The 57671-nt window shown below is 60.1% G+C and carries 43 protein-coding genes (2 of these 43 cut by a window edge); 18 read left to right on the forward strand and 25 right to left on the reverse strand.

Annotated elements, in window-relative coordinates; translation table 11 throughout:
- On the forward strand, window positions 1-357 hold the 3' portion of the coding sequence (locus K3148_RS07140; protein ID WP_083440145.1) for a hotdog fold thioesterase. 138 nt of this gene lie to the left of the window's left edge; only the last 357 of its 495 coding nucleotides appear in the window; the start codon falls outside the window, past its left edge; its stop codon occupies window positions 355-357.
- On the opposite strand, the gene K3148_RS07145 is transcribed toward K3148_RS07140, so the two are convergent.
- Genes K3148_RS07145 through K3148_RS07155 form a run of 3 tightly spaced genes read right to left on the reverse strand, consistent with a single transcriptional unit; the run spans window position 287 to window position 4453 of the window.
- Window positions 287-1747 (reverse strand): efflux transporter outer membrane subunit, encoded by a 1461-nt coding sequence (locus K3148_RS07145; RefSeq protein ID WP_083440144.1) that lies wholly within the window; start codon window positions 1745-1747, stop codon window positions 287-289. The two genes, K3148_RS07140 and K3148_RS07145, sit on opposite strands and share 71 nt — an antisense overlap.
- A 10-nt stretch (window positions 1748-1757) precedes the next feature.
- The gene (locus tag K3148_RS07150; RefSeq protein WP_051051456.1) at window positions 1758-3329 is read right to left on the reverse strand and encodes an MDR family MFS transporter; all 1572 of its coding nucleotides are present in this window, start codon (window positions 3327-3329) and stop codon (window positions 1758-1760) included.
- Entirely contained in the window at window positions 3326-4453 is a 1128-nt protein-coding gene (locus K3148_RS07155) for an HlyD family secretion protein (RefSeq protein ID WP_061926347.1), read from the reverse strand. The genes K3148_RS07150 and K3148_RS07155 overlap by 4 nt, the downstream gene beginning before the upstream one ends.
- Before the next feature lie 125 nt (window positions 4454-4578).
- On the opposite strand from K3148_RS07155, the gene K3148_RS07160 reads away from it, so the two are divergent.
- The 7 genes from K3148_RS07160 to K3148_RS07190 all read left to right on the forward strand — a co-directional run bounded on the left by K3148_RS07160 (window position 4579) and on the right by K3148_RS07190 (window position 10505).
- Complete coding sequence (locus tag K3148_RS07160; RefSeq protein ID WP_066581776.1) at window positions 4579-5070, forward strand: MarR family winged helix-turn-helix transcriptional regulator; 492 nt, start codon at window positions 4579-4581, stop codon at window positions 5068-5070.
- A gap of 4 nt (window positions 5071-5074) precedes the next feature.
- Window positions 5075-6661 (forward strand): ABC1 kinase family protein, encoded by a 1587-nt coding sequence (locus K3148_RS07165; protein WP_061926343.1) that lies wholly within the window; start codon window positions 5075-5077, stop codon window positions 6659-6661.
- A gap of 300 nt (window positions 6662-6961) precedes the next feature.
- Entirely contained in the window at window positions 6962-7891 is a 930-nt protein-coding gene (locus K3148_RS07170; protein WP_221424179.1) for an ArdC family protein, read from the forward strand.
- 11 nt (window positions 7892-7902) lie between these two features.
- A complete protein-coding gene (locus K3148_RS07175; RefSeq protein ID WP_221424180.1) occupies window positions 7903-8343 on the forward strand; it encodes a hypothetical protein in 441 nt (146 codons plus the stop codon).
- A gap of 219 nt (window positions 8344-8562) precedes the next feature.
- Window positions 8563-9498, forward strand: a complete 936-nt coding sequence (locus K3148_RS07180; RefSeq protein WP_221424181.1) for a DUF2493 domain-containing protein — start codon at window positions 8563-8565, stop codon at window positions 9496-9498.
- Between the two features lie 70 nt (window positions 9499-9568).
- Window positions 9569-9838, forward strand: coding sequence for a hypothetical protein (locus tag K3148_RS07185; RefSeq protein ID WP_221424182.1), 270 nt, complete (start codon window positions 9569-9571; stop codon window positions 9836-9838).
- Window positions 9839-10106: 268 nt separating this feature from the next.
- Window positions 10107-10505: a single-stranded DNA-binding protein gene (locus K3148_RS07190; protein ID WP_221424183.1), complete on the forward strand. Its 399-nt coding sequence runs from the start codon at window positions 10107-10109 to the stop codon at window positions 10503-10505.
- 67 nt (window positions 10506-10572) lie between these two features.
- Here the strand turns inward: K3148_RS07190 and K3148_RS07195 are convergent, their stop codons facing one another.
- On the reverse strand, window positions 10573-10839 hold the full coding sequence (locus K3148_RS07195; RefSeq protein ID WP_221424184.1) for a DUF6437 family protein: 267 nt from the start codon (window positions 10837-10839) through the stop codon (window positions 10573-10575).
- 346 nt (window positions 10840-11185) lie between these two features.
- On the opposite strand from K3148_RS07195, the gene K3148_RS07200 reads away from it, so the two are divergent.
- From K3148_RS07200 to K3148_RS07220, 5 genes are all read left to right on the forward strand, one after another.
- Window positions 11186-11407: a hypothetical protein gene (locus tag K3148_RS07200; protein ID WP_007013427.1), complete on the forward strand. Its 222-nt coding sequence runs from the start codon at window positions 11186-11188 to the stop codon at window positions 11405-11407.
- 730 nt (window positions 11408-12137) lie between these two features.
- Entirely contained in the window at window positions 12138-12470 is a 333-nt protein-coding gene (locus K3148_RS07205; protein ID WP_221424185.1) for a hypothetical protein, read from the forward strand.
- Entirely contained in the window at window positions 12460-14772 is a 2313-nt protein-coding gene (locus K3148_RS07210; RefSeq protein WP_221424186.1) for a type IV secretion system DNA-binding domain-containing protein, read from the forward strand. The genes K3148_RS07205 and K3148_RS07210 overlap by 11 nt, the downstream gene beginning before the upstream one ends.
- Window positions 14773-14831: 59 nt before the next feature.
- The gene (gene mobF, locus K3148_RS07215; RefSeq protein WP_221424187.1) at window positions 14832-17756 is read left to right on the forward strand and encodes a MobF family relaxase; all 2925 of its coding nucleotides are present in this window, start codon (window positions 14832-14834) and stop codon (window positions 17754-17756) included.
- A gap of 72 nt (window positions 17757-17828) precedes the next feature.
- Window positions 17829-18737 (forward strand): HNH endonuclease, encoded by a 909-nt coding sequence (locus tag K3148_RS07220; protein ID WP_221424188.1) that lies wholly within the window; start codon window positions 17829-17831, stop codon window positions 18735-18737.
- 10 nt (window positions 18738-18747) lie between these two features.
- Here K3148_RS07220 and K3148_RS07225 read toward each other — a convergent pair whose 3' ends face one another.
- The 6 genes from K3148_RS07225 to K3148_RS07250 form a co-directional block, all read right to left on the reverse strand.
- Entirely contained in the window at window positions 18748-19383 is a 636-nt protein-coding gene (locus K3148_RS07225) for a S24 family peptidase (RefSeq protein WP_063512036.1), read from the reverse strand.
- A gap of 329 nt (window positions 19384-19712) precedes the next feature.
- The gene (locus K3148_RS07230; protein WP_221424189.1) at window positions 19713-23015 is read right to left on the reverse strand and encodes a DUF499 family protein; all 3303 of its coding nucleotides are present in this window, start codon (window positions 23013-23015) and stop codon (window positions 19713-19715) included.
- An 11-nt stretch (window positions 23016-23026) separates the two neighbouring features.
- Window positions 23027-25825, reverse strand: coding sequence for a DUF1156 domain-containing protein (locus K3148_RS07235; protein ID WP_221424190.1), 2799 nt, complete (start codon window positions 25823-25825; stop codon window positions 23027-23029).
- Window positions 25809-30035: an ATP-binding protein gene (locus K3148_RS07240; protein WP_221424191.1), complete on the reverse strand. Its 4227-nt coding sequence runs from the start codon at window positions 30033-30035 to the stop codon at window positions 25809-25811. Before K3148_RS07240 ends, K3148_RS07235 begins: the two co-directional genes overlap by 17 nt.
- Window positions 30032-33535: a protein NO VEIN domain-containing protein gene (locus K3148_RS07245; protein ID WP_221424192.1), complete on the reverse strand. Its 3504-nt coding sequence runs from the start codon at window positions 33533-33535 to the stop codon at window positions 30032-30034. Before K3148_RS07245 ends, K3148_RS07240 begins: the two co-directional genes overlap by 4 nt.
- The gene (locus K3148_RS07250) at window positions 33532-34446 is read right to left on the reverse strand and encodes a helix-turn-helix transcriptional regulator (protein WP_486659986.1); all 915 of its coding nucleotides are present in this window, start codon (window positions 34444-34446) and stop codon (window positions 33532-33534) included. The genes K3148_RS07245 and K3148_RS07250 overlap by 4 nt, the downstream gene beginning before the upstream one ends.
- Before the next feature lie 95 nt (window positions 34447-34541).
- Here K3148_RS07250 and K3148_RS07255 point away from each other — a divergent pair, with 95 nt between their 5' ends.
- The 4 genes from K3148_RS07255 to K3148_RS07270 all read left to right on the forward strand — a co-directional run bounded on the left by K3148_RS07255 (window position 34542) and on the right by K3148_RS07270 (window position 39365).
- On the forward strand, window positions 34542-34778 hold the full coding sequence (locus K3148_RS07255; protein WP_120325014.1) for a DUF2188 domain-containing protein: 237 nt from the start codon (window positions 34542-34544) through the stop codon (window positions 34776-34778).
- Window positions 34779-34803: 25 nt separating this feature from the next.
- A complete protein-coding gene (locus K3148_RS07260) occupies window positions 34804-35748 on the forward strand; it encodes a toll/interleukin-1 receptor domain-containing protein (protein WP_221424193.1) in 945 nt (314 codons plus the stop codon).
- Entirely contained in the window at window positions 35741-35905 is a 165-nt protein-coding gene (locus tag K3148_RS07265) for a hypothetical protein (RefSeq protein WP_221424194.1), read from the forward strand. Before K3148_RS07260 ends, K3148_RS07265 begins: the two co-directional genes overlap by 8 nt.
- 61 nt (window positions 35906-35966) lie before the next feature.
- The gene (locus tag K3148_RS07270) at window positions 35967-39365 is read left to right on the forward strand and encodes a TM0106 family RecB-like putative nuclease (RefSeq protein ID WP_221424195.1); all 3399 of its coding nucleotides are present in this window, start codon (window positions 35967-35969) and stop codon (window positions 39363-39365) included.
- A 20-nt stretch (window positions 39366-39385) separates the two neighbouring features.
- On the opposite strand, the gene K3148_RS07275 is transcribed toward K3148_RS07270, so the two are convergent.
- The 4 genes from K3148_RS07275 to K3148_RS07290 are packed head-to-tail and all read right to left on the reverse strand — an operon-like array spanning window position 39386 to window position 45074.
- On the reverse strand, window positions 39386-41857 hold the full coding sequence (locus K3148_RS07275; RefSeq protein WP_221424196.1) for a phospholipase D-like domain-containing protein: 2472 nt from the start codon (window positions 41855-41857) through the stop codon (window positions 39386-39388).
- Complete coding sequence (locus K3148_RS07280; protein ID WP_247711508.1) at window positions 41835-43367, reverse strand: hypothetical protein; 1533 nt, start codon at window positions 43365-43367, stop codon at window positions 41835-41837. The genes K3148_RS07275 and K3148_RS07280 overlap by 23 nt, the downstream gene beginning before the upstream one ends.
- A gap of 55 nt (window positions 43368-43422) precedes the next feature.
- Window positions 43423-44718, reverse strand: coding sequence for a type II toxin-antitoxin system HipA family toxin (locus K3148_RS07285; RefSeq protein WP_221424197.1), 1296 nt, complete (start codon window positions 44716-44718; stop codon window positions 43423-43425).
- Window positions 44715-45074 carry a helix-turn-helix domain-containing protein gene (locus K3148_RS07290; protein ID WP_098104470.1) on the reverse strand — a complete coding sequence of 120 codons (360 nt, stop codon included), beginning with the start codon at window positions 45072-45074 and terminating at the stop codon, window positions 44715-44717. Before K3148_RS07290 ends, K3148_RS07285 begins: the two co-directional genes overlap by 4 nt.
- A gap of 149 nt (window positions 45075-45223) precedes the next feature.
- Here K3148_RS07290 and K3148_RS07295 point away from each other — a divergent pair, with 149 nt between their 5' ends.
- Window positions 45224-45427, forward strand: a complete 204-nt coding sequence (locus tag K3148_RS07295; RefSeq protein WP_345719520.1) for a hypothetical protein — start codon at window positions 45224-45226, stop codon at window positions 45425-45427.
- On the opposite strand, the gene K3148_RS07300 is transcribed toward K3148_RS07295, so the two are convergent.
- The 11 genes in view from K3148_RS07300 to traC are tightly spaced (at most 12 nt apart) and all read right to left on the reverse strand, a layout consistent with a single transcriptional unit that may run on beyond the window.
- Window positions 45428-48139: a conjugal transfer protein TraG N-terminal domain-containing protein gene (locus tag K3148_RS07300; protein ID WP_221424199.1), complete on the reverse strand. Its 2712-nt coding sequence runs from the start codon at window positions 48137-48139 to the stop codon at window positions 45428-45430.
- Window positions 48140-48151: 12 nt separating this feature from the next.
- Entirely contained in the window at window positions 48152-49588 is a 1437-nt protein-coding gene (locus K3148_RS07305; RefSeq protein WP_221424200.1) for a conjugal transfer protein TraH, read from the reverse strand.
- Window positions 49578-50408: a conjugal transfer protein TraF gene (locus K3148_RS07310; protein ID WP_221424201.1), complete on the reverse strand. Its 831-nt coding sequence runs from the start codon at window positions 50406-50408 to the stop codon at window positions 49578-49580. The genes K3148_RS07305 and K3148_RS07310 overlap by 11 nt, the downstream gene beginning before the upstream one ends.
- A complete protein-coding gene (locus tag K3148_RS07315; protein ID WP_221424202.1) occupies window positions 50405-52138 on the reverse strand; it encodes a conjugal transfer protein TraN in 1734 nt (577 codons plus the stop codon). Before K3148_RS07315 ends, K3148_RS07310 begins: the two co-directional genes overlap by 4 nt.
- Window positions 52135-52887, reverse strand: a complete 753-nt coding sequence (gene trbC, locus K3148_RS07320; RefSeq protein WP_221424203.1) for a type-F conjugative transfer system pilin assembly protein TrbC — start codon at window positions 52885-52887, stop codon at window positions 52135-52137. Before trbC ends, K3148_RS07315 begins: the two co-directional genes overlap by 4 nt.
- Window positions 52884-53897, reverse strand: a complete 1014-nt coding sequence (gene traU, locus K3148_RS07325; protein WP_039279362.1) for a conjugal transfer pilus assembly protein TraU — start codon at window positions 53895-53897, stop codon at window positions 52884-52886. The genes trbC and traU overlap by 4 nt, the downstream gene beginning before the upstream one ends.
- Window positions 53894-54532: a type-F conjugative transfer system protein TraW gene (gene traW / locus K3148_RS07330; RefSeq protein WP_425594629.1), complete on the reverse strand. Its 639-nt coding sequence runs from the start codon at window positions 54530-54532 to the stop codon at window positions 53894-53896. The genes traU and traW overlap by 4 nt, the downstream gene beginning before the upstream one ends.
- Window positions 54529-55050 (reverse strand): S26 family signal peptidase, encoded by a 522-nt coding sequence (locus K3148_RS07335; RefSeq protein ID WP_221424204.1) that lies wholly within the window; start codon window positions 55048-55050, stop codon window positions 54529-54531. Before K3148_RS07335 ends, traW begins: the two co-directional genes overlap by 4 nt.
- Complete coding sequence (locus K3148_RS07340) at window positions 55047-55433, reverse strand: type-F conjugative transfer system protein TrbI (protein ID WP_247711509.1); 387 nt, start codon at window positions 55431-55433, stop codon at window positions 55047-55049. Before K3148_RS07340 ends, K3148_RS07335 begins: the two co-directional genes overlap by 4 nt.
- The gene (locus tag K3148_RS07345; protein WP_221424205.1) at window positions 55426-55806 is read right to left on the reverse strand and encodes a hypothetical protein; all 381 of its coding nucleotides are present in this window, start codon (window positions 55804-55806) and stop codon (window positions 55426-55428) included. The genes K3148_RS07340 and K3148_RS07345 overlap by 8 nt, the downstream gene beginning before the upstream one ends.
- Window positions 55803-57671, reverse strand: partial view of a type IV secretion system protein TraC gene (gene traC / locus K3148_RS07350; protein ID WP_221424206.1) — the 3' portion only. It continues 675 nt past the right edge of the window; only the last 1869 of its 2544 coding nucleotides appear in the window; its start codon lies beyond the right edge, outside the window; its stop codon occupies window positions 55803-55805. The genes K3148_RS07345 and traC overlap by 4 nt, the downstream gene beginning before the upstream one ends.

Below are 57671 nucleotides of genomic sequence, written 5' to 3' on the forward strand. Positions count from 1 at the left end.
ATGATTGGGTCGGCGCATGGAGGGATCCTGGCTTCACTGGTCGACCTCACCGGGCTTTATACTCTGCTTGCCGGGGGCGTCGCGGCGAGAGCGACGGCCGATCTGCATGTCGATTACCACCGTCCTGCAACCTCAGGACCTCTCACTGCTCACGGACAGATCGTGAAGGTCGGGCGACAGATTTCGGTGGCGGAAACCCGGGTTCTCGAGCCCGACGAAAAGTTGGTCGCCAGCGGCAGGGGCGCCTACTTCTCGTCAACCGGATCACTTGATCAGCGCGGCGGGACTATTGATCTCGAACAGGCTCTTGCCACCCAAGGCCCAGCGACTTCTGCAGCGCGATCCACGCCAGCGTAAGGGCACCTTTTGCCCGGACGAGGTCTGCTGAGGCCTGCTGCTGTTCTCGCAGGGCCCGGTTGAGGTCAGCCTTCGAGATCGCTCCTGCGGCAAAACGTTGGCGGTTCAGGTCCGCCGCGCCGTCAGCCTGCTTCTTGATTTGCATACTGGCAGCGAGCGCCACACGCTGCTGGCCGAAGCGAGCCAAGGCACGTTCGGCGTCTTGCAGTGCCAGAAGCACCGTCTGCTGGTAATTGGCGACTGCTTCGTTGCGCGCCGCCCCGGCTTGGTCGATCGCAGCGTCTACCCTGCCGAAATCCAGAAAATTCCACTGGAGGCGCGGGATCGCGAGTGCGGAGAAATCGCCGACATCGACAACGTCGTCCAACGAGGATCCGCCGAGGCCCAGGATCCCCGTGAAGGACAATTTCGGGAACCGCGCCGCCTCGGCCACCCCGATCCGCGCCGTCGACGCGGCAAGAGACCGTTCGGCCGCCCTTATGTCAGGCCGACGCGCCACCAGGCTTGCCGGATCGCCGATCGCGACCTGCTCTGGCGGCATGGGAATGGAATGCGCAGTCGTGAGCGCTGCATCAACTGATCCCGGCACCTGTCCGGTCAGTATAGCGAGTGCATCAGACAGGACTGCGATATCCGCTTCAGCTTCGGCAAGTTGTGACTTGAGCATCTCCAGTTCGGCATTCGCGGTGCCTACCGGGAAAAGCGGCAATGCACCGCGCTGATAGCGTTGGTATGTCAGCGCCAGGATCTCTTCCTGCAACGAAGTCTGCGCCTCAAATTGCTCTGCGCGGAATTGGGCCTCCCGCAAATTGACGTAGGTGCTGGCCACTTGGGCAGTCAACTGGACCTTTGCGTCCTCTGCATTGGCCACCGTTGCAGCAGCTTGGGCATTGCTGGCTTCAATGCGCCTGCGCGAGCCACCGGCGAACTCCAGCTCCCAGTTGGCGTTAAGGCCCACATTGAAAAAGCTGAGCGAGTCATCGATTTCTGCGTCGGAATTGGTTTGCTCTGACGGGGGGGGCGCCCCGCCTTGAATGTCGAGACCAGGAAGCCGGCCCTGCACGGTGCTGGCCTGTGCCCCAAGCGATGGCATTCGACCCGCACGGTCTTGCCTGATGGATTCCCGTGCCTGGGCAATGCGCGCCTGCGCTGCGGCGAGCGAAGGGTTGCCGGACAGCGCAGCCTCCACCAGCCGCGTCAACTCGGGATCGCCGAGCAGCAGCCACCATTGAGCGACAACCGGATCAGATGCGCTCACATCACTGCCAGCGCGCACAAAGCGAGTGCCCGTGTCTGCTGACACAACTTCCGGGGGGCCTGCATAATCGGGCCCTGCCGTGCATCCAGCTAGCAAGGCGATAGTGATAATCGGAGGTAGCAAGTGGCGCATAATCTCGGGCTCAGTGCATCGAAAGGGAGACATTTTCCGGAAGCGGCTTGAGGAACAGAACAAGCGGGACCGTCGCGAGTGTGAGAAGTCCCATCACCAGAAAGACATCATTGTAGGTCATGATGAACGCTTCGCGCTGGAGAGTGCCGCCGAGTGCCGCCATCGCCCGTTCCATATCGCCCAAGCTTCGCGCCAGTCCGTCGAGATAGGTCTGCAGCGAAACGCTGTTCGCATTCAGCGTTTCTTCCATGCGCCTCGTATGGTGCCAAATTCGCTGGTCCTGGAACGAAGCGAGGGCCGAGAGGGCGAATGATCCGCCAAGATTGCGGGCCGCGTTGAAAATGCCCGAGGCATCGCCCGCGTCTTCCTTGGCCACCGACGCAACCGTTGCCTGATTCAGGAACATCATCGCAAGTATCATTCCGGCCCCGCGGATAAGCTGACTTTCAGTGAAGACAGCGCCGCCGGATTCGGCGGTCAGACTCGTGCTGACAAAGCAGCTGATCGCCATCAGCAGCATTCCGGTGCCGACGGCAATGCGGATGTCCACCTTGCGGATCATCAGGGGCAGAACCGGCATCAGGAGAAAGGCCGGGACACCCATCCAGAAGATGACCAGTCCCGTCTGAAAAGCATTATAGTCAGAGATGATCGCCAGAAACTGCGGAATGACATAGGTCGAACCATACATCACCATGCCCAGGGCGAGCGCCATGATCGCGACGCTGGCGAACTGTCGATTGAACAGGAGCTGCAACTTCAAGACTGGCTTGCGTGCCTTCACCTGTCCGTAAATCAAACAGGCAAAGCCGATAATGGTCACCACCGTTAGCCAGCGAATGAGTGAGGACTCGAACCATTCCTCACGGTGCCCTTCCTCGAGTACAACAGTCAGACCGCCCAGTCCGAGGATCAGCCCGAGAATGCCAGCCCAATCGGCGTCCGTGAGATATTCCCATTTGGGCTTTTCGTGAGGCAGCCCGATAAACAGCAAGAGCAGCAGGATTGCGCAGACTGGCACATTGACGAAAAAGGCATAGTGCCAGCTCAGGTTCTCGGTCAGCCAGCCGCCGATCAATGGCCCCATCACGGGGCCAAGAACCACAGTCATGCCGAACAGGGCCATTCCGATTGGCTGTTGGTGCGGCGGTAATCGTTTAGCCACAATAGTCATTGCGGTCGGAATGAGGACTCCGCCCGTGAATCCCTGACCCGTTCGGCCGATGATCATGGTCGTAAGGTCGGTTGCAATCCCGCATAGCACCGAAAATGCGGTGAACGCGCTAACCGCGATGATGAGGAGGGTTCGCAGACCGAACAGCCGTTCGAGCCAAGCGCTCAGCGGAATGACGACGATTTCAGCAACGAGAAATGACGTAGCAATCCAGGTGCCTTCGGCGCCTGTGGCACCGATCTCGCCCTGAATGACGGGGAGTGCGGAATTGACGATTGATATGTCCAGCGTCGCGAGCATGGCGCCAAGCGCGCCCGCGGCCACAGCGACCCAGGCAGTCACGTCTGCGTTCTTTCGGCCCCCGGCCGGCCCGATCGAAGTGTCCTGCGCTGCCAGTATCTCGGTCATTGAGTCCGACTCGAGATCTCTTCCAATTCGCCGGCAGCATTCCGGGTGTCGACCGTAGCCACTACCGACATGCCGGGAACGAGCAGACGCCGCACTTCAGGGGGAGCATCGATACCGATGCGGACGGGTATCCGTTGAACGATCTTGGTAAAGTTGCCGGTGGCATTTTCGGGGGGGAGGATGGAAAATTCCGCGCCCGTTCCCGGCGATATGCTGACCACTCGTCCCGCGATCTCAAGGTCGGGTAGGGCGTCAACTTCGAGCCTGACGCTTTGGCCGGCCCGGATCAGGCCGACCTGCGTTTCCTTGAAGTTTGCCGTCACGTAGATCGCCCTCACCGGAACCACCGTCATCAAACGTTGACCCGGTTGCACGAACTGGCCCACCCTCACCGAGAGATCGCCGACGCGTCCGGCCTTGCTGGCGCGCAGCAAGGTCGATTCAACCGTAAGGTCGGCTGTTTCCAGCTGAGCGCGAGCAGCGTCCGCCTGCGCCTGGGTCTGGTTGATCTGCTCGAACAGGGTCCCTCGGCGCGCGGTCGCGGCAGCCACCGCCGCCTGCGCGGCGACGAGTTCGGCCCGCGCTTGCCGCGCCTGCGCCTCATACTGGTCTAGCTTTTCCCGCGGTTCGGCTCCTGTCGCGGCAAGGGGCCGATATCGCGCCACCTGGTCGTTCGCGAGGTCCAGTGCTGCGCGCGCGGCGGCGAGTTGGCCCCGCGCCTGGCGAATGGCTGCATCCTGTTCGGCTACCTGAGAACGGATTGTGTCGGCACCGGCCAGGGTCGCAGCGATCTGTGCGCGCGCCTGTTGCGCTTGCGCCTGATAATCCCGCAGATCCAGTTGTACGAGGGCTCCGCCGCGAGCAACCTGCTCGTTCTCCCCCACGAAGACCTCTTCGACGTATCCCGCTACCTTGGAAGAGATAACGACGCTGTCGGCAGCGACATAGGCGTTATCGGTCGTCTGCATGTACTGTCCGTAGGTTACGTGCCGGTAGTACCACCAGATCCCGCCAAGCAGCACGGCAAGACCAACGATGATTAGCACGATGCGCAAGCCACGCCGCGATTGCGGTTTCGTTGGGGTTGTGCCCTCCTGCTCCGGTTGGTTGGAGTTATCGGTCATCTGACTCTTTCGGCAGCCTCAGTAAAAGGTGAACGCGTCTCGCGCCCTATGAGCCGTGAGTCAGATAGTAAAGGCATTTAGCAGTTTGCATTTGGGCATCCGAGGCTATCCGACTACACAGCGCTATGGATGAAAAACCAGATACCATGTCACGGTCTCAGCGTCGGCAGAAGGTCATCACCGATGATGACCGCATTCTCTATCTTATGGACGAGATCAGTCGCGGCGCGCGCAGAGTGTACGATGCGAGGGTCGCCAGGATCGGTCTCAATCAGACACAGTGGAGGATCATCGGACAACTTCTTCGCGATCCTGCCCTTACGCAGGCTGAAATCGCCAAGAAACTGGAACTGGAATCGGCGACCATCGGCCAGGCGGTTGCAGGTCTTTGCGCACGCGGGCTGATGAAAAGGCTTCGAGCTGAGACGGATCGGCGAGCGTGGCAGCTCATCCTCACGGAGCAGCTTGACGATCTGCTGCCCGAACTGAGAGGCTCCGCGGATAGGCTTCATGGTCTGCTTTGGCGCGACATTGCCGCCGACGAGAAGCAAACGTTGCAGCAGATTCTTGCAAGGGTATCGGAAAATCTGGACCAACTCCGGGCCGAGGCTGAGTAAAATCATGGCATCGCCCCCGGAAAAGCCTATCAGCAGCATCGCTCGCGCCGCGGAGATCGGCCAAATCCTAATGAGGCACGGCGCGAAGAATCTCGCCGGAGCCCTCGGATTTATTCCCTCTTCGAGCAATGTCATCGATCCTCGCGAATTTCGTCCGGCTGCAGTTGTGGCGTTCCTCCGTGACATCGGGCCAGTCGGCATAAAGCTGGGGCAACTCCTCGCCACCCGAAGCGATCTGTTTACCGAACACTGGATCACGGCATTCTCAACCCTGCACGATCAGGTGTCGTCAGTGCCCTTCGCAGATATCGAGCCCGTACTTGCTTCAAGCTGGGGTGAGGACTGGCGGAGCGACTTTGCGCAGTTCGACGAAAAGCCTTTGGCCTCTGCCTCCATAGCGCAAACCTATTCCGCCAGACTGCGGGACGGAAGCGAGGTCATCGTGAAGGTTCGGCGGCCAGGCACTGCCGCTCGGATGGAGGCTGATGTGCGCCTCCTTATACGCCTTGCCGGGATCGTGGAAGCACGGTCGCCGGATATCGCGCGTTACCGGCCAGTCGAGTTTCTGCGGACCTTCGGCCGCAATCTTGCCTGGGAGATGGACCTCGCTGCGGAATCCCGAGCCTGCGAGCGGATCGGCGCATATCTCGATACCATCGGCGTCAGGACCCCGGCCATCCATTGGGAACTGACCGGGCTGCGGGTGAACGTTCAGGAACGCCTGTACGGCAGGCCCGCGTCTTCGCTGGGCAGCCCATCGGGCGACCCGCGGGTGGCGGCTTTCGCTAAAAGCTATGCCAACGCTGTCCTGCGGATGATCATTCTAAACGGCGAATTTCACGGCGACCCCCATCCCGGCAATGTTTTCCTGATCGGCGAGCAGGATGTCGGCTTCATCGACTTCGGATCGGTCGGGACGCTCACCAAGGCCAGGCGCGACGAGATCGTCCGCCTCGTGCTTGCGATTGCTGGTGAGGAAACCAGCGATGTCGCGGATGTCCTGCTCGCATGGGCGGGGGAGCCGAAGGTGGATCGCGATGCGCTCGCGGTGGATCTGGATCAGTTGATTGGAGAGTTCAGGGGGACCGTGCTATCTGGCATCGAGTTCTCGCAGATTTTTTCCCGCGTTTTCGATCTGTTGCGGGATTATCGACTGGTTCTGCCACCTGATCTGGCCATTCTTCTGCGTACCTTGTTGACTGCAGAGGGCTTCGTCCGATCGCTGGCACCGGACTACAACATCGCCGAAGAGACCCGGCCGATCATGACGGAGCTTCTCGCCGAGCGGTTCTCGCTCGGCAGCGCTCGGTCGGGTTTGAAGAGACTTCGCGGTCAGCTGCTGGGTTTGTCGGCGTCCTTGCCCGACATACTTGCCACTGCGAACTCGATCGCAAAGTCAGGATATGTGCCGGTTCAGCTCGATCCGCTCAGTATCGAGCAGCTCGCTGGACTTCGCAATGAGCGTCAGTCCTTGAAAGGCCCTCTAGCTGCCGCATTGATCATAGCTAGCGCGTTGCTTGTCGATCAATCCTGGCTTCTGGCTGGCGGCGCGCTTGTGATTGCTGGGGTGGTGCTCATCCGAAAGTCATAATGAAGGAGCAACTTAATTCGTGCACGGTCACGATACGGCAAAGCCGAACTTAACGAGGATTTCATGCGCCTCACTTCAGCGACCAAGACGCATCGCGAAGAAAATTTTTCGACCTATTGCGATTGAAGGCTTATTTTCCTCAATCAGACGAAACTTTGGAACAGCAGCTTTCAGGTTTGTCCTCGCCTGACTTTATGGCTGCTATTAGGGCGCAAAGCCGTCATCATTAGACGAGAGGGGAGGAAGCTTTTGCTTTTCCTGAACCGGGACATGTCCGTCTCGGCGATCAGGAGAACTCCCATGACCAAGTCCCGCCGCACTGCTTCGACTTCGCCTTCCCAGCGCATCACCGCCGCCATCATCGAAAAGCTCGAGCAAGGCACAAAGCCCTGGGTCAAGCCGTGGCGCGGTGTACCCGTCTCGCGGCCCTTGCGATCCTGCGGGACGCCCTATCGCGGCATGAACACCTTCTGGTTGTGGATGGTGGCCGACGGCTGTGGCTACGCCTCGCCCTACTGGATGACCTATCGCCAATGCCAGAAGCTAGGCGGACAGGTCCGCAAGGGTGAGAAATCGACCATCGCGATCTTCTACAAGAGCTACACCAAAGAGGTCGAGAACGCCGAAGGCGAAGCTGACACCGAGAACCGGCGCGTGCTCAAGGCCTATGCCGTGTTCAACGCTGACCAGTGCGATGGCCTCCCAGCATTTTACCATCCCCAGCCGCTGGTTGCCGCACTTGAGCCCGAAGGACGCGAAGACCGGCTCGATGCCTTCTTTGCTCATATCGGCGCAGACCTGCGCCATCACGGTGCGCAGGCTTATTACGAGCCGCTGCGCGACCGGGTCACCATGCCACCAGCCGAACTATTCGAAGCCTACGACCACTACTACGCGACACTCGCACACGAGTTGTCGCACTGGACGGGTCATTCTTCGCGGCTCGACCGCGACCTCAAGAACCGCTTCGGCAGCGACGCCTATGCTGCTGAAGAACTGATCGCAGAACTGTCCTCCGCCATTCTCGGGGCAGAACTGGGCCTTCCGGTAACCCACCTCGACCATCACGCCAGCTACATCGCGTCTTGGCTCCAGATCCTCAAATCGGACGAGCGCGCGATCCTCACCGCCGCGGCCAAGGCCGAGGAAGCGGCCAGCCTGCTGCTCGGACTGGGCGGATACCAATCAAGCGAAGGCGAGACCGATGTCGATCTCGCTGATGCAGCCTGAGGAGCGGTGAGATGGGACGTTCCGTCAGCTATCCAACTGGCTCCGTGGTTGCCTTTCACCTGCTTGATGACGGCGAAGACGACGATGTCGACTGGGCCTACGAGTGCCTCGTCGAAGAGGTCATCGATGCCGCGAAGGCGGCCTTTCCTTCTTTCGAGCGCTTCGAGGGATGGCGCGGCCGCGAGGACCGTATCCTCCTGCGCAACGCCTTCGCCGATTGCGGCATATCGACCTATTGCGGGCTCGCCGCGATCTGGCTCGCCGAGCGCGATGACGCTCGCTATTGGGAAGCCGATTTCTACAACCCACGAACGGCGAGAGCACGGCACTGGCTTGGCCAGGTCTCTGGTAGGTTCATCGACCTGTTTGGTGAGTTGCGCCTGGTAGGGCGGTTCTCGAATGGCGAAGCGATCTTCGAGCGCTCCCGATCCAACTGCGACACCGGGTCCTGATTCTGCCTCATCCCTGTCCGCCGGGAGAGGCCCTTGGGCCGGTCGGGGCGAGCCACAACCTGCGGCCCGTCGGCCCGTGTTGCCCGCGCCAGCCTAGGGCCGCAGGTTTCCCGCTGCGCGGTGCGTCTCGCCCCTTCTCCCGGCCCTGATCGGGCTCCGGCGGACAGGGCCGAGGCAATGGTGCCTCCTCTCCTTGTCCCCGCGATCAGGAGACACCCCATGTACGACAGCTTCATCGAGCAGTTGAGCGGCCTTGACCTTTCAGGCCTCAGCATCAGGCCGACCCCATTCAACGAAACCGACTTTCCCTGCGAGGACGCGATCGAGCAGACGTTTGGCGCCGTATGGTCCGACCTCTTCGCGATGTTTTCCGACACGGCCCTGGAAGCTGATGCCGAGGACATTGCCTGGGGCGTGGTCAATCTCTTCCACCGCGCAGCCAGCCGCAAGTCGGCTCAGCTTGACCGGGCCAGCGACGAGATCCGTATCCTCCTTGCATCCGCCGATGGCTCCGAAGTGCATTCGAGCAATCTGGAGGAGCAGGTCGAGCGCGCGCAGGCTGCCGAAGCCAGCATGCTGGCCTTCGAGCAGATGCGTGAGGCTGCGGCAGCACTTTATCGCGACGAGACCGGTTCCTCGTGGAAGCCCGTTTCGAGCTCGCGGACCAGTCATTCGCGCCACCTTACCTCGGCCGTGATCGATGCCCGCGATTTCCTCCGCGCACGCGCTGAGAACCGGCGTCACGCCTTGATCCCTGAAGGAACTCCGGTCGTCTTTGCTGGTGGTCGCCAGAGCTTTGAAAGCGCCGAGGACGCGCGCGTTTATGTCGACAATATCTGGGCGACGCTGGACAAGGTTCGCGACGTGGTTCCCGATCTCTTCCTGGTCCATGGCGGCGACGGCAAGGGTGCCGATCGCCTGGCCGCCAGCTGGGCTGAACGCCGCGAAGTCCAGCAGCTGACCTATTCGCTCGATCGTCGGCTTGGTGCCCGCGCCGGGTTCAAGCGCAACGAGCAGATGCTCTCGCTCAATCCGCGTTACGTCGTCGCCTTTCCGGGCAATGGCGTGACCGAACGGCTCGTGATCGATGCCAAGGCACGCCGGATCACCGTGGTTGATCGTCGCGGCCCCTTGGGCACCTCTCCCGGGTCCTGAGGAGGCCTTTACAATCTGCAATTGCATTGCCCGGATGTGCATTCGGCGCAGACCCAACTATGGACCGGTCATGCAACTTGACGATCTGCTGCAGCGCTACTTTGCCACCACCGACCTCTCCGGGGTTACCCCCGACACCTTTGCAGCCGGCATCGAGCACTGCCGGGTCGATCTCGGCCTTGAGGAGGACCGGGGCAAGCGCTTTGCGCTGTGGTCGTTCCTGCACATGTTTGGGTCCGCCCCCGATCTCGATGTGGCGTTCGAGAACGAGGGAGACCGGGAGGCGGCGCGCAACTTCATGGATCTCCTGGCGGCATCGGAAGGCGATGGGGCAGGCTGATTGCAGCAGGGTCTCGGCACCTTCAGACCCGCACCTGATACCCATCCGGCTTTCTTCGCGAACAGTCCTGAACCAGGTCAGCTGAGGACAGCAACCCGTTCCTTTCCGGCCGTGTGGTCGCGCTTCGCGCGCCTGCCCGCACCACCCGTCATGAACAGGTTCCCCTTGGAGCTTCGCTCCTGCGGTGCAGTCCTCCCATGCCCTGCTTCTTCTGGATGTTCGCAAGCCGGAGATGGTCTCCGGTTTGAGGAACTGAAGGACTTACACCATGACCAATATCGCAATCCTCACCGGCCGCATCGCTCGCGATCCGGAAACCCGCGAGACCAAGGGCGGCACCAATGTCACCGGGATCACCGTCGTCACCGATCGCCCCGCACGCGACAAGGACGGCAAGACCTACAAGGACGAGAACGGCTACACCGCCAAGGAAAGTGAGTTCCACCGGGTGACCTGCTTCAACGGCCTCGCCAAGACCGTCGGCCAGTACTGCTCCAAGGGCCAGCTGGTTTCGGTACAGGGCCGCATCCACTACACCCAGTGGGAGGACAAGGACGGGGTCACGCGCTACGGCACCGAGATCCTCGCCGATAAGGTCGACTTCCTCTCTCGCGGCAACGGGTCGAGCGACGACAACGACAACACCGACGCTCCCGAAATCGACTGACATCGATCCCGGTCGTCCCCCTTACGAAGAGGCTCTGCCGCAAGCGGCAGGGCCTCTTCTTCTGTGGTTACTGGGTTCCCGGCGCTGCATTCGAAGCTCGGGTTGAACCGCGCCCCGTCAGTTTCTCGATCGCGGCATCCTCACCGAGTTTCCCGAGTTCTTCGGCAACCTTCCTCAGGCCCTTCTTCGAGAAGCTTTCGAGGCCGCTTCCCAGGATGATTTCGCCGAGTTCTCTGGCCGCTTGCACTTCAAGTTCGCGTTCTTTGGCGTCGAGCGCCTCGCGGTCTGCTTCGAGCTTTTGTAAGGCTGCAATCGCGCTCCTGTTTCGGGGCATGTTACTTGTCCTTTTATCCCCCTCGGATCTGCTCCCCGGTTGCTTCCATGACCGCGTCACCGGGGTGTAGGAAAGGCAATTCGCACCCAGCAGGCGTTCGATATTGGGGCGGAGGTGGTGGGTTCTTGCTCACGGTTCTCCCAGCATGATGGCCTTGCGCCTCCCGCCTCAAGGACGGCGGGGCCCCACCATTTTGCCCGCCACCGGATTGCATCCGGCAGCGAACAAAATCGTTACCCCCACCGCCGCTATCGCGGTCGCCCATTCGGGCGATCCCTGACCCGGGATGCACAAGACCATCGCGCGCACCTCCTGTCGTCTCACGACAGAAATCAGGAGGATTATCATGGCTTATTCGATGCATTGCGCCCTTCCGTCCCGGAGCTATTTCGATGCTCTGGAAACAGCCGAGAAGAGAGCGCTGCACAGCTTCTTCGATCAGCACGTTATCGAGGATGACGAACTCGGGTACTTTGCCCTCGACGAGGGTGACTACAACATATTGCCAGTGCATCTCGCAGCGCGGGTGGTCCACACGGTCCACGGCGGCATGCTCGACGAGTTTTGAGACTACCGACAGGGCGGGAACCGGGAACGGTTCCTGCCCTTTTTTCTTGTTCGCCGGGTAGTCCAATCAAGCACAAAAACCCGGTTCGGTCGGTTGCTCTGACGGCCGCCCACCGCAATGCGGCGGCGCCCGATAAATGGAGCGGGGCTGTGGACGCACTCTGTCCCGCGCATCTTGCGATGCGCTCCTGAGGGTGCGGCGTGATTTGTTCTTGGGCCCCGCGCGCACTTGCGAACCGGCACCGGGTCGGGCGGCGGGAAGCTGGGCACGCGACATGCCCCGTTTGCCTTGCTTCCCACGCGCCCTTGGCCGCTGCCTCTTTCGCAGGTGCTGTCTTCGGCTGGAGGCGTCCAACTGCTTTCTATCTGCATGCTGTGAGCTGCCAGGCTTGGTTGCTCGCGCTCCAACATGGAGATCGGGAAAAGTCGTCCTTGATCAATCCCCCTCATTGCCTGGACCACCTCGCGCACTTGGGAACAAAGGAGCACACCCTACCCCGCGATTTCGGGATTTATCTTTCTGTTATTGCTAAAGAATGTGGTTTTGGGCGAAATCAACCCGTCTGCGAGTAGAGCGGCTTTGCGCTGATCCGCTGACAACTCACATCCATCTATCACTCTGAAATATCGTCCGAATCTTTCGATTGACTGCGAGTTGTTCACGATTTATTCTCATCGGCACCTTCCGCAAGGTGAGCCAGGTTCCGTCGGCCCGACAAGGAACCTGTTTCATGACCCGACAAGATCGGCTTCAGACATTCGTATCTCTCTCCGTTGGTAACTGGGTTCGCCAGTGTGCCGCGGACCATGGCGTCAGTGTCAGCGTCTTTATTCGTGACCTCATCGTCGCAGCGTGGCAGCGCGATAACGAGACGAAGGACAGGCCCGCAGGGCTCGATCCCGCGCGCCAGGCAATCTTCATTTCGGTGGCGCTCGATGCGCTTCTGGCCAGCCATTCTGACGCGAGTTTGCGCGACCGTACTCACGAGGCGTACCGGCGACGCCTCGAGCGTCTCGGCCTCCCCGTCAACGCAAACATGGGAGGCCAATCCCATGAAGCATAATCTCCTGAATTTCACCCGCGGGAGCCAGTTGCTCGGCCACTTTGGTTTCATGTTTGCAGCCGGCCTGAAGGGCCCCTTGATTGTCACCGGCCTGGTAGCGGTCGGCAACTGCTATTGGGAAGTGCGGTCGGCTCTGAGTGATCACCAGATCTACCTGGTCTGGATGCATATCTACGCCAGTCTCTATGCCTTCATGGAGTTCGATCCGGCCAAGCTGGTCAACCTTGAACTGCTTGACGGCGAAAAGGTCGGCCTCCCGTTCGGCATCGTTCGCGAGTTCCCGCCGATGCGCGAGGCGGTCGAGGCGTTTCGTACGGCAGTGAAGCAGGGATTGCTGGTCTCGGCGGTACTGCTGATCCCGGCCTTCGTGTTTTTCTGGTGGTTCGCCGAGCGCTTTGGCGGGCGGTCGAAGGAGCGCAAGCACGAGCGCGGTGCGATGCTTGTTTCGCTCGACGAACTCGAAGAAGAAATCGAGCGTCACAACAAGGCATTCCGGGCCGAAGAACTGGGGCGCAAGTTCGGCTGGAAGTGGCGGCTTGCGAGCTCGTCGGCGCTCGCGGAAGCGGGCCACTACCAACCCGCACATCTCGCCGGTGTAAGCTGGCCGTGGCGGCTCGAGCAGAGCCACGCCATGCTCATTGGCACAACCGGAACCGGCAAGACCGTGGCGCTCACCGAAATTGTTGCCGAAGCACGTGAACGCGGCCAGCGCGCGGTGATTTTCGACCTCACAGGCGCCTTCATAGAGGCCTTCTACGATCCCGCGCGCGATATCATTCTCAATCCTGTCGATGTTCGGTGTCCGCTGTGGAGCGTGTTCAACGACTGCACGACGGAAGCCGAATTTCATGCCGCTGCCGAAGCACTCGTACCCCATGACGGCGGTGGTTCCGAACAGTTCTGGGTGCTCGCGGCGCGCATGCTGTTCGTGGAGATGTGTCTCCATCTTGCACGCACCGGCACAGCGACCAACGAGGCCTTGGCACGGCGGCTGATGACCGCTGACCTGTCCGAAGTGCATAAGCTGATGCGAGGAACGATGGCCGACCCGCTGACCGCTCCGGAGGCGGCCCGCATGGCGGAATCGATCCGCGCGGTGTTCAATGCGAATGCGAAAGTGCTCAAGCTCTTGCCCTCTTCCGGACCGCGCTTTTCGGTCCGCGACTGGGTCAAAGGCGGCTGCCAGGCGGGCTCGATCCTGTTCCTCTCTGCCCGCTATGTCGACATGAGCATCTCCTCGCAGTTGCTGACGCTGTGGCTCGACACGGCGATGAATACGCTGATGACGCTCGAGCGCACACAGGACCTGCGGATGTGGTTCCTGATCGACGAGCTCGGCGCCCTTCACCGACTACCGGCGCTTGAAAAGGGGCTGCAAACTGCGCGCAACTTCGGCGGTGCGATCGTCACCGGGGTGCATGCGTTTGCCAAGCTCAAGGAAGTCTACGGCGAGAACATGGCCATGACATTGTCCTCGCTTGCGCGCACCAAGCTCATCCTGGCGACAGCCGATCGCGAAACGGCGACTTGGTGCTCCGATTTCATCGGCCACCGGCAGGTGCGGGACATGGAAGAAGGCTACAGCTACGGGTACAACAATGCGCGCGACGCAGTCAGCCTGACCCCCAGGCGGCAGATCGAGCCGTTGCTTCTGCCCGACCAGTTCATGAACCTTCCGCGGTTGTCGGCCTACATCAAATTTCCCGACGGATTCCCCGCTGCGCCGGTCTCGCTCATTCCGCGCACGCGTGGTCGTATTGCCGAGGGATTCATCGCCCGCGAGAAACCGCTCATAAAGCCTGGCCAGGGTCCTGCGGCAATGACGCCCCAAGCAAAGCCGGGTTCGAAACCGAATGACGAGCATCCCGCCTCGAACGATGACGGTGCCGGTAAGCCTGTCGATACTAAGCAGCTCAAACTCGACCTGGAGGGGCAGCGCCGTGTCGCCGATGAACCGCAGGATCGTCAGGAGCCTGTGCCGTTTGAAAAGCTGAACGCAGGGCGCGCTATTGGTGATCTCGATGCCGAAGCCCGCTCCGATACGCATCTGGATGCGGATCCAACGCTACCTCTGGCTGCCGTGCAAACCGGTGAGGATGCACGAGCAATGGGCGCGGAACAGCATCCGTCCGAACCAGGAACCGCCGGCGATGACGCAGGTGGCAAGGCTGGTTCGACGCAACGAGACCGTGCGGCGGCCAACGGGCGTCAGTCGCTCACGCCGGTCGAAAAAGACCTGCGTGAAGGTGCGGTCGCAGATCCTCCGGAAAAGGACTTCGGCGAGTTCGAACCCGATATGTGAAAGGCAAATGGGGAGGGAATTACCTGGCCGCGAGGGGAGCCCGACGAGGATTAGACTGGATGCTTTCCGTCGCCAATGTGCGTTCGCCTTCGGCTGCCGCGAGCTATTTCGCGGCAGACAATTACTACACCGGCGCCGACGCCGATCGCTCCGGAACCTGGGTCGGGAAGGGAGCGGAACGTCTTGGTCTTGAGGGCCGCGTCAGCGCCGAGCAGTTCGATGCCTTGCTGCGGGGAGAACTTCCCGGAGGTATCCAGGTCGGCAACGCGGGTCAGGCCCACAGGCCGGGAACCGACCTCACATTCTCACTCCCGAAAAGCTGGTCGCTGCTCGCGCTGGTGGGCGGCGACCAGCGGATTATCGATGCCTATCGGGAGGCCGTCATCGAGACCTTGCGCTGGGCAGAAAAGAACGCGGCGCAGACCCGGATGGGCAGTCAGGCTGGTTACGGGAAGGTCGCGACCGACAACCTGACGATTGGTCTTTTCCAGCACGACACCAACCGCAACCAGGAGCCAAACCTGCATTTTCACGCGGTCGTGGCAAACGTCACGCAAGGCAGCGACGGGAAGTGGCGCGCGCTTCGCAATGACAAGCTTTGGTCGTTCAACACCCTGCTCAACTCGATGACCATGGCGCGCTTTCGTCTGGCGGTCGAGAAAATGGGCTACGACGCAGGGCCGGTTGGAAAGCATGGCAATTTCGAAGCAGCGGGCATCGCCCGCGAGCAGGTCATGGCTTTTTCCATGCGGCGCGAAGAAGTCCTAGACGCGGTACGCCAGCTGGGTGAGAACACCCCGAAAACCCGCGACATCGCCGTGCTCGATACAAGGAAAAGCAAGGCGCCCGCCAGGGACCGGGACGGCCTTCTCGATGCATGGCGACAGAAAGCCCAGGAAGTCGGAGTTGACCTTGCCGGTCTGATCGATGCGTCGCAGATGCGGGCTGCAACGAAGGACATTCCCAGCTCGAAAGAAGGGAACCTCCTTCAGCGTGGAATTGCGAAGCTGAGAGAGTTTGCCCAGCGGATCAAGGGCGATCCGGCGGATCCACTGATCCCTGCCCATGTCCTCAAGCAGGATGCGCCGACCATCGCGGCTGCACAGGCCGTGGCCTCTGCGGTACGTCATCTCTCGCAGCGCGAGGCAGCCTTTCCCCGTGAGGGATTGCTGAAGGCGGCGCTCGATTTTGGGCTGCCGACGACGATGGACCACGTCGAAACCCGTGTGCACGCATTGGTCAGAAGCGGCGCACTCGAGCCCGGCAAAGGCGAACACAAAGGCTGGCTGGCGAGCCGGGAGGCGCTTGACCTTGAAAGCACCATTCTCGCGAATGTCGACCAGGGACGAGGTGCGGTGTCGCCCATCCTGGATCGATCGGACGCCGCAGAACGGGTTCAGGCTGTTGCGGCGCTCAACCACGGAATTTCGCTCAACGAAGGGCAGGAGAATGCGGCGAGCCTTGTGCTCTCATCGCGTGACAGGATCGTAGCGATCCAGGGCATAGCCGGGGCGGGCAAAAGCAGCGTGATGAAGCCGGTTTCCCAACTGCTCCGCGAGGAAGGCAAGCAAGTGCTGGGGCTCGCGGTGCAGAACACGCTCGTCCAGATGCTCGAGCGCGACACCGGCATCCGTTCGATGACCATTGCCCGCTTTCTCGCGCAATGGGGCAGGCTTCTGCATGAGCCGGGAAATGCCTCGCTGCTGAGTGAGGCTCGGAGCACGCTTGGAGACCATGTCCTGGTGCTCGACGAGGCGTCGATGGTGTCGAACGAGGACAAGGCCAAGCTGGTACGGTTGGCAAACCTAGCCGAAGTCCATCGTCTGGTTCTCGTCGGCGACAAGCGACAACTTGGTGCCGTCGATGCCGGTAAGCCCTTCGACCTCGTCCAACAGGCCGGGATCGAGCGCGCCAACATGGATGTGAATTTGCGCGGCCGCGATCCCGTCCTGCGGCGAGCCCAAGCCGCCGCGCAGGAGGGACGTATCGACGATGCGCTCCGGGCGCTTGCTCCTTCAACCATCGAGGCTCGCGGGGACAGTGCGATTGTTGCTGCCGAAAAGTGGCTTTCGCTCAGCCCGGCGGATCGGGATCGGACCTCGATCTACGCTTCGGGACGGGCCTTACGGTCTGCGGTCAACGAGGCTGTTCAGCGCGGACTCAAGGCCAACGGCGAGCTCGGCCCACGATCGGGCCGGCTGACCGTTCATTCGCGGGTGAATGTGACACACGAGGAGCTGCGCTATCTTCGCACTTACCAACAGGGCATGGTCCTCAACTTTCGCTCGCGCGACAGCACCCAGAAACTCTCCAAGGGCGACTACACCGTCAAGACCATCGACCATGCGCGCAGGCAGCTCGTGCTTGAGGACAGGAAGGGCCGGCTTCGCAAGTTCAATCCCGCGCGATTGCGGCCAGGCGCAGCCGATAGCCGGCTGTCGATCTTCGAACGCAAATCGCTGTCCATCATTGAGGGTGACAAGATCCGTTGGACCGACAACGACCACAAGCGCGGGCTGTTCAACGCTGACCAGGCGAGGATCGTGGCCATCGACACAAAGGGCCTCACGGTGGAGACGTCCGGGGGCAAGGAGCTCCGCCTGAGCCGCGGCGACCCCATGCTCAAACGCATGGACCTCGCCTATGCCCTCAATGCGCATATGGCGCAGGGACTCACATCGGATCGCGGGATCGCGGTGATGGACAGCCGCGAACGCAATCTCGCCAATCGGCAGACCTTCCTGGTCACGGTGACCCGGCTTCGCGACGGCCTTACGCTGATTGCAGATAATGCCGAGAAACTCGGCCGGGCTATTAAGTCCAACAGCGGCGAGAAAGCATCGGCCCTCGAAGTAACGCAAAGGCTCAAAGTGGCAGCTGCCAAGGGGCTTTCGCAAAACAAGGATGTGGGCAGCGCTTCGCCTGCAAGGGACAAGCCCGAACTCACCAAGGAAAGGGTAAAGCCTTTCGAAATCGGCATTTGATCACCGACAACCTGGACGATTTCCGCGTTACCAGGCACGATGCCTGTTCGAGAGAAGTGCGGAGCGTTGCCGGTGAAGGGTGTATTCGAGATCAGCGGCAATTCGCGCTACGACGACCTCATTACCGAGCGGTATCATTTCCCCTCGCAATATCTTCCTCACGCCCGCCAGATCGAGAACGACTGGATCCTCTATCGCGAAACCCGCGTATCGGGCGGTCGGATGGCTTATATCGCGACCGCATTCGTTGAGCGGATCGATCCCGATGAGGCTGATCCAACCCATTACTACGCGCGCGTCAGGGACTATCTACCCTTCGATGATGCAGTCTCCTACCGCGATAAGGACGGACGCTTTGCCGAACGCTTCCTGCGCGACATGGCCCGTCCTGGCGATGCCGGAAGGACGCTGCGCGGCAAATCGGTGCGCATGCTCGACGGCGATGATTTCGTCGCCATCGTCAATCAGGGGCTGAGCGAGACGCTCGACCCGGACAACCGGATCAGGCTCGAGCTCGACGAGCGGTACATCGACGATGCGACCGCCGCGCTGCTGGCCGATGATTTTGGGGAACGCCGGATCGATCAGATCCTGGTGAACAAGAAGATCCGTGCCGCCAGTTTCCGCAATCAGGTGCTCGATGCTTATGACAGCACCTGCGCCGTCACGGGATTGCGGATCATTAATGGTGGCGGGAAAGCTGAGGCACAGGCGGCCCATATCTGGTCCGTCGCCGATGGCGGACCCGACATCGTACCCAACGGCGTGGCACTCTCGGCTACGGCCCATTGGCTGTTCGACCGACATCTCATCACATTCGACGATAACCTGTGCCTGCTCGTATCGCATAACAAGGTGCCGTCCGACCTTTTGAAGCTCTTCCCACCTTCAGGACAGAAGATCAGGCTTCCGGTCGATCCGAGGGATCACCCCCGTCCGGACTTTGTTGCCAAGCATCGCGCGCGTTTTGCGGGGTTCTGATGCGGTAGGATCAGACAGCGCGTCCGAACCAGATGACACGGCCGACCACCTGAATCTCAGACCGGTCGACATCATCCCAGCTGGGATAGGCCGAATTATCACTGCTGATGGTGATCTTGCGGCCACCGGGCTTGAGCGTCACGCGCTTGACCACCAGCGCATCGTCGGCGCGCAGGACGTAAATACCGTCGCGTAGCCGCGAGCCCTGGTCCGATGCATCGACCAGCACCTCGTCGCCATCGCTGAGTGTCGGCTCCATGGAGTCGCCCAGGACGTGGATGATCGAAAGGCTGGCGCTCTTTGCCCGGGTCAACCGGCCAAGCCAGCGTTCGTCGAAACCGAAACGGGTATGGGCGGTCTCGCTTTCGGCAATCGCTCCAAAGCCTGCCGATGCATCGACATTGAGCACGGGTATTTCGATCAACCCGTCACGCATGGGTGCGGGCGGTCCGCCAAGCACTTGCTCGTCGACCCCGAAGAAGCTGGCAAGCGTGCGCCGGTCATCATCATCCAGCTTGCGCGGCGATCCACGCTTGATGAACTGCTGAATATAGGACGAGTTTCGTCCGATCATCCGCGAGATCGAGGAATATCCGAGCCGTCGCTGCTGGATCAGGCGATCGAGCTCCTCTCTGACATGTTCCATCGTGTCGTTCCTTCTGACGGTCTCAGGAGAGAAGGAAATCTCCTAGACTCGATGGAACCTTCCTAATAAGAACAAAACAGGAACACAAGGGTTGAGTGAGTCGAGGAAGGCCATGAAATTGCTGGATCGCATTGAGAGGCATTTGAAGGAATCGCACATGTCGGCGACACGGTTCGGTCGTCGGGCCGTTGGCGATCCGCGCTTCGTGCTTGATCTAAGGTGTGGCCGCAGGCCGCGCCGACGAACCGTAGAGAAGGTGGAGCGCTACTTGGCTGATCAGCCAAATCGCTGACGCAGCACTTGGCGCCCACACCCCTTCACAATCGCGGCTATCGGATATCCTTGTCGATGAAGCCAAGCGTTGCCGCATTCTCCATCAACGTCCGAACTTTGGATCGGTCGAGACCGCTCGCTACTTCCGCATCGATCTCCAGCTTCAACGAGACCTCACTACCCGGAATGGTCGTGAGCTGTTCGACGATGGCTTCGACGATCTGATGGATGTCACGAGCCGGCCGATCCGGAGAAATCATGACCGTTCCATTGAACCGTGTCGGGAGCTTTTCCTTTTCGCTCGACTCGGTTGTGGTTGTTTGTTCTTCGTCCTGCGTTGTCGGGCCAGATTCACTCCCGGGAGTGCCTTCTTCTGAGGACGTCTCTCCAGGATTGGTTGGTGTGGGCCGATGAGCTTCCGCGACGTCTGGTTTGATTAGGACGCTGTCGCGATCAACAACGATGTGCGGGCTCGATGCCTTATCGATCAGGAGCCCAAGATAGCTCTCGCCATTTTCGTCCCACTTTTCAGCATATGCAAATGGCCCAGGCAGCATCCCTGAGACAGCCGCCTGCACGGCTTTGACGAGCACCGTTTGGTCTTTGAGCCTTGGGAGGTAGGTGTACCGGTTGAGATACTCCCACAGATCCCGCAAAAGCAGGTGCGGTTTGCCGTTCCAGATATAGCGTTGCAAATCGCGGTCTAGCCTCGTGGGGCCCAATTCCGGCAAGAGTCCCTCATCGCTCGCTAGCTTTTTGCTGGCTCTAGACAAAAGCCCATCCTGCGCCGGGATTTTGCTCGAAGACCATTCGACATCCGACTGCGCATCTTCCTGGTGCGGGTAGATGAGGTAACACCAGCATTCGCGAAGCCGGGTCTTCATCGTGTCCTTGGCTTCGGCAAGCTTCGCTTCCGCTAGGGCAATGTCGCTCTTTTTCAGGTCGAGGCGTTTGTCATCCTTGACGATCGATTCCCAGGCGAGGGCCGACCGAACAGCGTCCTTCAGCCCATCGAGTTGCCGCGCTTCCGCACTCAAAAACACCAAGGTGTTACGATAGACACGCGGCGTAGAACCGCGCTGCATCAAGATGTCCTTCGCTTCGACCTGGGCATCGGATCCTTCGCGGCCGTTGTGGGCATGAGACACACCCAGCACGACTGCCCGAACGCCACCCGCTTCGTCGGGCACTTCGGAAGATGACGCCGGTGCAACCTGGACGGCATCGAAGTGCCCCCGGTCCGCGATACCATTGACGTACTTCGTGAGTTCCTGGTCGATCGTGACCAAGATCAGCGCATCTTCAAGCTGGCCGGCGCGATCGGCTGCGAGCCGGTTGAGGCTCGCGGACATCGAATACCAGTAGCGACCGAGATCGCTGTGCATGAACTTGGCCTGGTTCGTCAGTCGACGAAGGGCATCACCGAAGATTGCTGGCCGCTCCCCCGGCTGCACGACGCCAAGGTTGATCTGTTTGTCGTCGAGGCCCCGGTTTTCTTCCTGATAAGTAGGTGCCGAGCCCATGAACACAGCTCGCGCCACTCGTCTGGTTGCCGAGTATCGGTTGAGGTTAGGTGCCGATTGGTCGATCTTGTAAGGCGTCGAGCTGGCACCGTCGACGTCTCCCGCAATGATCGACTGCCAGTTGACGTCGAGGTAGTGCAAAAGCTCCGGTTCGACCCGCGACGAACTGATAGCCACACTTCCTGGCATGATCATAACCGACGGGTCGTTGCTCATCCAAAGCTCATGGATGACTTGCGCCATGAGCCGCAGCACGCCGCGCGTGCGCTGGAATTTCTCGAGCGAACCCCAACTGGTGTAGAGCTGGTCGAACAGCTCGGGGTGGATCGGATAGGCCTTTTCGAGCTTGCGGCGATAGTCCTCGTCGGAGCATCCCTGAGGGAAATCGTTCGAGTTTTCCCGATACAGCTTCGCGAATTGTTTGAGCGTGTTGTCCTTGTGATGGTGCCTGTCGCCGGGGATTTCCTTGAAGAGCCGACGTCGCACAATCTCGTAGCTCTCCTCTTGCGAGGCTGGGCGCCACGAGGATTCTACACGCGAAAAGGTCTGCTTGAGGCGTGCCAGGGCTTCCTGACCGCCTTCACCCCCGACCTCAATCTGCGATGCAGGCAATGAAGCCACGAGGAGCGTGCCAGGGCTGGCCTTGACCGCCTCCGTGAGCGACTGGACGAAGGAAAGGTTCGCATCGAATGAGCCCGAAGGCAGGCCCTCAACCTTGTAGATCTGGCGGAGGTAAGCGACCCATTCGTCGATCAGGATCAGGCACGGTGCGCACTTCTTGAAGATCGCCTCGAGCAAGTTTGAACCGGGCGCGATACCGTTTGCGTCGTTGTCGGCAACCATATCGAAGGCTTCGGCGCCGCCCAATTGCCAGGCCAGCTCGCCCCATGTCGTGCGGATTTCCCGACCGCCTGCGACCTTCAAGACATCTTGCGGGCCGCGTGATGTTCCAACGAGGACTGCGCGATTGACTTTTGAGGGTACGGTGAGCTCGCTCTTTGACAGCAGCTGATCCAGCCCAGGCAAATCCTGGGCAGGTGTCTCGCCGACCATATGGTATAGCGCGAGCATCGAGTGTGTCTTGCCGCCGCCGAAGTTCGTCTGCAGTTCGACGACGGGATCACCACCATTCTGTGAAAGTCGCTTCGCTGCGCCGACCAGAAGCGTGCTCAAACCATCTGTTAGGTAGGTTCGGCTGAAGAACTCCTTGGGATTACTGTATTCTGAGGGAGCACTCCCCGCGTGAACCTTGCCAAGATCGGCGGCAAACTCGGCTTGTTGGAATTCGCCGGTAGCTACATCCTGATGAGGCTCGACGACTTCACGCCAAGGAAGCAGCCCTGCCACCGTCTCGACAGAGATATTGAGGCGCTGCGTTTTCCGTCGCTCCTCATTGCGTTGTAGCTCGGCATACTTGGTGCGCAGGATTGTCTCGCGCATTTTCGCGATTTCTGCCGCGGCTTCGCCTGCGCTTATTGCCTCCATGAGACGACGCATTGTGTCGAGCGCGCGCTCGGCGTCGTCATAGGTGAAGGTCTCATTATGGGCTAACTTGTGCCGCACATCGAGCAGTTCTGACACATACGACCGTTCAGGATGACCAAGAACGGCCGCGAAAGCCTCCTTCCACTGATACATAATTGTCTTAAGAAGCGCAGCCTGGTCCCAGATAATGTCGCCCTCTTTCGAGACCTTCAAACCGACAACCCGCTTAGCGATCTCAGGCTGCCAATGTCCTTGAATCGAGCTTTCTAGGCGTTTCTCAACAAAAGGGGTGAGTGCGTCAGGCAACAACTCCATCCCATCGAAAACGTATTGGCGTGTGCTTTTGGCCATGATGCGTGCCTTTAAATTCCGAGTGAAGCCTGGCGTTCACCGCCAACGTCAGTTTCAAGGATTGACGCCGCTTGACGGGTCAACTCAGTCCAAACCGCGATAAGAGCGTTGTAAGAATTTGCCTCCTTCGCATCTTTCCTCTTGTTCGAGCAGATATCGTACAAACTGTACGCAAGCTCTTTGACCGACTCTGCCTTATCGGGGCCCATCTTTTTTAGAAGGATCGCTGCCTCATATTCTCCCTTATTTTCGAGTGCCTTAATGAGGTGCTGACAGCATTCCCAAACGGTAAGGTGTGGATCTGTCTCTGGCTTCCAATCTTCTGAAAGTTCATGCCTCTTCAGTATCCGGACTTTTCCAGCTGAGCTTTCTACAATGCCTGCATGTTTGACGCTGTCGACAGAGATTCCTCGGGCTGTTGCTATGCTATTTGCTGATCCATAATCGCCTGCCGAAAGCCCATTTTGTTCAAACCAAGTTATTGCGAAGCGTGTATCCGCATCAAATTCCCCTTGGATGTCGCTAAGATAATCATCGAGTTCGCGATTAATCAGCTGAAGGGCAGTTTTCACACTCATTCTGCTGTCATCGGCTTGAATAACGTCCTTGAATCGTGAGAATATTTCGATTCCTGGACCTATGGCGGCCTGAGGCATATCAATTGGTGTGATGTTAGCACTCTGCAGTTCTTTGATAGTAGCAGGCAGCTCCCGCTTCAATGTCCGCAGAAATTCAGAATGAGTCACTGAAATAGCTTCGGCCGCCTGCTTCCGGCATACGACCAATATCGATGTGGCTAATGAGTTCTTTTTGGCCTTCAAGCCTGCTGTCATTTCGGTTCGCAAAGGCCAAGTGCGTTCGATCCTCAAGCCCGCCCGAAGCACACCTTCGAGAAATGCCGTCCATCCAGACGATGAAATACCATCAGCTTCAATTTCCGAAGCTCTGAACGCATAGAAAACGCATGTCGGAAAACTCTCGTCGCTTATGTGTGACACGCGGCTCAGAACTTCTTCCATGCCGGTCATAAAGTAACTGTCAGCTGCCTCAGTTGAGCCATAGCGCATTCTGTCAGCGACAAGTTCTTCCGACTTAGGCGTTGAAAGAGTGGTGAATAATTCTGGGTATACCCGATGCAGAGATCTCTTCATCCATGGATAGAAAAAGTCTGAGAGGTCGGCATAAGGGACGGCATCATAGTAAGGGGGATCCGTGCAAATTACGTATGGCACTTCTCCTGCGCGTATTTCTCTTGCATCCTCCTGCCAAACGTGCCCCTTCACCAGGGGTTGGTCGTAACTGTTCTTTTCTAGAGCCTTCTTTATACCGCTTACAATTGTGGCCAAGCTTCCGGAAGATTCCGAAAAGATGTTGGCCTCTGCAAAGGTCCAACCCATCGATATAGCTTGTCGCCCAAACAAATTCCTGGGGCACTGAGCAACTGGCTCCCAAGGACAAAAGGCATTTGAGAGATCGGTTAATTTGCCGAGTGCCAAGGTGAGCAAGACTCTCAAGGCTTGGCTGTAGGCCAAGGCACCTTTACCTCCTTCGTGGAGCGAGGCCTCATCAGCCATTCCGCTCGATCTTGCATGCTCAAGTACTTCGTTTTCGACAGCATCAAGAGCGTCATAAAGAGTAGTACAGCCAAAGAGTTGGCGGTCTGTGAATAGTTCCCCGAAGGTTTCGAATCCGTACCCTGCCACACCCATGTACTGTGGGTGCTTAGAGATGGGTGTGTCGGGAACCCATTGCGGTTGGATAGACGAAGCGACTTGAAGGTCGAAGTCGGTGGCGGCCCTATAATTCCGTCCCGCACGCGCCTTCTCAACCACGGCAATTAAAGCTGTGCCATATCCTCGGGTGCGCCCAACCTCTTTGATATATTTTGGCGTTATGGCTGCTCCAGATACCAAGCAGGTAAAATTGGCGCCGCGACCGGCCTTTGTCCCAGTCTTGGCATTCTCTAATGCTTCCGGGGATTGAGGTTTGGAAACGCTATAAGAAACCTGTTTCGCTTCGTGATCGTAGATTGGTTTGACTATTACTTCCTGACCTTTCTTCGCGCTGAGAAGCCAGCTGGAAGCAAGAGGAACCTCAACTTCAGAGAACGCGGGGTCGGGGCTTGGCACAGTTCGGGTCCAAACCCATGCAATCACCTTTTTCGAATTCTTATCATCTGGGTTAGCGCGATAAGCAAAACCTGCTTTTTCGCGGGCTATTTCAATTAGGCGTTTCGCATAAAATTCAAAATCCGAAGCGATTCCTTGCAGACCTTGATGTCCTGAGAGTGATTTCCCATCTGGATTTACCGCAGCGCCCCCAGAAAATCGGGGAAGAATTTCAACCCTCGATTTGGAAACAACCGCGGCAACAGGATTTAGATCCACGCCACACGCGTCTAATCCCAAGCGCAAGGCTTCCGCGGGTATGGTTCCACTCCCAGAAAATGGGTCAAGAACGGTTACTTTTTTGTCGTTGCTGTATCGAGTGATCTCCCTCCGAGCTTCCTCTAGCAATGCGTCATCGGTGCCAGCTTCCCAGGTCACCAACTTTTCGATCAACGTAAATAGACGGGACCGCTCGGCCTCGATTTCAGATTTCGTTTTGAAAATATCGGGATGTGAAGATGGGTCATCAACTAGTTGGGCAAATAGGATCCCTCTACAAGATACAACGGGGCGCCGCGCCCACCAAAGATGCATGGCGCTCGGATGACCTTGACGAACAGATTTTTCTTTTGCCGAAGCCTCATTCATGGCTTCGAGCGGAATTGCGACTTCGATGAGTTTCTTCTTAAATGTCGTTGTCATGTTCTATTACCAGTCGATAGGTGGCGGGATGAAGTGCGAGCACTTCGCGTTCCCGGAGTTGAATTAGGTGGTCGCCGGGGACCTCGATTGGCTCTCCGTCAGGATCGCTGAGAACAAGCACATAGTTTCCGCCGCGCTCGAGCATGCCCCAGATTACTGCATCGAGTTCGAGCGGCTCGCGTTCGAGGCAGTGATCCTTCGGCCAATAGTGCTTGAGGAGGTCCCCATCCTGCGACCTTTGCTCCCAGGGGAATGATGCACCATTAGCTTTGCCGATCGTGCAGCCCTGATCGTTGAAGAATGAGCCGTCTCCGTCTTTACGGAACCCTTGTGACATGGCGAAACGCTCCATGATATGAGGCTTCACATCGCGCGGTTTCCGAGGATGGACGACTGCCGGTTCGGCTGCGTTTGGATTTTCGTCCGTGTCTTCGATGTCGGGGACGTCGTCTTCATGCGCATGAGTATCCAGGTGTTCAGGATCGTTATCGGGAAATGCATCGTCCTCTTCGTCGTCGTCAGAGGAACTCCCTGTCTGATTGGAGGGTGAAGGATCGCGGTTGGGCTCTGCGATTTGAGCAGGTTCATCACCGATCACTGGCTTCTGCACCCTCGGTACTTCAGCTTCGGGAAGGAGCTCGAAATTCTCCTCCATGTAGCTGCGCACGAACGCCGCATCCCTGTCGAAGCAGAGCTTGATCGCGTCGACGATGTCAGCGCGCCGGAATGCCTTGCCAATCTCCTGCGCTACGCTCTTGGCCAGTTTGGCGAGCGGCTTGCGCTCTGCGTAGAGGCATTCATCGATCCACAGAACATCTGCTTTCCGGGGAGTCCCGGCGGGCTTCCCGTCAATGTAGGGAAGAGTTTCCAGCTCTGCGCAGCCATACCAGAGTGTCTCGCTGAGCTGAGCCGCAAGCACGCGCAGCCTATCTGAATCGTCCCCATCCTCCAGCTTGATCCGCAGGAGCATGAGTCCGAGCTCTCGCAGCCATGGCCGTGCCTCGCCTCTACTATCCTCAATCTGATCGAGTTCCAGTCGCTCATCGATTTGCGCCGCGAGAGCCGGCAGCTGTGAAAACGGCATGGCCTCGACCACTTCCACCGGAAGCAGCCTCAGGTCGGCCGTCTGTTTTTTCACCCAAGGATGCAGGTGAGCGAATGCGGTCAGCGTCTGCATTGAAAGGCTGAACTTCAGATCCGAGACTGGAGCCCATTCTCCTGCGAGATTGAGCCAATGAGCGCACTCATTCCAGATTCGAACTGGGAATCTTGGGAGCAGTCCGCGCACGCGGCGAACGTCTTCCGGCGACAAAATCGAGCCCGACTCAAGCTTGCCCAGCCAGCGCATGATGAGATCGCCGGTTGGGCGGTCTCCGACACCGATCTTGCGCCATAACGTCAGGTCACGGACGGAAGCTCTGATGACAGGGGCGTCTGGGATCTCCTCGTCTCCAGCGTCGAGGAATACGCCTTCTGAGCCCTCCCATTCTCCAGTCTCCGTCAGGATAAGTCGTTCAACTCGAAACGCCGCGCAGATCGATTTGAAGATGTCCGTCGAGCACCCATCGATCAGTTGATCCAGTCGCCGATACCACTTCTCAACCTCGTGCGCGGGAGCTGTCTTCGAGCTGGCGAGTGCGCTCAGGCGCGCCAGCAACTTTTCGGGCCCCGTCGGCTGGTCGGAAACGCCGATCAGCTTGAGCCATGGCTTGGTCGTCTCGCTATCGAGCGACTTGTGGACGAAGGGCTCCACATCCATCAGCGCTTCTGTCTCTGGCGCGCGCATCAGAAGTTCGGTGGGCTTCCTATGGGTGACGTGCGTATCACGCAGGCATGGCTTGTCGGCCAGTTTCATAGCCCAGGCAGGCATAAGCCCTCGCGTGATAACGCGACGCGTGTGCCCGTTTGACGCGCGCTCGGTCAGCACGCCGGTCTGATAAGCCGAAAGTTGGCGCGGCGACGCCAGAAGACGTTCGGCCACTTGCGCCCACACCGTCGGCATTTCTTCGGAAATTTCTTCCCAATGACTCCAGATATCGGCGTCGAAATCCCAGTCATCGAGGAAGAAATTTGGATCGGAGTACCGAGGCTCGAACCGTCCAACAAAGCGCCTAGCGTTGAGCGCAGATTTCGCGTCCCTTGTGGACCAAAAGTATTTCCTTGCCTCGTCGAAGGGCACGAAGTTTCCGAGCCCAGATCGGCCATTGGCTACCCAGGTTCGCCATTCCTCAGCGGTGCATGAGGAAAAAGTCTTGTAGTAGTCGCCGTGGAGCAGATGCTCTTCAGCCCAATCTTCGGGCAGCAGCAGATCGAGCGATCCGTCTTCGTCATAGAGGACGATATCATCGACCGAACGGAAGTGCCGGTCCTGGCTGACGAACCTGAAATTGTCTTCGATCTGTGCGCCGAGCTTGGCGGCGATTTGTGCCAATCGAACGGAGTCGCTGAGAGTTACTCCTTTTCGATTGAAAAAGGACGCCGCGACCGTGTCGATGACCTTGCCGGTATCACTCGGTTCATCGAGATCTATTTCCTCGAAGACGTGTGAGGCACGTTCGAGCTGCCGCTTGAGGGCGTTGTCCTTGCTTGTTTCGGCCGTCCGCTTCTGAGTGGTCAGGTAGCGCGGCCAATTCTGGTTCAGTACGGACAGGTGATCGCCGAGAAACTGCCAATCATCCTCGGATGGAACGATCTTCTGCTCACCAAGGCGCACGACTTCCGAGGAACTGAAGAGCACCGACTTGCCTTGCGCCGGCACAATCTTCAGGGCCGAACGGTCGGCAAAATAGCGATAGCTCTGCAGCAGCCCGCCGACATAGGCCCACAAGGCAAGAAGGTTCTGCCAGGCCTTTGGCTGAGGAAGATGGCGATCCTGCAGGCGCCGCAATATGGCCTGAGGCTCGATCTCCTCGATTACATTCCAGTGCTTCAGTTTCTCGAGATTAGCCGATGAAACGGCCATCGCGATTGCCGGTCGCGAGGCCTCGTCGAAAAAGCCAATTGCCTGCTTTTGCGGCCATACGTCGTAGATCTCGTGCGGAAGCAGTACTGCGTCCTGTGATTCCACACAGTTTCCGTCTTCGGTCAGTGCGATTGCGGCTTCCGCGATCTCGGCTTCAAAGGCTTCCTCGACAAGCGTTCCGCAAGCGCTGTCTAGAGACGTCTTCTTTCGATCCACGTCCGGCATGGCATCATAGGCTTTGGCGCGATCGGACAGCGGAAGATCAGGTCGCTGAAGCCAATTTTTGAGAACGTCGGCCGCCAGCTTCCCGGCCCGCTCAAGCAACCAGCGATTGGTCGGCGAGACTGACGGGCTCTTGATCTTGAAGCGCGTTGGGTCCTGGATAAACGGCGCATTGATAGCGAAGGGTAGTTCAGTTTCGACACCTGTCGGTAAGACGACGAACAGTCGGCCCTCGACCCCAATCACGATTTCAATCTGGCATGGCGGGAACTCCATCTCCTGTTCGGTGCTTAGGAGACGCTCCTGGCGGATCTCGTCCAACGCCTCAGCCGGAAAGTCCTCCGGCTCCGACCTTGCGAGTAGAAACTTCTCATCGAGGTTGTCGTGCTGCGCGAGCCACTGCGATCCTTTCACAGGACCTTCGCCGCACGAGACCCAGTGGATCAATTCCTCGCCTATCCGGATCTTTCGAATGTTCTTGAAAAACAGCAGCGAGACAGGGCTCTTGGTCCAATCCTCGAGATTTTTCTGAACCTCGGTCTTGCGATGCCGATCGAGAATTTCGACCCGCACTGTGGTTCCGCCATTCGCCACCTTTTTCTGATCGATCCAGAAAGGCTCGGTAAAACGCGTCCGATCGAAGCCAACCGAGAGGGTCGGGGTATAGAGCTCGACCTTATCGCCAAGGCTGAACGTGCTCTTGAAGCCTATGCCTCGGAAGCCGATCGTGTGGAGAGCGCGTTTGTTCGAATAGCCGAAGCGGCACAGCGAGGCGAAGTGCTCCTCCGTGAAATCCTCGCCATTGTGTTCGAAGACGAAGGCATCGCCGTCGATCCGTGCATGCGCTTCTGTCGCTCCGGCATCGTCGGCATTCTGCAGGAGCTCCGAAAGAATATGCCGCGGGCTCTGCACCTGCTTGAAAAGTTGGTGCCAAGGACCGGCAAGTTCCGGATCGGCCTCAAGCTGCTCCCAGCGCTTCTGGGAGCGATGCCTCACAGCTTCAAAATAGGCGGGCTGTTTGCTCACCGTGGGGCTTCCGCCTTGCTCAACAAGTGCTTCAGTTCGAATTGCTGGGCAGTCACACCGAATGGCGGTTCCACCTCGAAGGGCTGCCAAACATAGGCAGGGTCGCCGGCGTCGCCATCGGCCACCAGCACCACCGCCAGAATATAGTTCTCCGGCTTGTTGAGGGAGGTGATGATCTCGTTGCGCGTGACCATCACCGTGGTTGCACCATCGACCCGGCCCTTCACTTCAATGAAGCGAAGGTGCTGGGTTTCGGGATCCAATGAAACGATATCGTAACCGATCTTTTGGGTGGAGACGTCCGTCGGCTCATTTCCTAACGCCCGTTCCGCTGCGATGACAGCGTCCATTGCCGCGCGCTCGATTGCCTTGCGAGCTTCGCTGTCCTGGGAGAACGTGGTTCCGGCAGCGTCATCGCCGTGTCCCAAGCTGTTCAGCAGGCCGCGTGGGATCACGACCATTCCGCCGCGAACGCGAGGCGGCTGTGAGCTGATGAACTTTTCCTCTTCCAACTGGTCCTGGCGCCGCTTCAAACGCTCGGCGAGATCTTCCGCGCGGCGCCGGGCGTTTTGCCAGCTGAGCCGCGTCTTTTTGCCAGCCTTCTCCTCTTCCTGCAGTTCGAAAGCGCGGCTGTCCCAGTAGTTGATCTCCTTCTTGAGGCGCAGGTTCACCTCATGCTCGACCTTCGCGATCTCGGGCAGGCGGCGCGCCTTCACCTCGGTAACATGCGATTGAGCGAGTTCGACCGTAGCGAAATTGACCGCTGTCTTTTCGAGTTCCGCAGTCAGCCAATCGGCCTTCAGCTGATCCTCCGTTGCCGCGATTTCTTCGCTTGTTGCGGGCCTTAGGTTGAGATGTGGGGCGATCCCGGCGTTGACCGTGCGGCCGGTCTTGTCGATCGCCGCAAATTGCAGCTTCTGCGAAATGATGTGCTGCTTGCCCAGGCTCGTATGACGACCGTCCTGGACGCTGTGCTCGAGTAGGAAGATTGCCGAGATCTCCGTGTCATCGTCGGTGTCGTCGACCAGCACGGCTCCCTGTTTCATGAGCTGATCGTACTGCTCGCGTATGATGCTGATGACGGCTTCCAGCAACGGATGTCCGGGGTAAACGAAGGTCGCGACCGGCTGCTGGTTGATCTTGCTCTTCTCGAAGCAGATGCGTTCGTACTTCTTCTGGACCGGAGCGCCGGTACCGATCTGCCGATCCCGTTCACGGATGCGGACCGGGACATGCGTGACCTCCCAGCGACCTTCCTCGCGTGGCTTGAGCTTGCCGCCGAGTTCCTGAAAGGCCTCGACGAAGAAACTCTGAATATGGTGCGGCTGCAGACGCTGCGCTTCGGCTTTCTCCATTTCGAGGCGCAACTCGTGCACCTTGGCTTCCGGCATCGTGTCGTTGGTCAGCGCACGCCGCTTGAGCAGATCGAGCAAGTGCTGCTGGTCGACTGCACCATCGACCTGCTTGAAGAGACGCTCGCGGACTTCATCCTGCTCGCCATACTGGATGGCCTCGAACAGCAGGTCCTTCAGCGCAACCCCTTCGAACAGTTCCCCGAGCACATCGTAAACGCGGCCACCGAGCGCTGCTCGCGCAGCTTCGAGCTTTTCCAGAAGTCGGGCATAAACCTCGCCCTCACGGGTATCGGCCGCGACGATGTTCCAGAGGTGGCAGACTTCCTGCTGACCGATACGATGGATACGTCCGAACCGCTGTTCGATCTTGTTCGGATTCCACGGCAAGTCGTAGTTCACCATCAGGTGGCCGCGTTGAAGGTTCACACCTTCGCCGGCAGCGTCATTGGCTATGAGGACCAGCAGGTCCTTGTCTTGCATGAACCGCTCGATGACTTTTCTGCGTTCCTCGCGCGTCACACCGCCGTGAATGACATCGACTGCTTCGGGTTTGCCGAGGCGTGCGCGAACCTTGTCCGTCAGATAGTGCAGCGTGTCCTTGGGTTCGGTGAAGATGATCAGCTTCCGGCGATTGCCGTCCTTGTCGATCATCAGCTCGTCGTCGAGAATCCGGTTAAGCTGCGACCACTTGGTGTCCTCTCCCGCCTGGAGGACTTTCAGGGCCATGTCTTCGAGCCCCTTGAGGGTCTCGACTTCGAGCATCAGCTGCTCGACCGTCTCTGCGGTCGTCGCGCCGGTCGAGATCAGGTCCTCGAGTTCGTCGATCTCATCTTGACCGAACTCATCGATGTTCCCCAGCACTTCTTCACTGACGATGGCCTCGTTGAAACCGGCTCGCTTGCCCCGTGCAGCAAGTTGCGCTTCAGCCAGCTCGTTCTCGAGGCGCTCCCGGCGACGCTTGAGTGACTGATAAATGGCTGCTGGCGAGGATGCGAGGCGCCGCTGCAGGATCTGCAGAGCGAACCCGACATTGTTGCGCTTCTTGCCATCGGTCTCGGTGAAACGCTGGACGCGGTTCATCTCGGTCCGCACGTATTCAGTGACCGCCGTGTAGAGCGCCGCCTCCTTGGGCGACAGATCATACTTCACAGTATAGGCGCAGCGTTCCGGGAAAAGCGGGCGACCGTCGAAGCGCAACAACTCTTCCTTGGTCAGGCGGCGCATCATGTCCTCGGTATCCGCGTAGTGGACCCCGTCGCGGAAACGTCCCTCAAAGCGATCCCCGTCGAGCAGCGCCATGAACAGCTGGAAGTCCTCTTCCTTGCCGTTGTGAGGCGTCGCCGACATCAGGAGCAGGTGGCGGCAAACCTGGCCGAGCTTTTGGCCGACCTGGTATCGCTTGGTGTATTTGACGTCCCCGCCGAAATAGGTCGCCGACATCCTGTGCGCTTCGTCGCAGATTACGAGGTCCCATTCCTGCGACTTCATCAGCTTTTCTTGAAGTTCTTCGTTGCGCGCCAGGACGTCGAGGCGCACAATCAAGCGATTACGATCGTTGAATGGATTTCCCGATCGCGAGGTCTCGATCATATCCCGGGTGAGGATGTCGAATTCGAGATTGAACTTCTCGCCGAGTTCGTCCTGCCACTGCTCGACAAGGCTGCCGGGCGCAACGACCAGGCAGCGATCGAGATCGCTCCGAGCGATCAGCTCCTTCATGAGCAAACCGGCCATGATCGTTTTGCCGGCCCCAGGGTCGTCTGCGAGCAGGAAACGCAGGGGTTGGCGCGGCAGCATCTCGCCATAGACCGCGGAAATCTGATGCGGCAGCGGATCGACAAGGCTGGTGTGGATGGCGAGATAGGGATCGAAGTAATGGGCCAGCTTGATCCGGTTGGCCTCGGTAACAAGTCGAAGCAAGGCACCGTCGGCATCGAAAGACCAAGGACGGCCACTGGCCTCAACTTCCAGGCGGCATTCGTCGTCGCGGTAGAGCGTCCGCTCGGCCACCGTTCCGTTCTGATCGCGGAACACGACATTCACTGCCTGATCGCCGATCCAGTCGACGCTGACGACCTGGACGGCCTGATTGGGAGCAATGCCACGAAGAATGGCCCCACTCTTGATGTCTTCGAGCGTACTCATTTGCCCCCCCCTGCGTTCGTAGCCGTATCACTCAAGATAAGGCCCTGCGAAGCATTTGATTTGTCGAGAGCTTCTTGCACGTCCCGTTTGTTCACAGCAATGATATGCTGGCGACGAGGGTCGTCTTTTTCGGGACTTCCGAGGAGGCCAAGCTTTTTCAGAACATAGAAAAGCATCGCATACCGGACACTCACCGTGCCCTTGCCGTCAGGGAGCCCATAGTCCTTCGCAACCACCAATTGCTGGCTCGGGGTCAAACCGGGGTGCGGCGCGATGATTATGTCGAAATAGTTGTTCCAGAGCCAGTCGGCCTTGCCGGATTCTCCTGGGGCCGCCAGCTCTCCCACTTCGAGAATTCGCGGCAAGAGGAAATCCTTGAAGCTGTGCTCAAGATGGCAATAGGCCCGAACGTGCCAGCGAAAACCATCATAGCCAAAGGCATGCGGCGAAATTCGTCGCCACGTCGGTTCAGGACGAACCTTGTTCATCGATTGATAGAGAACATCGACAGATCGATCTTCCCGTATCGCTCGTAAAACGGCGCGGAGAATCTCAATATCGACATCGCGGCGCGGCGTGACCGCCACATCGGCCCTCGGAATCGCACCAAACCAGGATTCCTCAAGCGGGACCACGCCTTCAGTCACCGAGCGAAGCCGCGACAGGTATACGTAAGGATCGGGATCGAGGAAGCGGAGCATGAACTCCGGTTCGGCAAAGTAGCGTTTCGCCCGGGTGTCGTAGCGCATGTTTCCGGGTGCCCGCTCTTGATAGAGACTCAGGTCCTTAGAGGCTTGCGGCACAGACACGCCGAACTGTTCGACCAAGTCGCCCCGGTTGATCGCACCCTCCCAGAAGAGCCGAAACTCAATGAATTCGAGCCGCTGCTCGACACCCCAGCGCATTGCCATGTCAGTCCGTATAGTTTCTATATTGACAAATCTGTATCATAGGTATAGTTTATATACACACTCAGCGAGTCGAGTCAATGCGCACGGAGGATACGATGGCGGACCGATATGTAACCAAACACGACAAGGGCTGGGCCGTGAAAGCGCCCGGCGCAAAGCGGGCCAGCAGTGTGCATGGCACGCAGAAGGAGGCCGAAAAGGCTGCCAAGAAGACTGTTGGAAATCTCGGCGGCGGCGAAGTCCGCATCCAGGGACGCGATGGTCGTTGGCGTGATTCTGACACGGTTGCGCCGGGCAACGATCCCTACCCGCCCCGCGACAAGAAACATTGATCGGCATTTTCGAAAGGCTGGCACGGTGAAGGCTTTCATTTCCTACTCGCACAAGGACGCAGGCGCGCTCGACCGGTTGCACACGCATCTGGCGATGCTTCGTCGTGAGGGCGCGGTCGAGGCCTGGTTCGATCGCGAGATTCTGGCGGGTGGGGAGCTTGATGCCGAGATCACCGCGCAGCTCGAAGGGTGCGAACTCTTCTTGCTGCTTGTCAGTCCTGACTTTCTCGCTTCCGACTATTGCGTGGAGCGTGAGATGCAGCGCGCACTCGAACGTCATGCTGCAGGGGATGCCCGGGTTGTCCCAATCATCATTGAGCCTTGTGATTGGGCGGCATCGCCGCTGCGACAGCTGAAGGCGCTTCCGCGCGACGGCAAGCCGGTTAGCGAATGGACGAACGAGAACAATGCCTACCTCGATGTCGTGAATGAAATCCGCCGTATCCTTCGCACCGAAGACCGGCCGGATACGGGAGATGCCAGCGCGGCGGTGGCCGTCGCCACCGAAGCAGGGGTCGCGGCAAGGCGCTATCGCGTCAAGCGGGACTTTGATGAGATCGATCGAAGCGACTTTCGTACAGCGGCATTCCGATCGCTGCGAACCTACTTCGAGCAAGCCATCGCCGAAATCGATTCGATCGACGACTTGCGCGGACGCTTCGCGCCGCTGACGGAGACCTCCTTCAGCTGCACCTTGGTCAACAAGGCGCGCGACCGCGGCGTGGCGCACATCACGGTGCATTGCCGCGGGGCCAGTCACGGCTTTAGCGACATATTCTATTCTTTTTCGGAGAACGCGCCGGACAACACGGCGAACGGCGGCTTCAGCATCAAGGCCGACGAATACGAACTGTTCCTTGCGCCGATGATGTTTGGCTACGGGCGCGAAGATGAGCGTCTGACCCCTGAGGGTGCGGCCGAGGCGCTTTGGGCTGAATTCCTGCAGCACGCGGGAGTGACCTATGACTGAGATGGTGCGGTTCCGTTGCCAGAACTGCGGCTACCGCTTCGATACGGAAGTGCTCGACGAGGCCGAACGCCGGGAAGCGCGGCGCCTCGATCGCCCCACATCGGCGGTTCATTGTCCGCAGTGCCATCGCACCGACATCCGTCGCGGCTGGGAGTAACCAAGCGCGGTCCAAGCTCCGGAAGTGAAAAGTTGCCAGGTACCCAAGGAGGGCAAAGCTCGTGAAAATCCAGAATGATCAGCTTCGCTTCAGCGCGACCGATTTGGTCGGCTACCTCAATTGTCGGCACCTGAGTGGTCTTGAGCACGCCGTTGCCAAGGGTGAGCTGTCGAAACCCAAGTATTACGATCCTCTGCTCGAAGCTCTGTGGGAACGCGGGGCCAAACATGAGCAGGACTATGTCGAGCACCTGGCATCCCTCGGGCTGCACGTCGTGCGTATCGACGGTGTTGAAGTTACGGATGAAGCTGTTGCGGCGACACACGAGGCCATGGGAGCAGGCGTTGACGTCATCGTGCAGGGCGCTCTGCGTTCTGGCGCATGGGTCGGTCGCGCCGACATCCTCCGGAAGGTCGATACGCCGAGCGATCTCGGCGGTTGGTCCTATGAAGCCGTCGACACCAAGCTGGCCCGCGAGACCAAAGGCGGGACGGTCCTCCAGCTTTGCCTCTATTCCGAGCTCATCGGCGAGGTTCAGGGCCGTATGCCGGAGTTTGCGCACGTCGTTCCACCCTGGACCGATTTTGTGCCCGAGCGCTATCGCGTTTCCGATTTCGGGGCATACTACCGCCAGGTAAAGGGAGGAATGACGGCCAATTTCGCTTGCGGGGATCCGCAGGAGTCATATCCGGAACCGGCCGCGCATTGCGATATCTGCGTGTGGAGCACCCGCTGCGACAAGCAACGCCGCGACGATGACCATCTTTGTCTCGTGGCAGGGATTTCGAGCCTTCAGATCGCCGAACTCAAGGCGCACGGGGTCACGACGGCTTCGCAGCTTGCCGAACTCGCCACGCCCTTGCCCTGGAAGCCAGAACGCGGCTCGCTCGAGAGCTTCACCCGCGTTCGCGAGCAGGCCCGCGTTCAGCTGGAAAGCCGTCTTGCAGGAGAACTCAAATTCGAGCTCCTTGCACTAGTGCCCGGTTTTGGGTTGGCTTGCCTGCCCGAGCCCGATGAAGGCGATATCTTCCTCGATTTCGAGGGTGATCCCTTCGTCGGAGAGCATGGTCTCGAATACCTCCACGGCTTTCATTACATCGACGGCGGAGAGACGCGCTATCAGGGGCTCTGGGCGCTCGATCGCGAGGCAGAAAAGGCAGCATTCGAAACCTTCATCGATTTCGTTATCGCGCGGCTGGAAACTTATCCCAACCTGCATGTCTATCACTACGGGGGATACGAGCCGGGAGCGCTCAAGCGGCTCATGGGCCGCTATGCCACCCGCGAGGATGAACTCGATCGGCTGTTGCGCGGCAAGGTTCTGGTCGACTTTCTCAGCGTCGTGCGACACGCAATTCGCGCTGGCGTCGAAAGCTATTCGATAAAGAAGCTCGAGCCTCTCTTCGGCTATGAACGCGATGCCAAACTGCCCGACGCGAACCAGGCTCTGACGCGGCTGCAGCTGTGCCTCGAAGCGAACGATCCCGCAGGGATCGAGGCCGAGGATCACGCAACCGTCGAGGCTTACAACCGCGATGACTGCGTTGCGACGCGATATTTGCGCGATTGGCTGGAAGTGCAGCGGCAGAAATTGGTCGAACAGGGAGCCGATATTGCGCGTCCGGAGATCGCCGATGGCGCACCAAGCGAAAACCTCTCCGAATGGCTCGAGTTGATCACGCCGTTGATCGAGGAACTTACCGATGGGGTTCCGGTCGATCCGACCGATCGGTCGGCCGAGGAGCATGGTCGCTGGCTGTTGGCGAACCTGCTCGAATGGCATCGCCGCGAGGAGAAGGCAGGCTGGTGGGAATACTTCCGCCTGTGCGACCTCTCTGCCGAAGATCTGCTGGATGAGCGCGCGGGCCTCTCGGGTCTTCAGTACGTCGAGACAGTGGGTGGAACGGCAAAATGTCCGATCGATCGTTACAGCTTTCCGGCTCAGGAAGCCGACATTCGCCGAGGCAAGGGAATTAAGGTCCAGGGCGGCCAATCGGTCGGTTCTGTCGAGGACATTTCCCGCAGCCACCGGACTGTCGACATCAAGAAGACCTCCGCCATGGCGAGCGAGCATCCCGAAGCAATCTTCGTCCACGAGCATGTTTCATCGAAGCCCATGCAGGAATCGCTTGTTCGACTGGCACGCTATGTTTGCGAGCATGGCATGTTCGACGGCGATGCCTACCGGCCTGCCCGAGACATGCTAATGCGCGTGGCCCCGCAAGTCGGAGGCGATGCGCCCATCAGGATGGACGGCGAAACGCCGCTTGCCGCCGGTGTGCGGATTGCGCCGCTCGTTGCGTCAGGAGTGTTGCCGATCCAGGGACCACCCGGAACCGGCAAGACGCATACTGGCGGGCACATGATCTGCGAGCTGGTGAAGCAAGGCAAAAAGGTAGGGATCGTAGCCAATGGTCACGACGTGATCCGCAACCTACTCGACAAGGTTATCGAGGTTGCCGAGGAAACCGCCACGCCGCTTGTGTGCATTCAAAAGCCGAAAGGGGGTTCAAAAGAAGAGGCCACCGATCGACTTCGCTTTGCCAAAAAGAGTAACGGTGAGGTCTTCTCCGCTTTGCATGGCGAATGCCAGGTCGCAGGCGGGACAGCGTGGCTGTGGTCGACCGAGGACGCGTTTGAATGTCTTGACGTTCTTTTCGTCGATGAGGCCGCGCAGATGTCCCTCGCAAATGTGCTCGCGGTCTCGCAGGCAGCCAAAACGCTGGTCTTGCTTGGTGATCCTCAGCAACTCGACCAACCAATGCAGGGAAGCCATCCGGACGGCACTGGATGCTCGGCTCTGGACCATCTCTTGTCGGGGAAACAGACGATAGCATCTGACGAAGGACTGTTCCTTGACGTTACCTGGCGGCTGCATCCCGATATTTCCGGATTCACTTCAGAACTCTTCTATGAGGGCAAGCTTGAATCGAAGGAGGAAACGGCTGGGCAACGCGTCAATGCCAGCGGCATCGCCGGGGGCACGGGGCTCCGCTTCTTGCCCGTCGAGCACAAAGGCAATCAGAACTGCTCTCCCGAGGAGGCCGATGTTATCGCAGCCTTGGTAGGCGACATCCTCCAGCAAGGAGCGACCTGGGTTGACCGGAATGGGGAAGAGCATCCCGTCGGAAGCGATGACATCCTGATCATCGCGCCGTACAATGCCCAGGTCTTCGAAATTCAGCAGCGCCTGCCACAGGCGCGGGTTGGGACCGTTGACAAATTTCAGGGGCAAGAAGCGCCGATTTCAATCTACTCCCTGGCAAGCTCCTCGCATGCGGACGCTCCGCGAGGCATGGAGTTTCTCTACAGTCTCAATCGCCTCAACGTAGCGACATCCCGCGCGAAATGCGTGACGATCCTGGTTGGCTCTCCGCAAGTCTTCGAAGCCGAGTGCCGCACGCCGAGACAAATGCAACTTGCAAATGCCTTTTGTCGCTACCTCGAGAGAGCGCAATGAGCAGGCCTGCAGGTTCACGCTCAAGATGCGTCGGCGTTCGTGAGTTGCTGGTTGAGCTGGGTATAGTGTTTAAGGAGAAGCTCTGTCTCTTCGCGATCAATGCCTAGAGCAGCATCCAGTTTGCCGACAAATTCGAGTTCGGCCTCTTGATCGAGCCGCGGCCAAGATTGGGTTGCTTTCCAGATCGCGATTGCACTTTTCGTCACGAACCCTGCCAAAGCCGCCTGCTTGTGGTCAGCAACTGCCATCACTGAACGCGCAAGCGCCCATCGCGTGATCGCCACCAAGGCAAAGCAGTCGAAGGGCAGTTCTGTCTGATGCTGGCCGATCGAAATCCGTGACAGCAAAGCTGCCTCCGATTTACTGCCCTGCCACAGGCGTTGGAGAATTCGTCCAACTCGGACCACAAACGCGCGCTCGCGATCGTGTTGCTTGGGCTCTAGGTCCAGTGCGAACAGCTGGTCTCGCCGTTCGCCATCTTTGACCTGGAGCGGGCGACGGCACGCTTCGACCATCAGTCGAAGAATGAAGCAGACTTCCGCGGTGAGCTTGCGAGGCGGAGGGGTTTCCTCGGCAGCCAACCGCGCGATGTAGGCTTCGAAGCAATCGACAGCTTTCAGGATGTCGAGGGTTTGCCTTTCGGCCTCATCACGTCGGTACGTACGCGGTTCTCGAGGCGGCGGGTCCCCGTTATCGCTAGCTCCCTGATCGCCGGACTGATGCGAATTGTTATCTCCGTCGCTTCCATCGGCTCCATCGCCGCCGTCGGGCCCCTCGTCGCGATAGAGGTCATCCTCCTCCTCATCCGCCTGGCCGATGCCACGAAGAATGATCCTTAGGAGATTGACCGCATCGGGGTCGTCGAAATTGAGCCGACTGCTATCGCCCTTGGACGGTGCGCTGGCCGACATTGCCTCTCGGAAGGCTTCAGGACTCTCGTAGTCGAAGACGACGTGGTCGTCCCCGTCCGCTGTTCCTTTGCCATGGGTCTGGCCAATGGATCTGACCACTTTTGCCGCCTTTCGGCGGCTCTCGGGCGTTTCGGAGAAGATGATCGCGGCAAGGCTGGCAAGTTCGAGAAAGTCGCCACCCTCGAGTTCCACTTTCGCGAACGCCGAGCGTAACCGCTTGTCTCCCAAGCCAGGTGCAGCGTTGGTTAAACTGACCGCATCGTTCACGATGACGGCGCTGGTGAGCGTTCCGTTGTTCAGCCGGATCCGTGCGATCAGCGGAAACCGAGGTTTGGTCGGCAAATCGAGTGCATAGTTGCCGCTGCGGACGCTCGAGAATTCAAACTCGCCCTCGGGGATCACGAGTACCGCGCCCTCCGGATCGGCAATTCGTTTCGATGGCACCCAGCGCAAGCTGCTTCCCGCCGCTTCGATCGTGCCAAGAGGTAGCGGTGCGCCGGGTTTCGCTTCGAGCAGTTCCTTCGTCGGCTCCATCAAGTCGGATGGGTTTATCGTCGATGACAGGTCGAGACCCAACAGCTTAAGTGCGGAACCCGGCGGAAGACGGCGATAGACCGAACACTCAGCGTTGCGCGCTGCGAGGTCAGTAAGGCCCAAGGCGTCGTCGGAACAGTTAGCACTGCCGTAGACAATATGGTCCCAATCCTCCGTCTGGATCACAAAGACCTTGGCATGGATAAACCGCGCGCCATCGTTGCCATCGAAAACCCCGGCAAAACTGACTTGCGGAATGCGATGGAGTTGATCGACGGGGAACTCGGGGCTGTGGGCACTGAGAGCAATGGTTGTCTTCTCAGGCTTCAAAGCTTCGATGAGGCCGAGCAGGCCTTCGAGTTTTGCGTCCCAATAGGGCGAGAGCACGACAAGCTGAGTCACAGCTGCGCCCTCGACCAGACCGACTATTCGGCTTAGGATGCTAGGTCCGCCACTGGCGTCCTCGCACAGCAGATCGATCAGCGTACCATCATTAAGTTCGACCGGACCTTCATTCGCCTCAGTCTCGAACAACCACGCGGCATCGCGTTCGATGAGGTCGAGTTTGCGCTTGACCGCTTCGAGGCCCGCTTCCTGGAGCCACTTTGAGAGATAATCGAATGCCTTGCGGATTAACCGGCGATTGGCGTTCTCCTCACCATCGTTGCGCTTGCGCCACCACTCGAATTGGCCGACGATCTCGCGATTCCTGCCCCAGCCTGCTGCGGTCGCGTTGGCAGATCCAACAATGACGCAGCCGGCATCACTGCCCAGTCGGACGCTGATTTTGGGATGGAATGCGCCAGGCACTGAAATTGGCAACAAGGCATAGGCCGTGCCGGCACGGCCAAACGACTCTGGCGTCTCGGATATGGCCCGCTGGAGCATATTGGCATCTGCCATCAATATATTGTTGTCGCTTCCGTAGACGCGCAGCCGATGATGCAGCGAGCCATCGTAGAAGGCCGCATCGACCGAGTAGGTTGTGACGATCGAGGTGTGGAAGCCAGTGCGCGCGAGATCTTTAAAGAGGCTGATGCTGTTCAAGGAACGCCTCCCCATCGCTCGTCACGCCATCGTCGCTGAGATACCCTGCATCTCTCAGAACACGGGTCAGATTGAACAACCGCGGCGTCGTGTAGCCGTACTCGCCCAGCAAGCCCTCACTGAGCAGGCCGTCTTCGACGAGGAAGTGATACGTGAAGGTTCCTGCCGTCGAGAGCTTGCGGCCAGCAATGATCTGATGGTCGATAACAACATGCTTCAGCATGACTGCGGCCAAGGCTTCACCGGCTGTCAGGCTCTGAGCCAGATCCAGGGTGCGCAGGACACCATCGAGCGAGCGACCGTCGGGGCCCGCCATTCGCGCGATGATCGGCCGGACAGCTTCGTCACCTTTCGCCCATCGTGCCCAGAGCACAGCGAGCAGCTTGAATGCGCACAACATGGTTTCTTCCGCCGGCCGCACACCATTACCCAGGTCTTGGAGTATGGGCTCGATCAACCTCAGTTCATCAGCTTCGGAGTCAGTCGCCAATGAACTGGCCCATTGCGACCAGCTTTGGTTGCTTGCCGGAAGTGAACTTGCGATCACCTTCCCGATCAGGTCCTTTGGTTCGATACCAGAAGGATGGTCTTCTCGTTGCAAGCCGGTCAGCGCGTTCAACGCACCAGCCAAAGCAACCTGCCCGAATTCGTTGGCCTGGTATGCACGCCAGCGATCAAGCGTTTCGGCAGACTGATTGTACACATCGTCATTGGGCAATCGTCGGGCATAGAATGCTTTTCGAAGTGCATCGATGTCGCCGGGGGCGACACCCTTACGTATGAGGTCGAGAACAAGCCAGATCGTCGATCGCCGCGACAGGGCGTCCTTCGTCGTATCATGCGTGCCGATCAGGAACTCCCGAAGGACGGATTGCTCTTGAGATCCTGACGGAATCTTAGCCGGATGGATTGCGGCTCCGATATCCTGAAGCTGCTTGGCGGTTGCTGTGCCGGCAAGCAGTACAGCTTCAATGTTGTCGGCGACCTGTCCAATTGAGTGGGCAAATGCGGAAGCCACCGTTTCACCGCGCCCGTTTGTCACGGGCACCGATGAGCGGGTCAGCCACTCCATCTCGACCAGGGTTGGAGCATAGGCAACGCCATAGTTGCCGCGCGATGCCTGCAGGTAGGTTTGGGGCGACGTCCTGTCGTCGGTGTAGGGGCGGAAATCTATGCCGTTGACTGCGGCCTCGGAACGATGCTGGCTTGCCCAGTTCGAACCACCCAGACCGTCGCTGCCTTGCTGATCGTCTACGAGGGTGGCGAGGGCATAGAGGGCCTCGCCGCGACGCATGAAGTTGGCAAATTTTGCTGGGTCATCGGAGTGGTGGAGCTTTTCATACAAGCTGACCAGCCACGGAAAATATGCGTAGTATCTCAGCCTGTTGGTAATGTTGGTGATGTTCGGGACCAGAGATTGATAGATTCTGATGCTGGTAGCTTGAAGCCCAAGGGGGTCGAGGCCCATCGTCCAACTGCCCGTCTTGGTCCACAGCGGATCGCCGTTCAAAGATTGCCCCTCAATCCCCAAATCAATGTCCTCGCGCCAAGATGCCTATCGCCTTCTAGAACGATCTGAATCCCATCCTCGCCTTCTGCGCCATGGTACTTGGCACTCCGGCGTCTCGTGCAAATTGGGACCAGCGGTCTACTGCAGCACCGATCTCGGATATTATTGCTTTTGTCTCAATAGTTTTAAGATCAGCGAACTTTCCGAATACCAGCAGGTCATCGCGTTCGAAGCCGTCCGTTTTGCCGGCCAGAGACATCTGGTGCTCGTTGGTCCAGTCCCCGTCAGGATTGTAGGCGTAGACGACATCGAATGCGGGCGAGAGGCTCCAGCGACCCGAGCTATCCATCAGGAAGGCGATGTTCTTGGTGTGGTCGTCCTGGTTGCGAATGAAGACATTGAGCAGCGCGCGGCGCACCTGCTCCTTGATCGCTTCGCGTCCGAGGCCGAGCATGCGGATGGTCTCAATCGCCTGCTCGTAGCTGTATGCGCGAGCGAGGTTGAAATCGAAATGGCGCATCGCGCAAAGCGACTGCATGTGGAGCTTCTTGCCGTCAGGCGTGCGGTCGAATCGCTGGGTCATGAAATGTGCCCGCCCGCCTTCTTCGTGCAGACGAGAGCGAGCCATGTCGATGCCAGCTTCTCGGGCTAGCAGATAGCAGGCGTATTCAAGCCGTCCGAAGCCCATCGGGTCGGCGAGTTCCTTGTCGGCATTGCCCGACACTCCATCGAATTTGACCAGCCATTGCGTATAGCCGGGCCCTGCAGTCAGCTGCCCTGAATGGAATTCTCCGGCCTCCTCATTCCAGGCGAGGACGGCCTTGGCCCGGGCGCCACCAGCAGAGGTGCCGACGCGCAAGATCTCTTGAAGTGCGCGATGATCATCTTCACCCTTAAGGACACCGGCCAGTTCTTCACGCGCAGCAACGACCCTGTTGGCGAGCTCGACAAGCGGAGCGATATCGACCGGTCGGCCCTGTTCACGGCGCTCACCGGTAGCAGGCTCGAATTCGAGCGCGCCCATGCCTCGGCGACCGGTATAGCAAAGGCGCTCGACCGGATCGAAGCTGTCGGCTGTGCGGCCCTGCTCGGCAAGCCAACGATTGATGAGGGCGTTGCCAAACTTGTCGGGTAGGCTGTCGGCCAGCATGCCCGGCAGCCCTTTGAAGGTCTCGTAATTCAGCGCGGGAAAATCGTAGACGCCGCTTCGTAAGGGCATTGTGAGCGGGGCGACTTCGATACCGCTGCGGCTGAATTCCGGGGTGTATTCGAAGACCCCGACATCGCGATCCTCATCCCACAGGACGGCGCCGATCTGACGACCCCAGAGATTGACTACGGCACGCGTCATGGGGCCTCGTCACCCCAGCTCCATTCCTCGCCAGCCTCACCTTCAGAAGACTTGCGCACCCTTTGCCGCGCTTTGCCGGTGTCGGACCGGGGATCGAGCGGGCTCAGCTTGGCATCCGGCATGACATCCAGCAGGCGGTCTTCAATTTCGAGCGCACGCATTATCCTGGCGAGGCTATCGATGGTCCCGCCATTACCGGCTTCCAGGCGGGCGAGCGTTGAACGCGAGATACCTGCCATTTCCGCAAGCTCGGCCTGCTTGAGATTGCGTGATATGCGATATGCTTCGATCTGCTTCCCGAGGTCGGATAGCAGCACCGATAGAGGGCGCAGGTCTGATGAATCATAATGGGGCATTATCGAGACATTATCTCCGATATGGAGCTTTGTGTAGCGATTTTGCGTCTTTACATGAAGGAGCTTAATGTGTCAATATCGAGACGTAAATTGGCTTATAACCGATAATGCATCAAATTTGCGACTTTATGTAGGCCGGAGTGATGGAAATGGATGACGAGAAGGAGCAAAACGACCAGACGGACTGGAAGGGTCTACGAGAGATCGACCGTGCCATCTTCGAAAATCGGCGTATGGAATACAGTTGGAAGAAGGCTCTAGCAGATCCTTGGGAACGACGCGGACTCTGGCTACTTGGGCTGGTCGTCGTCGCATTTGCGGCGTTCGTCATCCTGCAGGATTTCGTGCTGTAGCTATCTATTGCTCCATTCTTTGACGTCGTCTGCAGCTTCCTCACTCGCGCCCGTGGCACCTTCCGTCTGGCGATCAAGATAAGTTCGCACGGTTCCAATCCTGCCACGACCCTGTCGGCGCACCCGCTCGACCTCATCTGTGATGCCAGACCGATCAGGAGTATCGGGCATTGAGGGACCACCCGCAGAACCCACGGCTCCTCTTGCGCGTACCTGCTCAGCACTTCCGATCCCGGGGCGGCTGACAGGAGCGAAGTCCGGCAGCGAAAGGTCGGCTTCGATGTCGTCTTGCAGGCGATCAGCATAGCTCTCGACAAACCGCGATTGCAGCTGCTGGCCGCGGGCGCTCATCTGGAACTCGATGTCGTCGAACCGAACCGGCCCGTAATAGTCGCGATTGGCTTCCATCTCAGCCATGCCCCATTCGCGATAGGCCTGGCTCAGGTTCAGCGTGCCTGCGGCGCTGTTGGCCTCGTACCAGCTGGCCTGGTTCTCGAGGCGGCTGGCCATCTCTTCGGCACGACGCGCCTCTCGCGTATAGCTTTCGGCTTCTGTCAGCGATCGGCTGAGACCCGACGAACTGGTCGACACCTGCGATACCGAGCTCGAGCTCGTCTCGCGCAGGAAGCCTTCACGCGTGTTCGACCAGTTACGGCTATCCGAAAGCTGCCGCAGCGTGCCCATGATCCTGCCACGGTCTTCCGAGGCGATCCCGATATCGCTGTCGGTCCACGACTGATTTCGGCCACCGCGGACGCCAGCCTGCGCGTTTAGTACTCCGCCTTCGGCCTTTGCTCCGGCTCCTGCTTCGCCGTTAAGGAACCAAGAAATAGTAATGTCGTCTGACGCGCGCCGCGACAGGCCAAACTGCTGCTGGAGTGTCCTAGAGGCATTGTCGACTTCGCTGAATGCCGTGCCGATGCTGTCGTTCGTGCCGACGCCGCTGACCGTGTCGGAGCTTTGACCCTGGCTGTAGGCGTTGCGGATCTCGCTGAACCGGGTGAGCGCAGAGCTCGTCGATTGCTGGGCGAGGTTGGCATAGGTCTCGCTCTGCGTCCGGCTCTGGCTCGCCATCGTTCCGAGGCGGCCGGTGAAGTCCTGCCCCAGTGTCGGCGTGAACGGATAGCTTGAATTCGGGACAGCAGCGAACTCGCCATCGGGGAAGCTGGTAGTCTGCGTGCCGCTATCGCTGAAACCACGGGTCTGCGTGGCGCCATAGGCGATGTTGGGGGCAAGATTGCCCTGCGCAAACTGGCGGGAAAACACCGTCGAATTGTCGATGTTCGAGTTGCCGAGTGAGACATTGCCGGTGCTCGCTTCGCGCGAGGCTTCCTCGGCCGCGTTCTGACTCGGGTTGAGATAACTCGTTGCCTGGCCCGAAATCGCCAGCGCACCACGTGCCACCCCACCGGCAAGGAACGGGATCGAGGCGACAAGATAGCCCGCCAAGATGCCGATATCGCTGTTGACGTCGCTCATGCCGGCAAAGGTCGCGAGGCTGAGGCCTGTGCTGCCGCCAGCGGCGGTGACATCGCCCGCGCCTTTGAACATCAGGATCATGTGCAGGATGACGAAGAGCGGTCCCCACGCCGCAAGGTAGAAGAAGCCGGTGACGTAACCTCTCAATGCAACGGGTCCGGTCCGCGGCATCAGGAACAGCGGAAACAGGACAGGAAACAGCGCGTAGAACACTACCGTCAGCACGACATTGAGGATCGGGACCCATTTCATCGCGTTGTGCGCGATCGAGGAATAGGTCCGCTCGGTCTGAATATCGGCCCGGGTCTGCGCGAAGACGTCGATGCTGCCGGTGCCGCTCGCCCCTGCAAAGCCGTGCATGGCCTGGTTCATGGCATTGATCGTCAGCACCTGGCGGAAAATGTCGCTCGCGCTGCGCGAGATGCCGGTGAGATACTGATAGGCAATTGGGAGGTCGGCCATGAGCTTGGCCTTGGCGAGCGCTTCGGTCTGGCGTGGATAAAGCTGACGCCCCGCGACAAGCGTCATCTCGTCAATGAGGCTCGCCCATTGCCCCGACAGCGCGGTGTAGGCTTCGCGGCAAGTGATGATCGAGGCCGTCACGCTGTCGTCGGCCTGCCGGGTCAGGAATTTCTGCGCGCGCGCCGCGCTGCCCGGTGCAATCGTCGCCCAGATGTCATCGCTCTCGGACAGCTCCTTCATCGAGTAGCGGCCGAGCAGCAGATCGTAGAACACGCATTGCCGGACATGCTCGTCGAAGTTCGCAGCAAACTCCGGATCGGAAATGCGCAAGCTGCGCGTCGATTCAAGCAGCCGTGCGCCATAGATCATGCCGTTCTTGGAGTAGTTGAGGTCGTCCGGCAGGCCGAAGACGAGCTCGGCCGAGCGGGTCAGATAGTCCCCTGCCTGGCTGGTGAAGCTTGCCATCAGGGCGAGCCCGAGCGGGACATTGGCCACGGTTGCCGGTGCAAGGCTGGGATTGACCCGGTCGGTCACATGGACGTCCATGCGCGGCACCATCAGACACATGTAAATGAGCGTCGCGCCGAGGAACCAGTTGAGCCATGCGCGCCAGTCCTGGTTGAACGCGACCACGATGACCGCGAGCACCATGCCCATCACCAGCGCGACCTGAATGAGGCTTTTGTAGCCGCCAGCACCGGTCCAGGCGGCAACGGCGTTGAGGACATTGACGATGTACTCGCCGCCACCGACCGTGAAAATCTCGACCATGCTGCCTGACCCTTATGGAACGATGGAACGGGATTGCATCCCGCGCGACCAGTCGAGCGCGGCGGCCATCGAGGGCGACATCGAAGCCGCAAGCATGTTCTCGATCATCGCGGTTTTCTCGATGATCTGCATGATCGCCGAGACCCGCGCCTGTCCGGTCGCTTGTCGCTGGGCGAGGCTTGACCGGACCTCGGCGACCTGAGCGCGCCAGATCGCAAGCTTGGCTTCATCGGCCGCGATGAAACTCGCCATCGAGCGTCCGGCCTCAGCTGTGATGCGTTCGAGGATGGCATAGAGGAGATCGATGCTGGCAATCTCGGCCAGCGTGTCGCGGTCGTCGGTGGCCATCCCGCGTCCATAGGCCGCCTGCACGGTGAGGATCTTGTAGAGCGGCACCGATGCCACCTGGAGCAGCTCCTTCTCCTCGTCGCCGATCGCGTTATCGCTGCGGATGGCCTCGACCATGCTGCCTATGAGCCGGGCAACGCGCGGCCGGATGGCCTTCGCGCTCAGGAGGCTCATCTGCTGGAAAGTGGGATTGAGGCACTGGTCGGGTTCGTCGCACTGGAACACCCGCACCGACTGGCCTTGCGTCCCGTCGAGCAGCGCGGTGACGAGCGTCGAGGAGGCATCGCCTGCGAAAGGCACGAATTTTCCTGGCTCGTCATCGCGGGGCGGCACGTAGATCACCGTGCCAATGAGCGTCATCGCATATTCGGCGAGGTCACGGTCGAAGGTCCCGCCGGGGTTGAAGAAGGCGCTCTTTTTGAGGACGTGCCAGGTGTAGTTGCGCGCGACGCCGGGATTGACGTCAGCATATTCAGTGCCGGCGCTGTCATTGGTTGAAGCGCGTTGTCCGCGTGTGCCGCAGCCATGCTTGGCTGCGGCGTAATCCGTAAAGATCCCTTCCGAATTGCCGATCGCCTCGCAGATCGCCTTGTCGGCCAGATCGCCCTTGGGCCAGATGCCGCCGACTAACCCTTGCGCCATCTCGCAGGAGTTGATCGAGAGATTGTTCATGAGCTGCGCCTTCTGGCTGAACTCCTGCATGATCTTCGAGCATTCGGGGCAGACCGTGTCGATCGCGAGGCTGAAGGCGAACCCCACCGCATTGTTCGCGACGGCCTTCAAGAGCGCGACCATCTCGCTTGCGTTGATGAAGGAGAAGGACCCGGCGAAGATATCGATACCGCCGCAACCAGCGCGGGCACGCGGCAGCTGGAGATTGGCGATGTTGGTCGTCTTCTGCGGGAAGCGCGTCCAGACATTGCCAAGGCTGTAATAGCCCGCCGACTGGCCTTCGAACGCGCTCGGCCCGGTGACATTGGCCGCAGCACCCATGTCGTCCATGAAACGGTCCATGCTGTCGCCGACGTTTGCGGCGACGGGGGACGCGACCATGCTGGCGGCAGCTATGCTGAGCGCTGCATTGCGGATGCTAGTAATCATGTCCGGCTTCCTTCGAGGTGAGGAGGTAGATGCGGTCCTGCAGCTCGTCGGCCGAGAGCACGCCGTATCCGATCGGGATCGGGCGTTTTGCCACGCTGTCCCACAGCACGAGCGCCGGGGTGATGCCGGGCTCGAGCCCCATGCGTGGACGCTGGCCGCTTTCGACCTTGTAGCCGGGGAAGTGCCGGGACGGTCCGCCATCGGTCGAGATCGCCCGGACAGTGATATGCCAGCGGTCCGCTACCGAGCGCACGATCGGGCTCATCACTTCGCAAGCGCCGCAGGTCTGGGCGAAGAAGTAGAACAGGCCATAGCGTTCGGAGAGCCTGGCCATCACCGCATCGCGGTCGGCAGCGCGCGCGTCCTGCCATTGCTTCTTGGCGAGCGCGCCGACCGGTCGTTCGAGCGTGTAGTCGAGCTCGGGATCCTGCCAGATCGCGCGCTGCCAGACATCGGAGAACAGCGAAGCCCGGTCGAGCTGCGCACGCTGGAAGCGGATATAGGCGGTAACGTTTTCCGGCGTCGGATAGAGGATCGCGCGCGCCTTGAGTTCGCGCAGTTCGCCCGTGACCGCATCTAGCTCCTGCGTGGCGATTACCTGGGCCGGTGGCTGCGCCTCCTGCGGCTCCTCTGCCGGGACCGGCCTGACACAATAGAACCAGTAGCCGAGCCTGCGCTGCTCGCAGTAGAGGCTGTCTGCCGAGGCAGCTTGCTCTGCCTGGCGCGTTTCCTGGGCATTTGCCGGAACGAGAAGCAGTGCAGCGAGAATCATGTTCAGTGCTGGGAGGGCCAGCATCGGCAGTGATTGGCGGCGCATCATTGGCCACTCCTTGCGTAATAGTCTTCGATTTTCTGCTGGATGAGGATGCTGGTCTCGAGCTCGTCGGGGAGCCGTGCAGCCTCGGTGAACTCGGCATAGACTTCGGAAAAATCCATCTGGCTGAGGTCGAGCCGGGCGAATTCGTCGAGCGTGAACCCTTCGCACTGCTCTTCCTTGGGCTTGTCCCAGGGCTTGGGCAGCTGGCGGCGGCCCTGTTCCTGCAGGATCCGCGAGAGCTTGCTCTCGAAGCAGCAGTAGACCTTCTTCTTCGTCAGGCAGACGCCGAGGAACTTGTCCGAACAATAGGTCCCGACATAAGCGCACAGTCCCTGCGCATCGCGTTCGTGGAGCAGCACTTCCTCGCGGTTGCAGCCGAGCGCGACCAGCAGGCTGATGCCGGGAATGAGCGGGAAGCCCTTGCCTTTGCAGCAGTTGAGCACGCCGAAGACCTTGGAGGAGCAGGTGTTGCGCGTGCCGCGGAACAGCGTCAGCGTCTCAGGATCGAACTGGCCGCGGGCCTCGTCCATCGCATGGAGCGCGGTGACGGCATCCTTGAACTCGTCGTTCGCAGTGCGCTCGATCGTCTCGCAGCTGCCGTCGATGCAATAAACATCGCCGTCGCAGACATACTGGGTGGAGCTGTCGGTCCCGGGAAGCGGGCACTCGTAGATGCGCTCCCAGGTCTCGCAGGGGTTTTCGTCGGTAAGGCATTCCTCGCGGACAAAGCGGCAGGTGCCCTGGCTTTCGATATCGGAGCAGTCGGTCGCCGCTTCGCGCGCAATGCAGGTGTAGCTGCGTTGCCATTCCCAGCAGGGCCGTGTGACAGCGACGCCATCGACCACGCGGGTCTGCGGATCGGTATCGGTGCAGATCTCTGCGTCCAGCGTGCAAGCGCTATTGTCCGCAAGACCTGTGCACTGGCTTTCGTCCGGGGTCGTCGTGACGGTGGTCGCGTTGGTAATGCGGTAGGGCGTCTGCCCCGCGACCTGTTCGTCGCAGGTCAGCTCGGTCAGCGGATCACCGGGCTCGGTGCACCATTTGCGCCCGCCGGACCAACCCCACTGCAAGCAAGGATCGTCCCGGTGTCCCGTAACCCGGCAAAGAGCGCCTGAAAACTCTTCACAATCCGGCTCACCTGACAGGTTGAAGCTGCCCAATGGGCTGCAAAGGTAATGATACTGCGGTCGCTGGCTGACCCTGGCGACGAGCGGCACCGAGCATTGGCCTGCCGACTGATCGATCCGTGTGCCCGTATTGCAGGTCGCGGTATAGGTGCCCGCCGAGCCCGAACCAGGCGGCAGCGGAACGCACGATCCCTGGCTACCCGAAATTGCCATGCCGCTGGTGTAGTCGAGCGGCGTCTCGTTGATCGCGAGGCTGCGGGCAATCACCTCCTCGATCTCGTTCGGCTCGAACCTTGCGCGATTGGCCATGCTGTCGCGGATCGTCCGCATCGGCGTGCTGGTTGTGGCAGCGCTGCGCCCGCGGGCCTCGATCTGGTCGGGATCGCGCGCAAGATCCTGCAGGTCGCGCGTCGCCTGCGGATCGAAATTGGGAACGCGCGCTGCGTCAGGACTGGTCGTTGCGGCATCGCGCGCTTCGCCCAGTAGCTCAGTGGCAAAGTCCTTGCCGTCGGCCCTTGCTGCATCGCGGGTCTGAGCGTGAATGGAAGCCGCGCTTGTGAGGGCGAGAAGTGCGGCAAGGAGATTGGCGAGGGTTCTGCCGATCATGGCCGTTCCTCCCTGGAGAGCTGGCGCAGGTGGAGGCGGGCAAGCTCGGCGCCCGGACCCTTGCCCGAGGCAAAGATCTCGAGGACTTCGCCCACGCTGATGTTGCCGGCGATACGGTCGTGTGGCGGCACCTCGCTGGTGCAATCGAACCCGTCGCATGGGCTAAACTCGGTGCTCAGCATGACGAAACTCGGTGCGGCCTCGATGTTGAAGGCGCGAAACAGCCGCGGATCGATGCCGAGCGAACCGGCCGCGTCGCGGGTGCTCCAGATGGCGGCGAGCCGCTTCTTGAACGCCTCGCTGGTTCCTTGCGGGAAACCGCGCAGCACGGTGACGCCTCCCGCCCTGGTCATGTCATGGACCAGTGCTTTCAGCGCCTCGGGCGGCATCGACAGGCTGGCAAAGGCAATGAAGCGCGGGGCTCCCCCGAGCGATGCCTTCTCTGCGGCGGCTTGCCCCGCGATCATCGCTTCGAAGTCGAGGACGGCGTCGGTCTCGATTGCCTTGATGGTGTCCGCATAGGCCGCGCGATTGGCCTGCGCTTGCGTCTGGATAGCTTGTGCATCCTCGGTCAGTGCCTCGGCGCGTTGGCGGACATTGGTGCTGAGCGCCTGCGCATCGTCGGCGTGTTCGGCCGCACGCTCGCGGATCGCTTCGAGGTCGATGCCTTCGGGCGCGCTCTGGGCGAGAGCGAGGCCACCAAGGGTGACGGCAAGGCCGACGGGCAAAAGAAGGAGGTGTTTGGTCATAGCGCGCAGCAGTTCCGCTTGCGCCAGACGAGGTATCCCATGTCTTCTCCGATGGCGGGGATGACCTGTCCGGCCGATTGAAAGGTGGTGGAGGCGCCGATGGGCGGGCAGGCATAACGGCCCGAGGTCGCCGGGTTGGGGTTGGTGGCCTGGAAGCGGTATTGCTGCTTGCGCATCACCGGCATCAAATATTTGCCGCACAGGCCCTTGGACCCCATCGTCCCCCAGGAGACGAGTTCGCGGTGGAGCTTGTAGGCAAAGCGCGAGAGCACGAGCCGCGAGGCCTGGACGTGGCCGATCGAGGCCGAGACATTGCCGTTCATCGGATACATCGACCCCTGGCAGCCCGCACACCAGAACATCTCGTCGATCGGCAGCTTCGCGGTCGAGGCGACGCAGTCGGCCGCACAAGCGGCGAGCGCCAGCGGGTTGGCGAAGAGCACGGCTTCGGGGTTGATGATCGCGGTGAGCTCGGAATCCTGCCACAGCGGATCGATCTCGGAGATGTAGAGAATGTCGATCGAGCCCGATTCCAGGCACAGGAAATCGGCGACGATCTCCATCCAGTAGATCAGCGGATAGGCATACCAGTGGACATGCCAGCTCGAATAATACTGGCTCGCGCCGCCCACCGCCGATGGACCCGAGATCGAGCGGAAGCCGATATCGAAGCCCGGATCGAGTTTCATGCCGCCGAGGTTCACGAAGCACCACGGCTTCATGCTGACATCGGCAAGCCGCACGGGTTCCCAGAAGCCCATCGCGATCCCGGGCCTCAGACCGCACAGGCACACCGGCAGGTCGGGGTTGTCGGGATCGGGCCGGCTCGACGGCCAGATGTCCAGCCCGCCGATCGAGATCGGGAACAGGCACGACCAGCAGATGTCGGTGATCGGGTTGACGAAGCTCCCGGTGCAGCGGCCGGGACCGGCATCGGCCATGGCAGGCGTTGCGGTGGCGAGACCAAGAATGGCGGCCAGAACGAGCGCCAGCTTTCTTAAGTGCGTCATTGGGCTGCCCTCCTTTTCGGTGGCAGCGCGATTTCGCTGACCTCGAGCAGGCGGCCCTGCTGGCGCACGCGTGCGGGCACCGACCTGATCCCGAACCTTTCCGTGAGTTTGCCGCCCTGGTCGAAATAGAAGCGGCGCTGACGGGCCTTCATCAGCTCGAGCGGCGCGCCCTTCACCAGGATCAGCTTGGCATTGGCGTCCTGCTTGAGCGCCCAGGAGAGCTGGTCGGGATCGTCGCCGTCGAGGAACAGGAGATCGGCGCGAAGGCCGACGCTGTCGAGCGGATTGACCCTCGTGCCAGCGGCATGGATCAGCTCGCCTTTTGCCCCGCGGATGTCGGCAGCGAGCGTGATCGTCGGATCGAAGTGCCAGCGCCGGGCTTCGCTGGCCCGGACGATCCCGGCGACGGGGTCGGGCCGGCCCACCCGTGCGATCGTGCGGCGCTTCAGGTCTTCATTGAGCCGCGCGGTCTCGCCCGAACGTTCCATCTGCGTCAGGCGGGAATGAATCTGTTCGAGGAGGTCGCGCTCGATCACGGGAAACACCGTGCCGCGCTGGCCATAGTCGCGCGCCAGCGCCTCGGTAGGGCAGAGCAGGACTGCAAGCAGGGCCGCAGGGAGGATGAGCTTGCTCACAGGATCGCCCTTCCGCTGCCGAGGATCTGGCCGCGGCAGACGAAGCCGATCTCGGCGTAGCGGCTGTCGAGGCCGCGGGGATGGCTGGTCCCGGTATAGAAGCACCCGTCGGGGATCGGTCCTTCGGGGCCTTCATGAAGCGCAATGCCGAGACGGGTCTCATCGAGCCGGGCCGCGATCTTTTGACCGTTGATGAAAACCTCGTGGCCACGGTGGCTGACGACATCGCCCGGCACGCCCAGCACCCGCTTGCCGAAGAGCTGCGCGCCTTTCCCGAAATGCGCTTCGACGAGCTCGCTTGCCGGCGGCTCGAAGAAGATCAGACTGCCGCGCTCGATCCGCGCATGCTTGTCGAGCCAGAACGCCCAGTTGGGCAGGCTCGGGCTGGCATTGATGAGGAAGGCATGGTCTTTCGCGAAGGCGTCGACCGCGCCCCATCCGAGGGGCAGCAACACTAGCACGGTCAGGACCAACGGCCGTTTGATCGTGCGGACAAGACGTGAGGCAAAGTGCGTCACTGACCGCCTCCCTGCCCAAGCTGGCGGGCGATCCGTGCGCGCAGTTCATCGGTAGCATCGGGGGCATCGCCCGCGAGCACCGCTTCGCCGACCAGCACCACGCGGCCATCGGCCCCCATTTCTGCAACGGCACGCTCGGACGCCTGGAGGAAGGCGAGCACGCGCGCCTGACTGGCTTCGGGATCCTGCTCTGCTCGCGCTTCGGCATCGACGAAAGCCGCGATGGTTTCGGCAAGCCGGACGGTGACGATCTGCTGGCGCGGCTCGGACAGCTCGCGGCTGACCCAAGCCGTCCAGAGCAGCGCGGCCACGAGCGCGAGCACGCCGAGAATTCTGAGCAAGAGCGGGCGATTAAAAGATTGTAATCTGCGCGTGTCAGTCACGGTTTGCCTCCTGGGCCGGATGGTTGTCGAGATCGGCCGCGAGCCGCTTCAGGAAGCGGGGCATGCGAAACAGCGTCACCGCGCCAGCGAGGACGAGGAAGCAGCCCTTGAGGTCCTGGCTGAACAGGCTGCGGCGCAGCCCGTCGGCTTCGAGGTAGCGGTCCGACAGATTGGCGAGCTGGGTGAAGAGGCCGCCAAGGTCCCAGCCCGCAACGAACAGGAACAGCGCAAGCGGCAATCCCAGCACGATCAGCAGCGAAGTCGCAGCAAAGCGCGCGGTCTCGATGAGGACGAAGCAGCTCCCCTGCAGGAACGGCAGCAGGCTGCGGAGATTGGCCGGAGGGATCCGGTCGACGAGATGCGAGACCATCATTGTCCGCCTCCCGCCACGATGCCGATGGCATCGGCGAGGCTGTGTCCGCGCCGCTCGCAGTCCTGGATCGCGGCATAAGTGTCGGGATCGGAGGAATAGATCGTCGCCGAGAAGGGATCGAGCACGAGCCGGCCGACGGCCTCGGTCTCGGGGCCCTTGATGAAGACCTCGCTGTATTCGGTGCCCGAACGCTTGAGGCTGCGGATCAGGGTCTCGGTGCGGTCGTCCATGTCGAGCCGCGCGTTCGCCCTGAAATCGGCAATCGTCTCGGCCTTCTGCTGGAGAACCAGCATCCAGTCGCTGTTCTCGAGCGCGGCGCGCGCGCCATCGGACTTGTAATAGTCATTGAGAGACTGGGTCGCGGTCGCGAGCGCGCCGCCATATTTGCGGGCGGTGCGAGCGTAGGTCTCGACGAACTCGCCCATCGACCCGCCCTTGAGCATGGCCCAGGCCTCGTCGATCAGCAGCAGTTTCTTGGTTGCTCGCGACGAGCGCGTCATCGCCTGGCTGGTCATGAACATGATTGCCGAAAGGACGACGCTGCGCAGTTCTTCGCGGGACGCGAGATCGCTCATCTCGAAGACGGTGAAATCATCGTCGAGCGCGAAGCTCGCCTTGCCTGCAAAGAACCCGCCGTAGCTGCCGCCGCGGCAGAAGGGCGCGATTGCGGTGGCGAGATCGCGGCCCGCCTCGCTTTCCGAACCGTGGAGAGCGTGCGCGACATCATCGACCGATGCGCCGCTTCCGAGGGCCTCCCAGGTCGCGGTTACGGCCCGGTCGATGAGCCCGCGTTCGGTGTCACTCGGTGCAGTGCCCGGTCGCGCCATCTGGCCAATGATCGCCTTGATCATGGCAAAGCAGTCGAGGCGGTAATCCTCGTCTTCGTGCGCACGGGCATCGTCGACCATCGAGAAGGGGTTGAGCGAGAAGCCCGAGGCGAGCGTGAACTCGACGAAGCGTCCGCCCTGCAGTTTGACCGAATGCTCGAAACTGCGCCCGTCATCGATCACCACGACCTTGGCGCCCGCGCCGCGCAGGGCGGCGCAAAGCTCCTGCAGCAGCACCGACTTGCCCGAGCCCGACTTGCCGCAGATCGCGATATTGTGATTGCCGGCAGTGTTTTCGAATGGCGACCACCAGAAGGGCTGGCCGCGGCGGCCGACGAACAGGAGGTGCGGGATCACGCCGCCAAGATATTCCCCCTGCATCGGCGCGATATGCGCCGCTGTCGTCGAGAGCATGGTCTTGAGGCGCTTCAACCGCGCCATGTCGTCGGCGAGGCCATCGGCAAGGCTCAAGGGAAAGGCAGCGACGAGGCCCTGCAGCTGGAGGAAGCGCTCGTCGGCAAGGTCCCATCCCGCTGCCTTGTAGATCGCCTTGATGATGCGTTCGTGCGCGTCGCCCTGGCCGAGCGGCGAGATGCTGGTAAGCCCGTAGAACAGCTTGACGAGCTTCTTGCCGGCCTGGAGTTCGGCCTGGACGTGGCGCCATTCGGCCGACTGTTCGGCGAGCTTGGGGAGAAAGCGCGCGCTCTTGGTCTGGCTGAGGCTGGTCGTTCGCATGAATTTGAAGCCCGCGCGCGCCGAAGCGGCTTCCTGGTCGGGGTAGACGAGGCACAGCATGGTCGCCGTCGGACAGGGGAAACGCAGCTTGTCGGTGAACATGTCGCCGATGAGCCGCGCGCATTCCCACGGCGCCCAGCGCTCAGGGGTAGAGCGCACGGCATAATGCCGCACGTCGAAATGGTCGGGATAGCATTCGCCGACTTCGGGATTGCCCTCTTCGTCGCGGTCCGTCTCCCGAAAGCGCTCGGTCCTGAGGATCAGGCGATCGTCGCCGACCTCAAGCTCGATGTCGCGGCGAAT

This window comes from Qipengyuania aurantiaca (assembly GCF_019711375.1).
Lineage (GTDB): Bacteria > Pseudomonadota > Alphaproteobacteria > Sphingomonadales > Sphingomonadaceae > Qipengyuania > Qipengyuania aurantiaca.

Excerpts from the sequence above, each read along its gene's own strand:
- K3148_RS07170 (WP_221424179.1), top strand. The coding sequence starts at position 6,962 with ATGACCAAGTCCCGCCGCACTGCTTCGACTTCGCCTTCCCAGCGCATC.
- K3148_RS07290 (WP_098104470.1), bottom strand. The coding sequence starts at position 45,074 with ATGCCCCATTATGATTCATCAGACCTGCGCCCTCTATCGGTGCTGCTA.
- traU (WP_039279362.1), bottom strand. The coding sequence starts at position 53,897 with ATGACGCACTTAAGAAAGCTGGCGCTCGTTCTGGCCGCCATTCTTGGT.
- K3148_RS07250 (WP_486659986.1), bottom strand. The coding sequence starts at position 34,446 with ATGGCAATGCGCTGGGGTGTCGAGCAGCGGCTCGAATTCATTGAGTTT.
- K3148_RS07230 (WP_221424189.1), bottom strand. The coding sequence starts at position 23,015 with ATGGCCAAAAGCACACGCCAATACGTTTTCGATGGGATGGAGTTGTTG.
- K3148_RS07150 (WP_051051456.1), bottom strand. The coding sequence starts at position 3,329 with ATGACCGAGATACTGGCAGCGCAGGACACTTCGATCGGGCCGGCCGGG.
- K3148_RS07155 (WP_061926347.1), bottom strand. The coding sequence starts at position 4,453 with ATGACCGATAACTCCAACCAACCGGAGCAGGAGGGCACAACCCCAACG.
- K3148_RS07345 (WP_221424205.1), bottom strand. The coding sequence starts at position 55,806 with ATGATGGTCTCGCATCTCGTCGACCGGATCCCTCCGGCCAATCTCCGC.
- K3148_RS07235 (WP_221424190.1), bottom strand. The coding sequence starts at position 25,825 with ATGACAACGACATTTAAGAAGAAACTCATCGAAGTCGCAATTCCGCTC.
- K3148_RS07200 (WP_007013427.1), top strand. The coding sequence starts at position 11,186 with ATGGCTTATTCGATGCATTGCGCCCTTCCGTCCCGGAGCTATTTCGAT.
- K3148_RS07315 (WP_221424202.1), bottom strand. The coding sequence starts at position 52,138 with ATGATCGGCAGAACCCTCGCCAATCTCCTTGCCGCACTTCTCGCCCTC.
- K3148_RS07255 (WP_120325014.1), top strand. The coding sequence starts at position 34,542 with ATGGCGGACCGATATGTAACCAAACACGACAAGGGCTGGGCCGTGAAA.
- K3148_RS07195 (WP_221424184.1), bottom strand. The coding sequence starts at position 10,839 with ATGCCCCGAAACAGGAGCGCGATTGCAGCCTTACAAAAGCTCGAAGCA.
- K3148_RS07165 (WP_061926343.1), top strand. The coding sequence starts at position 5,075 with ATGGCATCGCCCCCGGAAAAGCCTATCAGCAGCATCGCTCGCGCCGCG.
- K3148_RS07205 (WP_221424185.1), top strand. The coding sequence starts at position 12,138 with ATGACCCGACAAGATCGGCTTCAGACATTCGTATCTCTCTCCGTTGGT.
- K3148_RS07285 (WP_221424197.1), bottom strand. The coding sequence starts at position 44,718 with ATGACGCGTGCCGTAGTCAATCTCTGGGGTCGTCAGATCGGCGCCGTC.
- K3148_RS07310 (WP_221424201.1), bottom strand. The coding sequence starts at position 50,408 with ATGATGCGCCGCCAATCACTGCCGATGCTGGCCCTCCCAGCACTGAAC.
- K3148_RS07180 (WP_221424181.1), top strand. The coding sequence starts at position 8,563 with ATGTACGACAGCTTCATCGAGCAGTTGAGCGGCCTTGACCTTTCAGGC.
- K3148_RS07245 (WP_221424192.1), bottom strand. The coding sequence starts at position 33,535 with ATGAGTACGCTCGAAGACATCAAGAGTGGGGCCATTCTTCGTGGCATT.
- K3148_RS07190 (WP_221424183.1), top strand. The coding sequence starts at position 10,107 with ATGACCAATATCGCAATCCTCACCGGCCGCATCGCTCGCGATCCGGAA.
- K3148_RS07210 (WP_221424186.1), top strand. The coding sequence starts at position 12,460 with ATGAAGCATAATCTCCTGAATTTCACCCGCGGGAGCCAGTTGCTCGGC.
- K3148_RS07295 (WP_345719520.1), top strand. The coding sequence starts at position 45,224 with ATGGATGACGAGAAGGAGCAAAACGACCAGACGGACTGGAAGGGTCTA.
- K3148_RS07145 (WP_083440144.1), bottom strand. The coding sequence starts at position 1,747 with ATGCGCCACTTGCTACCTCCGATTATCACTATCGCCTTGCTAGCTGGA.
- K3148_RS07175 (WP_221424180.1), top strand. The coding sequence starts at position 7,903 with ATGGGACGTTCCGTCAGCTATCCAACTGGCTCCGTGGTTGCCTTTCAC.
- mobF (WP_221424187.1), top strand. The coding sequence starts at position 14,832 with ATGCTTTCCGTCGCCAATGTGCGTTCGCCTTCGGCTGCCGCGAGCTAT.
- K3148_RS07185 (WP_221424182.1), top strand. The coding sequence starts at position 9,569 with ATGCAACTTGACGATCTGCTGCAGCGCTACTTTGCCACCACCGACCTC.
- K3148_RS07305 (WP_221424200.1), bottom strand. The coding sequence starts at position 49,588 with ATGATTACTAGCATCCGCAATGCAGCGCTCAGCATAGCTGCCGCCAGC.
- trbC (WP_221424203.1), bottom strand. The coding sequence starts at position 52,887 with ATGACCAAACACCTCCTTCTTTTGCCCGTCGGCCTTGCCGTCACCCTT.
- K3148_RS07265 (WP_221424194.1), top strand. The coding sequence starts at position 35,741 with ATGACTGAGATGGTGCGGTTCCGTTGCCAGAACTGCGGCTACCGCTTC.
- K3148_RS07225 (WP_063512036.1), bottom strand. The coding sequence starts at position 19,383 with ATGGAACATGTCAGAGAGGAGCTCGATCGCCTGATCCAGCAGCGACGG.
- K3148_RS07300 (WP_221424199.1), bottom strand. The coding sequence starts at position 48,139 with ATGGTCGAGATTTTCACGGTCGGTGGCGGCGAGTACATCGTCAATGTC.
- K3148_RS07160 (WP_066581776.1), top strand. The coding sequence starts at position 4,579 with ATGGATGAAAAACCAGATACCATGTCACGGTCTCAGCGTCGGCAGAAG.